This is a genomic window from Gordonia metallireducens (genome assembly GCF_021245825.1).
Classification (GTDB): Bacteria; Actinomycetota; Actinomycetes; order Mycobacteriales; family Mycobacteriaceae; genus Gordonia; species Gordonia namibiensis.
Map to the genome: position 1 here is coordinate 1 of NZ_JAJQJP010000016.1, position 57,671 is coordinate 57,671.

Here is a 57,671-nt window from a genome sequence, read left to right on the forward strand (position 1 = left end):
GCSAGATCAATCGCCACCACCGCGTAATCGCGGCGCACGATCTCCCGCAGTCGGCTCAAACGGTCGTTTCGGCGTTTCGTTCCTCGACTCAAGGGACTAGCGTCAGACATCGACATCCTCCTTGTTGTGGTTGGGACACCAAGCCCTTACGACCACAACAGGAGGATGTCCCGTATTTCACAACCTTCGAGCTATTACTAGGTGCGAGGAGCGAAAGCGACGAGCCACGAAGGCCCGGTGACATTCGTGCTCAGTCGACCCGCCGGCCCCGCAACGCCCCTTCGGTGTACGCCGCGATCCGTTCGGTGAGTTCGTCGTCGTCCAACCCGCTTCCCGCCAACTGATGGATCTGCGCATCCAGCGCCGGGAGCGTGAGCCGCAGGTCGGCCTCCGCGTCGGCGGGTGTCCAGCCGTCGGCGACGAGATACGCGATCAGGCGGGTGATCAACCGTTGCGCGAACCCGGCGTAGAGCTCTCCGACGACGCCTGGGCTCGCCAGTTCGCGCAGACGCCCATGTGCCCGACCGTGACTCGAGTTCTCCTCCACTGCAACCGCGACCACCTCGTGTAGGACGGCCGGCCAGTCGGTGGACTCGACGGGATGCGCGTCGAGGGCGGCGACCATCCGCACCTCCGCCGCGGCGAGATGCCGTGCGGCGAGCTCGTCGAAGATCGCTTGCTTGTCGCCGAAGTACTGGTAGATGGAACCGACCGAGACGCCGGCGGTCTCGGCGATCCCGTTGGTCGTCAGCGACGCACCCTCGGCGCCCAGAAGCTGAGTGGTCGCCTCCAGGATCACCTCGACGGTGAACGAAGAGCGTTGCTGCCGTGGTCTTTTGCGCATATCCGAGGTCTCCGGTGAATGCGAGTTGTGGCGGGTTCGCGGGCGCTCGACGATGGATGTGTGACTTACGGATCGTACCTACGCTTCCTGCCCGAGCCCTGGCGTTCGGCCGCCGCGGACATCGAGGCCACCTCGTCGTGGTGGAGGTGGCCGGCGAGCGAGACGCGCCCGTCGGGGCCGGTGGACGTCCACATCCTGCGCGCGATGCGGCCCGACGCGCCGCTGCGGGTGCTGCTGCTCCACGGCGGTGGTGGGCACGGCGAACTCGTGTGGCCACTGGGTGCCGTGCTCGCGGGGGAGGGGTACGACGTGCTGGCGCCAGACCTCCCGCAATACGGGCGGACGCGCGTCGCCGATCCTGGTCGCGTGCGATACCAGGACTGGATCGACCTGGTCGGCGATCTGATCGCGGCGGAGACCGAACGGGACCCGAGGCCGATCGTCGTGTTCGGTGCGAGCCTCGGCGGCATGCTCGGCTACGACGTCGCGGCCGGGGGTGCGCGCGTCGCCGCGGTCGTGGCCACCTGCCTTCTCGACCTCGCCGGTGATCCGGCGGCCCGCCGAGCCGCATCCCGCACGCCGACGCCGGCCCGTCTCCACTCGCTGTTGTCGGTCGCGTCGCGGATCGGGGTCCTCGCTCGGTTGCGGCTCCCGATCAGGTGGGTCGCGCCGATGGCGCGGATCAGCAACGACCCCGCGGTCTCGCACGCCTGCATCGACGATCCGCGTGGGGCGGGTTCGAGTGTCTCGCTGGGGTTCATGGCGGACCTGATGACCCACGAGATACCCGCGCCGGAGAACTACCGGGGTCCACGGGTGGTGCTGGTCCATCCGGCGGCCGATACCTGGACGCCGCCGGAGATCAGCATCCGCTTCGCACGACGGATCGCCGCGCGAACCGACATCCACCTGCTCACCGGTTGCGGGCACTTCCCTGTCGAACAGCCGGGCGTCGACGAGCTCGCCGGTCACCTGCGCGCCCTCGCGATCGACTTGGTTTCCGGGTCGGATTCACCGGAACGCGCGCAGTAGCCGCGTCGGATCGTGGTCGGCGTCGGTGCCGTCGGAATCACGGAGGAGCGCGTCGAGAACCAGTCCGTCGAGTGCTGCGACGAGCTGCCGGGCGTCGACGAGCGGCATCCCGCGCCCGACGAGGCGCTCGACGAACCGGTCGCGCCCGGTGACCATGCGTTCGCGCATGACCTCGTCGCGGGTGGCCAACAGCATCAGCTCGTAGCGGGCACGAGTGCGGACACGGTCGGCGCCCAGCCAGCGGGCCAGCACCTCGGGGGTCGACTCGCCGTCGACCGGGACGTCGCGGGTGAGGACATGGTCGACGAGAGCGGCGAGAAAACCGTCCTGACCACCGAAATGGTGACGGATACTGCCGTGGGGGACGCCCGATGCGTCCTCGACCGCGCGCGCCGACGCCTGCCTGATCCCGATCGTCCCGATCAGCTCGAGCCCGGTGTCGAGCAGGGTCTCGCGCGTCGATCGAACGGCTGATTTCTCCACACGGAGAAGCCTATCTGCTAGCGTTCTTCTCCATGTGGAGAAGATCGTCATGAAGGCGGTGGTCGTCGGCGCCGGGATCGGGGGACTCTGCACTGCCGCCGGGCTGTCGTCGTCGGGCGCGGAGGTCACGCTTCTCGAGCGGGCGTCCGAGGTTCGTGGGGGCGGGTCGGGGCTCAGCCTGTTCGGAAACGGACTCCGGGCGCTCGAATCCCTCGGACTGCGATCCGTGGTCCCCGATGCCCGAGGGGTTTCGCCCACGCTGAACGGAACCCGTCGTCCCGACGGCCGATGGCTCACCCGCTTCGACCCGTCGGCGATCGCCGACCTCCGTGTGGTGCGGCGCAGCGATCTCCATGAGGCGCTCCTCGGCCTGCTCGGATCGGGCGTCGAGATCCGGACCGGAACCGGCGTGCGCGAGGTGCGCGACAGGACGGTCCGGCTGGACGACGGCACGACCATCGACGGCTGCGACCTGATCGTCGGAGCCGACGGTCTGCGGAGTCGTGTGCGTCCCGCGGTCACCTCCGACCCCGGCGCGGCCTACGCCGGTTATGTCGCCTGGCGAGCCATCACGGCGCGGCCCGTCGACCTCGACGCGGCGGGCGAGACGATGGGGCGCGGACAACGATTCGGGATCGCGCCGCTACCGGACGGGCACGTCTACTGGTTCGCCGCGGTCAACCATGAGGCGGGTGTAGCAACGGGCGGTTTCGACGAAGTGCGACAACGCTTCTCGGCCTGGCATTCGCCCATCGGGGAGATCCTCGACGCAACCGATCCGGCGGACGTCGGGGTGCTGCCCATCGAGGAACTCGCGCGCCCGCTGTCCGCCTTCGTGCGGGGTCGATGTGTCCTCGTCGGCGACGCCGCTCATGCGATGACCCCGAACCTCGGGCAGGGGGCGAACCAGGCGATGGAGGACGCGGCGACCCTCACCGCGCTGCTGGGTCGCGCAGGGCAGGGCGTCGACGACGCTCTGCGCACCTACGACCGTCTGCGTCGGCGTCGTACCCAACGCATCGCGCGCCAGGCGTCGGCCGTCGGCAGGGTCGGTCAGTGGCGGTCGGCGCCCGCGGTCGGATTGCGTGATCTGGCGATGCGGGCCGCGCCCGACGCGGTGCTCAACGGCCGGTTGCGACGCATTCAGGATTGGCAACCACCCGTGCGGTGATCGCCACTCGAGTCTGGTCCGCCGCGCTGAGCTGTGGCATACTCGTCGCCGTGATCAAGAGCTGTCAGGAGTGTTGTCAGGGCTAGTACCGCATCTGCGGCTGCCCTACTTCGCGCTCCCCGCTCGTTTTCGATCACCTGAGGACTCCCTCTCATGACCGCTTCGGTTGCCACTCCTGTTCTGTCCAGCACTGTCTTCGCCGCGACCGCGCCGACCGTCGCCCCGGCCCCGGCAGCACCTCTGTCGTTGCAGGTCAGCGACTACAAGAAGGCCGTCGCCGAGGGCGCCACCCCGGTGGACGTCCGCTCCCATCGCCGCCGCCAGATCGACGGCGCCCTGTTCGGCGCGCTCGCCATTGACGCCGTCGAGGTCCTCGACCGCCTCACCCCCGGCACCTCCGAGTCGCTGACCGCGGCTCGCACCGACTCCCGCTGGATCCTCGTCAGCGAGGACGGCCACGAGGCCGAGTGGCTGGCCTGGCACCTGCAGGCGCGGGGCGTCCACGGTGCGGTGTTCGTCGTCGGTGGGCATCGCCGCATGCGCCAGGCCAAGGTCAACGGCCGCATCCATCCGGACGAGCTCGCCATGATCTCCGCACACGAGAGCTGAGCCGGCCCGCACGTCCCTGGCCGCCGTCCCTGTCATCGCTGTCACAGCAGGTACGGCGAGTTGGGAGTCGGTGACCGGCCCCGATAGTGTGCGTGGGGTGAGTGACAGCCCGACCAGTGCCGCCTCCACCGCGGCCGAGAAGACCACGGACGCCGACGACCAGACTCCCGAGCAGCTGCGAATCCGCCGCGAGAAGCGCGAGCGCATCCTGTCCGAGGGTCGCGAGGCGTACCCCGTCTCGATTCCGCGCACCCACTCTCTCGGCGAGATCCGCGCCGCCTACCCCGACCTCGAGGCCGGCACCGAAACCGGTCAGCACGTCGGTGTCTCCGGGCGCGTGATCTTCCTGCGGAACAAGGGCAAGCTGTGCTTCGCGACCCTCCAGGAGGGCGACGGCACACAGCTCCAGGCGATGGTCAGCTTCAACGGCGTCGGCGAAGAAGCGTTGGGCCGCTGGAAGTCCGACGTCGACCTCGGCGACATCGTCTTCATCTCCGGTGAGGTCATCAGCTCCCGCACCGGCGAGCTGTCGGTGATGGCCGACGACTGGCAGATGGCGTCGAAGTCGTTGCGGCCGTTGCCGGTTGCCCACAAGGACATGAACGAGGAAACCCGGGTTCGCCAGCGCTACGTCGACCTCATCATGCGTCCGGAGGCCCGCGAGACCGCCCGCACCCGCATCAAGGTGATGGCCGAACTCCGTGCGGCACTGGCCCGTCGGGGATTCCTCGAGGTCGAGACCCCGATGCTGCAGACGCTGCACGGCGGCGCCGCGGCTCGCCCGTTCGTCACGCACTCCAACGCCTTCGACATGGATCTGTACCTGCGCATCGCGCCGGAGCTGTTCCTCAAGCGCTGCGTCGTCGGTGGCATCGAGCGTGTCTTCGAGATCAACCGCAACTTCCGCAACGAGGGCGCCGACTCCACTCACTCGCCCGAGTTCGCGATGCTGGAGACCTATCAGGCCTACGGCACCTACGACGACTCGGCGAAGATGATCCGCGAACTCGTGCAAGAGGTTTCGCAGGCCGCGCTGGGAACCCAGACCCCGACCATGCCCGACGGTTCGACCTACGACCTGTCCGGCGAGTGGACCTCCCTCGAGATGTACCCGTCGCTGTCGGAGGCGCTCGGCGAGGAGATCGTGCCTGCCGGCAACCCAAACGAGACCACCGTCGAGCAGCTGCTGGCGATCGCCGAGCGCGTCGGCCTGGAGATCCCCAAGGACAAGGGTTACGGCCACGGCAAGCTCGTCGAGGAGCTGTGGGAGCACATGGTCGGCGAGAAGCTGAACCAGCCGGTGTTCGTCCGCGACTTCCCGGTCGAGACCTCGCCGCTCGTGCGATCACACCGCTCGGTGACCGGCGTCGTCGAGAAATGGGACCTCTACGTCCGCGGCTTCGAGCTGGCCACCGGCTACTCCGAGCTCGTCGACCCCGTCATCCAGCGTGAACGCTTCGTCGACCAGGCCCGTCTCGCCGCCGCCGGCGACGACGAGGCGATGGTCCTCGACGAGGAGTTCCTCGCCGCGATGGAGTACGGCATGCCGCCGACCACCGGCACCGGCATGGGCATCGACCGCCTCCTGATGGCCCTCACCGGCCTCGGCATCCGCGAGACCATCCTCTTCCCGCTGGTGAAGCCCCGCACCTAGCCGTTTTATAGCTCGAACCCGCGCTCACCGCGATTTCGAGCTATAGATCTGCGGACGTTGGCCAGCACCGACGCCGGTTGTCCGGTGATGTCCTGCCAGGTGAACCGCAGCACGGTCCAACCGTTGGCGATGAGGACGTTCTGTCGCGTGCGGTCGTGCTGGAACGACGCCGCGTCGCTGTGGAAGGCGAAGCCGTCGATCTCGACGGCCACCTTCTGCTCGATGAAGGCGAGGTCGACCACGTAGCCACAGACCGGCGCGTTGGCCGTCCAGCCCGTGACTCCTCCGGAGCGAAAGAGCGCGATTGCCTTGCGCTCGGCCTCCGACCGGGAGCCGTCGGTGATCGCGGCGACCATCTCACGGGACCTCCTCGACCCGCGGCGCCCGCCGTTGCGTTTCTGGGCGTCGACGACCTCGGTCACCGTCGTGTGTTTCCGGAGAAGCGCCGAGTCGAGAAGCCGCGAACCATCGTCGACTGCGGCGTCGAGAACGGTGAGCGCCTTCGTAGTGACCTGAAGCCCGTCGACCTCGACGAGGTCGTCCGGTGCCACGGTCCGGTGCCAGATGCGGACGCCGGCGATGGCGCCCCCGTGACGGCCCTGGGGTGTGACCACGTGGATCTGCTTGGGCGCAGTCCTCGTGAAGCCGTGCCACCAGTAGGCCGTCCCTGAACACAACGCGGCGCGTGGCGAGGTCGAGAGCACCGCGATCCGTGCGCGCATGCGGTCATCGAGCGCTCGGTCTCCGACGTGGAAGACGCCGCGCGACACCCGAACCCACTCGCCGGATTTCACCCGTCGATAGGCGGCGTCGGAGCTGATGGCGCAGGCCATGACGTCCGCAGCCGTGAACACGCCGTCATGAGCGGCGAGCAGCTCGCGGAACTTGGTGAAGTCGGGCACGGAACTTCGACGCGGCGGCCCGGCGGCCGGTTCCGCCTACTGCGATTTATAGCTCGAACCCGCGCTCAGCGCGACTTCGAGCTATAAGTTGCGCTTGAGGATCTTGCCCGAGGCGTTGCGCGGGAACTCGTCGACGAACACCACCGAGCGGGGCACCTTGAAGTTGGCGAGGTGCTGCTTGGCGAAGGCGATGACCTTCTGCTCGTCGAGGTCGGCGTCCTTGCGGACGGTCAGGTAGGCGCGGCCGACCTCGCCGAGCCGGTCGTCGGGGACGCCGACCACGGCGGACTCGGTGACGCCGTCGATGCGGGCGAGGGTCTGCTCGATCTCGGCGGGGTAGACGTTGAATCCGCCGCAGATGTACATGTCCTTGAGCCGGTCGGTGATCTTGAGGTTGCCGTGCTCGTCGATGGTCCCGATGTCGCCGGTGTGGAGCCAGCCGTCGGCGTCGATGGTCTCGGCGGTGGCCTCCGGGTCGTCGAGGTACCCGACCATCACCATCTCGCCGCGCGCGAGGACCTCACCGGCGTCGGAGAGTTTGATCTCCATGCCGGGGAAGGCGCGACCGCAGGTGTTGGCGACGGTCTCGTCATCGTCGTCGGGGGTGCAGGTGGAGACGAATCCGCTGGCCTCGGTCAGGCCGTAGGCGGTGATGACGGTGTCGACGCCGAGGTCGTTCTGCAGACGTTCGACGAGGACGACCGGCACGATCGACGCCCCGGTGATCACGATGCGCAGGCTGGACAGGTCGTGGTCGGAGCGCTTCGGGTCGTCGAGGATGGTCTGGAAGATCGTCGGGGCGCCAGGGAAGACCGTGGCGCGTTCGTCGGAGACGAGTTTCATCGCCTGCTGCGGCGAGTACACCGCGAGCGGCAGCATGGTCACGCCGAACAGGACGCTCGGCAGGATGCCCGCCTTGTAGCCGAAGGTGTGGAAGTACGGGTTGACCATCAGATAGCGGTCGTCCGGGTTCAGGCCGGCGTTCGAACCCCAGCCGTGCGAGCCGGCGAGTGTCTGGCGGTGAGTCGCCAACACGCCCTTGGATTTACCGGTCGTACCGGAGGTGAACAGGATGTCGGAGATGTCGTCGGGGGAGACGGCCTCGGCTCGACGATCCGCCTCGGTCAGTGCCTCGGCGGTCTCGCGAGTCAGAAAGTCGTCCCAGTCCACCGCGCCGTCGGGGGTCGACGACCCGCCGGACAGCGGCACCCGGATCACCAGATCCGGCAGCTTGTCGCGATGGTCGCGCAGCAGCTCGGCCGCGTGGTCGGCGCCCAGGAACTCACCCGACACGACGAGTCCGCGCGCGCCGGAGCGTTCGACGATCTCGATGGCCTCGCCCGCGGTGTAGCGGGTGTTGAGGGGGACCAGCGTCGCGCCGGCGTAGTGGACGCCGAGGGCCGCGATCGGCCAGTGGTAGCTGTTCGGCGACCAGATCGCCACGCGGTCGCCGGCCTCGATCCCCGAGGCGATGAGCGCCGCGGCGAAGGTGCGTACTGCGTCGTGGATCTGCGACCACGTCAGTTCGAGCTGCCGATCTGTCGAAGGGGCCCACTGGCCGTCGACGATGGCGATACCGTCAGGCCAGCTGCGCGCTGCACGCTGCAACGCGGCCGGCGTCGTCGTCACGGAGAGAGTCCCGGTCCGGGAGGTCTGCGCCATGCGGCCCAACCTAGCACTTGCTTGGTGAGTTATGCTAGCGCCATGACCTCGATCAACCTCGCGGATCGTGGTGTCGACCTGGGTGAATGGGCCAAGTCGACGCCGAACGCCGCCGACGAGTTCGCCGCTGCGGTGCGGTCCTGGCTCGACGAGAACCTCGCGGGCGACTTCGCTCATCTGAAGGGACGCGGCGGACCGGGCAGCGAGCACGAGTTCTTCGCCGAGCGGCTCGAATGGGATCGGCACCTCGCGAGTGCCGGCTGGACCTGCATCGGCTGGCCCACCGAGTACGGCGGCCGAGGTGCGACGCTCGAGCAGCGCATCATCTTCCACCGCGAGTACGCCCGCGCGAACGCACCCGCCCGCGTGAACCACCTGGGCGAGGAACTCCTCGGCCCGACGCTCATCGAATACGGCACCGAGGAGCAGAAGAAGCGCTTCCTGCCGGGCATCGTCGACGTCACCGAACTGTGGTCGCAGGGCTACTCCGAACCCGGCGCCGGTTCCGACCTCGCGGGCGTCTCGACCAGCGCCCGCATGGACGAGGGCAAGTGGATCATCAACGGGCAGAAGATCTGGACCTCGCTCGCCCATGTGGCGCAGTGGGTGTTCGTGATCGCGCGCACCGAGAAGGGGTCGGCTCGGCATGCCGGCCTCAGCTTCCTGCTGGTCCCGCTCGACCAGCCCGGCGTCACCGTCCGGCCCATCCAACAGCTCACCGGCACATCGGAATTCAACGAGGTCTTCTTCGACGACGCGGAGACCGACGCGGACCTGATCGTCGGCGAACCCGGCGACGGTTGGAAGGTCGCCATGGGTCTGCTGCAGTTCGAGCGCGGTGTGTCGACGCTGGGCCAGCAGGTCGGTTTCGCCCGTGAGCTCGAGAACCTGACCGAGGTGGCCCGGGCCAACGGTGCGGTCGACGACCCCGAACTCGCCTCGCGCCTCGCCCGCGCCGATATCGGGCTGAAAGTGATGCGCGCGCATGCGCAGCGCACACTCGACGGCGACGTGACGAGTCAGGCGGGCGCCGCATCGGTGTCGAAGTTGTTGTGGGCCAACTGGCATCGCGACCTCGGCGAACTGGCGATGGACGTCGTCGGTGCGCCGACCCTGATCGGACCCGACGCGACCGCGGAGGGGCAGCCCAACGACATCGCCGATCCCGAACACGTCGAGCTCGACGAATGGCAACGGCTCTACCTCTTCACCCGCGCCGACACCATCTACGGCGGCTCGAACGAGGTGCAGCGCAACATCATCGCCGAGCGGGTGCTCGGCCTTCCCCGAGAGGCACGCTGAATGACCGCAACGGATGCAGGTACCCAAGTGATCTCACCGCTGGCCACCCCGCCCGCCGAAACCCCCGGCCACAACCTGTTGCTGGGCAAGAAGGTCGTGGTCACCGCGGCCGCCGGTACCGGAATCGGATTCGCCTCCGCGCGTCGTGCGCTCCTCGAAGGCGCCGACGTCCTCATCAGTGACTGGCACGAGCGCCGTCTCGGCGAGGCGGCCGAGAAGCTGTCCGCGGAGTTCCCCGAGCGCACCGTCACCCAGCGCACCTGCAACGTGCAGGAGACCGCCGAGGTCGACGCCCTGATCGCCGACGCCGCAACCCAACTCGGCCGCATCGACGTCCTGGTCAACAACGCCGGACTCGGCGGCGAGACCCCGGTCGCGGAGATGACCGACGAGGAGTGGGACCGCGTCCTCGACATCACGCTGACCGGTACCTTCCGCGCCACCCGCGCCGCGCTGCGGTACTTCGGCTCGGTCGAGCACGGCGGCGTGATCGTCAACAACGCCTCGGTTCTGGGCTGGCGCGCCCAGCGCGGTCAGGCCCACTACGCCGCCGCGAAGGCCGGCGTCATGGCGCTGACCCGTTGCTCCGCACTCGAAGCCGCCGACGTGGGCGTGCGCATCAACGCGATCGCGCCGTCCATCGCCAAGCACCCCTTCCTCGCCAAGGTCACCAGCGACGACCTGCTCGACGAACTCGCCTCCCGCGAGGCGTACGGCCGCGCCGCCGAGGTGTGGGAGGTCGCCGCGACCGTCGCCATGCTCGCCAGCGACTACACCACCTACCTCACCGGCGAGGTCGTCTCCATCTCCAGCCAGCGGGCCTGAGTCCAGTTCCTGGACGGCACCCGACCACGACTCACCCGAAACACCAAGGAGTACCGCTCATGTCCACACCGCAGGCCTACATCGTCGACGCGATCCGCACCCCGGTCGGCAAGCGCAACGGCTCGCTCGCCAAGACCCACCCCGCCGACCTCGGCGCCCACATCATCTCCGCCCTCGTCGAGCGCACCGGCATCGACCCGGCCGCCGTCGACGACGTCGTGTTCGGCTGCCTGGACACCATCGGCGGTCAGGCCGGAAACGTCGCCCGCACCGCATGGCTCGCCGCCGGCCTGCCGCTCGAGGTGCCCGGCACCACCGTCGACCGTCAGTGCGGGTCGAGTCAGCAGGCCATCCACTTCGCCGCGCAGGGCGTCATGAGCGGCACGCAGGACATCGTCGTCGCCGGCGGTCTGCAGAACATGAGCGCCATCCCGATCTCGCAGGCCATGATCGCCGGCAAGGAGTTCGGGTTCACCACCCCCACAGCCGAATCCAAGGGCTGGCAGGAGCGCTTCGGTGACGCGCAGGTCTCGCAGTTCATCGGCGCCGACATGATGGCCGAGAAGTGGGACATCAGCCGTGAGGACATGGAGCGCTGGGCGCTGCAGTCGCATGAGCGCGCCCGTGCCGCGATCGCCGCCGGCAAGTTCGACAAGGAGAACGTCGCATACGGCGACTGCGTCGTCGACGAATGCCCGCGCGAGACCTCGCTGGAAAAGATGGCCGGACTGCAGGTCCTGGCCGAGGGTTCGCGACTCACCGCCGCCGTCGCGTCGCAGATCGCCGACGGGTCGTCGGCCACGCTCGTCGTCTCCGAGCGCGCACTGAAGGAACACAACCTCACCCCGCGCGCCCGCATCCACCACATGTCCGTCCGCGGCGACGACCCGGTGATGATGCTGTCCGCACCGATCCCGGCCACCAAGTACGCACTCGAGAAGACCGGCCTGTCCATCGACGACATCGACGTCGTCGAGATCAACGAGGCCTTCGCGCCGGTCGTGCTCGCCTGGCTCAAGGAGACCGGCGCCGACCCGGCCAAGGTCAACCCGAACGGCGGCGCCATCGCCCTCGGCCACCCGCTCGGGGCCACCGGCGCCAAGCTGTTCGCGACCCTGCTCAACGAACTCGAACGCACCGGCGGCCGCTACGGCCTGCAGACGATGTGTGAAGGCGGCGGGACCGCCAACGTCACCATCATTGAACGGCTCAGCTGACACACGCGTAAACCGTCGAGACCTCGCCCGAACATCCCCTCGGGCGAGGTCTCGACCTTTCGGCGTGCCGGTCGTACCCTTCTGGCAACCGACGTGCCCACATGTACTTGTGATCTGGCGCATACTATGGTGTGGGACAAGCGGACGTTTTTGTTTCAATGTCCACCGGGCCGCAAGTCCGACCTGCAGCAAGAACTACCTGAGGGGATCTCGATGACCAAGCCTGCTGAGCACACCAGCACCGGGGCGCCGATCGCGAAGCGCGGCGTCTCGTCGGAAGACCACACACTGACCGAGCTGGTCGAGATCCAGCGAGCCGCGTTCCTCCGTGACGGCATTCCCGACGCCGACACCCGCATCGACCGGATCACCCGTCTGGCCGCGCTGCTGCTCGACCACTCCGATGAGATCGCCGCTGCGCTGACCGAGGACTACGGTTCACGTCCGCGCGAGCTGTCGCTGGCCGCCGACGTCGCCGGCTGCATGATCGACCTCACGCACCAGCGTCGTGGCGTCAAGGAGTGGATGGGCGAGACCAAGTACGCCAAGGTCCAGGGACTCCTGGGGTACAAGCAGAGTGTCCGCCACGACCCGCTCGGCGTCGTCGGCATCATGGGCCCCTGGAACTTCCCGCTGCAGCTGACGATCGTCCCGGCCGGATCGGCTTTCGCCGCGGGTAACCGCGTGATCATGCGCCCGTCGTCGATCACCGCGAAGACCACCGACGTCATCGCCAAGTACGCGCCGGACTACTTCTCCATCGAGGAACTGGCCGTCGCCACCTCGAAGCACGGTTCGGGCTCGGACTTCGCGAAGCTGAAGGTCGACCACATGTTCTTCACCGGTTCGCCCGAGGTCGGTGCCTCGGTGGCCCAGGAGGCCGCCAAGAACCTGATCCCGGTCACCCTGGAGCTGGGCGGCAAGAACCCGGCGGTCGTCGACCTCGACGCCGACATCGACAAGGCCGCGAAGATGCTCGCCGACGCCCGCCTGGTCAACGGCGGCCAGGTGTGCCTGTGCCCCGACTACGTCTTCGTCCCGGAGGCCAAGCTCGGTGAGTTCACCGACAAGGTCATCGCACGCTGGACCGAGCACTTCCCGACGATCTACGACAACGACCAGTACACGGCGACGATCAACCAGAAGAACTTCGATCGCATCGTCGGCCTGATCGACGACGCCGTCGAGCTGGGCGCCGAGAAGCGTCAGGTCATCCCCGGCGGCGAGCCGCTGCCGAACGCCGAGCGTCGCAAGATCCCGCCGACGCTGCTCACCGGCGTCCAGGCCGGCATGAAGATCGAGGAGGACGAGGTCTTCGGTCCGGTGCTGACCGTGTACCCGTACCGCGAGCTGTCCGAGGTCATCAGCCACATCGCGTCGCACCCGCACCCGTTGACGATGTACTGGTGCGGTGATCGCAACGACCGCTTCGAAAAGCTGGCCGACAACACCCGCAGCGGTTCGATCAACGGCAACGACTTCGCCATCCACCTGTTCAGCGGCGACCTGCCGTTCGGTGGCGTCGGACGTTCCGGCATGGGCGGCTACCACGGAAAGACCGGCTTCGAGACCTTCAGCCACGCCCGCGCGGTCGCGTTCTCGACGCTCCCGATGACGGTCGCCGAGATGATGTCCCCGCCGTTCCTGGCCAAGGACTCGAAGATGACCGATCAGCAGCTCAAGCTGTTCAAGTTCTTCAACTCCCGCGCGATCAAGAAGGTGCGCAAGCGCCTGGGCGCGTGACACCGCCGCGCATGAGGAGCGCGTAGCATCTCCGCTTGGCCGGGTTCGTCTCACGACGGACCCGGCCAAGCGCTTGCTAGGGTGATGGGCAGACTCTCCAGGAGGATGCGTGTCCCCACGAGGCCAGACCAAGACCGAGGCGAAGACCGGCGCCGACACCGCCGTCCGTTCGTCGCGCCGCGACGAGCTGCTCGCCACCGCCGGGCGGATGTTCGCCGAGAACGGCCTGCGTTCGACGACGGTCCGCGACATCGCCGACGCTGCGGGAATCCTGTCGGGCAGCCTCTATCACCACTTCGACTCGAAGGAGTCGATGGTGGACGAGATCCTGCGCCGCTTCCTCGACGACCTGTTCGCCCGCTACCGCGAGATCGCCGGCGCGGGACTCTCCGCGAGCGAGACGCTCCGCGGGCTCGTCGTGGCGTCGTTCGAGTCCATCGACGCCGAACGCAACGCGGTCGCGATCTACCAGGACGAGGCCAAGCGGTTGTCGGGGCAGGAACGCTTCGGCTACATCGGCGAGCTGAACGTCGAGTTCCGCCAGCTGTGGCATGCGGTCTTGCAGCGCGGCGTCGACGACGGTGAGTTCCGCCCGGATCTCGACGTCGAATTGGTCTACCGCTTCATGCGTGACACCGTGTGGGTGGCCGTGCGCTGGTACCGGCCGGGAGGTCCGATGACCGTGGAGTCGATCGCCGACCAGTACCTGTCGATCGTCCTCGACGGCATTCTGCCCCGCTGATCGCCGTAACTTAGGGTACCTTTCCCTACATTGGCCGGCGGCCGATAAGGTGCGGTCATGACAATTGGCGGAACACAAGTGGCCGCACCTGCGCCGACTCCGGAGTCCGGGGACGCGCCCGGCGATCCGAAGGCCGCGAGGATCAAGGCCCGCGCGGAGGCCAAGGCCAAGTCGGCGGCTCTCGCCGATGTCCTGGCACCGGTGAAGACGCGCACCGTTGTCGCGCAGCTCGTCCAGATCTTCGCCTCGGCCGCCACGGTGGTGCCCTTCATCGGTATCGTCGAACTCGGTCGCACGTTGCTGGCACCGGGACCGACCGACACCGGCCGTGTGTGGCTGATCGTGTGGCTCGTCGTCGGCGGGCTCGCAGCGCGGGCCCTGTTCGCGTTCCTCGCGCTGGCGATCACCCACTTCGCCGACCTCGACCTCCAGGCGCAACTCCGAATCCGCATCGCCGACAAGCTCGGTCGGCTCCCGCTCGGATGGTTCAGCCGCACCAGTTCGGGCGCGGTACGCAAATCGGTACAGAACGACGTCGCCGACCTGCACTATCTGGTGGCGCACGCCCAAGTGGAGGCGACCGCGGCGGTCCTGTCGCCGATCTTCGCGCTGATCTACTGCTTCATCCTCGACTGGCGTCTCGGTCTGCTGGCCATCGCCACGGTGCCGCTGTACGCCCTCACCTACTCCTACATGGCGCGAGATCTCACCGCCGAGATGGAGAAGATGGACAAGGGCGTCGCCCGGATCAGCGCCACCATCGTCGAGTTCATCGCCGGTGTCGCGGTGGTCAAGACGTTCGGGCAGACCGGAAAGGCGCACCGCCGCTTCATCGATGCCGCCGATGAGTTCAACGACGACTTCGCCGACTACATGGGTCCGATGTTGCGCGTGCAGGCCATCACCACGGTCCTGATCTCCGCACCACTGATCCTGCTGGTCAACCTCGGCGTCGGTTACTGGTTCGTCGACAAGGGGTGGGTCACGCCGATCGAGCTGGTCGGTTCGACGCTGATCGCGATGATCCTGCCGACCGCGCTGCTCACCGTCTCGACGGCGGTCCACACCCGTCAGCAGGCCTCGGCCGCGGCATTGCGCATCGCCGACCTGCTCGCCGAACCCGAGCTGACCATCCCGGAGAACCCCCAGGTTCCCGCCGGTCACGACGTGCGAATCGAGAACGTGCACTTCACCTATCCGCCGCGTCTCGGCGTGCCGTCCGGGGTGAAGGCGCTCGACGGCGTCAGCGTCGAACTCGCCGAAGGCACCGTGACCGCGCTCGTCGGGCCGTCGGGCAGCGGCAAGTCGACGCTTGCGACCCTGCTGCCGCGTTTCGGCGATCCGGACTCCGGATCGGTGCGCATCGGCGGCGTCGACGTCCGCGACATCGCTCCCACCGAGCTCTACCGACACGTCGGCTTCGTATTGCAGGATGTGCAGCTGCTGACGATGTCGGTCCGCGACAACATCCGACTCGGCCGTCCCGAGGCCACCGAGGAACAGGTCCACGACGCCGCTCGTGCGGCCCAGATCCACGAGCGGATCCTGGAGCTGCCCGACGGTTACGACACCGTGGTCGGCGACGGTGCGCACTTCTCCGGCGGTGAGGCGCAGCGCGTCTCGATCGCCCGCGCCCTGCTCGCGGACACCCCGATCCTGGTTCTCGACGAGGCGACCGCCTTCGCCGACCCGGAGTCGGAGGCGCAGATCCAGCAGGCCATCGGTGCGCTGATGGTCGGGCGGACGGTCCTGGTCATCGCACACCGGCTCGGTTCGATCACCCACGCCGACAACATCGTCGTGCTCGACCGCGGGCGCGTCGTCGAACAGGGACGTCAGGAGGATCTGGTGGCCAACGGCGGTCTGTACGCGTCGATGTGGGCCAGTTACGAGGCCGGCACCTCCAGGCAGGACGAGAAGATCGCGCTCGGCGTGGTCGGAAGTGACGAGGTGGCGCGATGATCCGCGGTTTCTACACGATCCTGGGTTCCGAGCGCGCTCGGATGGTCGTCTTCCTGAGCTGGGTCGTCCTCTACGGCGTCGCCCAGGGTCTCGCGATGCTCACGCTCGTCCCGATCACCGAGAACCTCCTCGACGGTGACCTCTCGGCCGCCGCGAAGTGGTTGTGGCCCTTGGCCGTTCTGGTGCTGATCTGTGCGGTCAGCGCGTACATCCAGTCCCTCAAGGGCATGACGATGGCCCTGTACGCGATGCGCATGCTCCATCACCGGCTCGGCGACCACATGGTCACGCTGCCGCTCGGCTGGTTCACGCGCGAGCGTATCGGCGACGTCTCGCAGATCGCCGTCAAGGGAACGATGTTCGTCGGCAGCACTGGCGCGCACTACATCACGCCGGTCGTGGTGAACACGGTCAGCTCCGTGGTTGTCGTGCTGGGGATCTGCTTCTTCGACTGGCGGATCGGGTTGCTGATGGTCGCCGGGACACTGGTCCTGATGTATGTCGGCAAGCTGTCCAGTCAGTTCTTGTCGAAGGCGGAGCGCCGCAAGCGGGCCGAGGCCGTGAAGGTCAACAACCGGGTGCTGGAGTATGCGCGGTGCCAGGCGGTGCTGCGCGCTTTCGGTGCCGCCGACTCCGCGCACGTCCCGCTGGCCGAGGCGCTCGGTCAGCAAGCGCGCGTGGGCAAGTCGATGCTGTGGCGCTCCATCCTCGGCATCCTGCTCAACGGCCTGACGGTGCAGGTCGTGTTCAGCGCCGTCCTCGCTCTCGGTGCCTGGCTCGCGGTGGCCGGCCACATCGAGCCGGCCCTGCTGGTCGCGGTGTTCGGCCTTGCCGCACGCTTCTTCGGACCGATCGGCGAACTCGCCGAACTCGGTTCGACGCTGCGCATGTCGACCGACGAGATCAACCGCATCACCGGGGTCCTCGACACCGACCGCATGCCCGTCCCGGATCAGCCGAAGCCGATCACCGAGCCGGGCGCGGTCGAACTGTCGAAGGTCGCCTTCGGTTACGAGAACGGCACCCCGGTGCTGCGGGACGTGTCCCTGCGGGCACGGCCCGGAACGATGACCGCGCTCGTCGGACCGTCGGGGTCGGGCAAGTCGACCATCTTCCGACTGATCGCCCGCTTCTACGACGTCGACGGCGGGTCGGTGAGGGTCGGCGGCACCGATGTCCGCGACCAGGAGACCGGTGCCCTGATGGGACAGCTGTCGCAGGTCTTCCAGGACGTCTACCTCTTCGACGACACCCTGTGGGAGAACATCAAACTCGGCCGTCCCGACGCCACCGACGACGAGATCCGCGCGGCCGCCGAGACCGCCGGCGTCACCTCCATCGTCGAGCGGCTGCCCGACGGTTGGCAGACCGTTGTCGGTGAAGGCGGTTCGGCGCTGTCCGGCGGTGAGCGTCAACGAGTCTCGATCGCGCGGGCCCTGCTCAAGGACGCCCCGATCGTGCTCTTCGACGAGGCGACGTCCGCCCTCGACCCGGAGAACGAGTCGCATGTCGCCGAATCCATCCGCCGCCTCGCCGACCGCAGCACCGTGCTCGTCATCGCGCACAAGCTGTCCACCGTCATCGCCGCCGACCAGATCGTCGTCCTCGACGACGAGGGCGGCGTCGACGACATCGGCACCCACGACGAACTCCTCGGTCGCGGAGGCCGTTACACCGAGTTCTGGAACCAGCGCACCGCCGCCGCCGGTTGGACGCTCACGCCGTCGTCCTGACTCGTGCAAGGAGCTGAGCCCCTTGCTGCCTGGAATCGAAGGAGCGGGTCCTCTCGCTGCCTGAGGTGCGAGGAGCGATAGCGACGAGCCACGAAGGCCTGGTGAGATAGGTCGCCGGCAGCCCTTCGTGGCTCGCTTCGCTCGCACCTCAGGGAGCAAGGGGGGCCGCTTCGCTCGCACCTCAGGGAGCAGGGGGTCGCTTCGCTCGCACCTCAGGGAGCATGGGGCCCCGAGGAGCGACCTTCACGACGCGCCGCCCGCGCCCCGCGCCGACCAGCGTCCGTCCTGGTGCGTGATCTCGATGGGGTAGTCGAAGCACTCGGTCACCAATTCGGTGGTGAGGGTGTCGTGGACCGGGCCGGCGGCGAGGATGCGGCCGCCGGAGACCAGCACGGCGTGCGTCGTCGTCTCAGGGAGTTCTTCGAGGTGATGGGTGACGAGGACGGTCGCGAGTTCGGGGTGTGTCCGGTGGAGGCGGTCGACGGTCTGCAGAAGGCGTTCTCGGGCGGCCACATCGAGGCCGGTCGACGGCTCGTCGAGCAGAAGTAGTTGCGGATCGGACAGCAGCGCGCGGGCGATCAGCGTCCGGCCGCGTTCGCCCTGCGACAGGTTTGTCCACGACGCCGACGCGAGGGCGCTCAGGCCGAGCATCTCGATCAGTTCGTCGGCGCGGGCGAGGGTCTCGGGGGCGGGTGTCCGGTGGTCCATCAGCTCGGTGGTGCCGGTTGCGCCCGTCAGCACGACCTCGCGGATCGACAGCGGTGACCGCAGCGGATGCCGTGGATTGACGTGCCCGATGGACTCGCGCAGCTTCCGGATCTCGACGCGACCGAGTTGGTGTCCGAGGACGTGCACGGTGCCGTGCGTCGGATGCTGTTCCGCGCCGCACAGGCTCAGGATCGTCGATTTGCCCGCACCGTTCGGACCGATCAGCGCCCAGCGCTCGCCGGCCCGGATGGTGAGGTTGATGTCGCTGAGGATCGCGCGGGACTGCCGCACGAAGTCGACGGAATCCAGGCGCAGCACATCGGGAGTCGTCACGGTGCGACGCTACCGGACCCCGCCGTGACGGCCGAACGCCGAATGCGGGATGGGTGCCGGAACCCGGCACCCATCCCGCACTCGGTGTGGTGGGTGTGTCAGCCCAACGACCCGAGCGTCTTCAACCGCTCGTGGGCCTGCGTCATGATCGACTGGATCAGCTCGTCGCAGCTGGGTAGATCCTCGATCATGCCGACGACCTGACCCGAGGCGAGGACACCCGCGCGGGTGTCGCCCTCGACGAGGCCGGCCTTCAGCAGCATCGGGGTGTTGCCGGCCATGATGACCTGCTGCCAGGTGCGTTCGCCCGACTTCTTCATCGTGCGACCGTCTTTGAGCATGGCGGTCCAGCGCATGCCGGTCATCTGCTTGAACTCGTTGGCATTTCGTGCCGCGGCGAAGAGTGCCTTGACCGGGCTGCCGCTCTCGAGTGCCTCGACGAGCGGGGTGCGCAGCACGCGATGGGGCATGCCGTCGACCTTCACCGAGACGACGGTGTCGTTGAGCCCGCGCTGCAGGTATTCCTGCTTGACCGAGTCGGGAACCGCGCTGTCGGACGTCAGCAGGAACCGGGTGCCCATCGCGACGCCCTGGGCGCCGTAGGCGAGCGCCGCAGCCAGGCCACGGCCGTCGAAGAAGCCGCCGGCCGCGACCACCGGCATGTCGATGTCCTTCGCCGCCAGCGCATCCAGCACCGACGGCAGCAGCAGGGTGGTGGCGACCGGACCGGTGTGTCCGCCGCCCTCGCCGCCCTGCACGATCACGGCGTCGGCGCCCCACGAGGCGACCTTCACCGCATGCTTGGCCGCACCGATCGACGGGATCACGACGATGCCGTGGTCCTTGAGCTTCTTGATCAGTTCGGGCTTCGGGGCGAGTGCGAACGACGCGACCTTGACGCCCTCACGGATCAGGAGGTCGATCCGCTCCGGCGCGTCGGTGGCATCGGCACGCATGTTCACGCCGAAGGGCTTGCTGGTCAACGACTTCGTCTTGGCGATCGCCGCCTCGAGTTCGCCGTAGGTCATCGTCGCCGACGCCAGGATGCCCAGGCCACCGGCGTTCGACGTCGCCGAGGTCAGCGACGGCCCGGACACCCAGCCCATGCCCGTCTGCACGATCGGGTACTCGATCCCGACGAGCTCGGTGAACGAGGTGGACAGACCGGCGGCCCTGGCCGCACTCATCGGACTTCCTTGTTGCGAATGCCCTTCGGATCGAGCACGTCTCGGATCAGGCTCAGTTCTTCCGCGGTGGGCTGCCGCGTCTCCGGAGCGTCGGCGAGGCCTTCGATCTCGAAACCGGTGTTCTCGGCGACCTCGTCGGCGGTGACCCCCGGATGCAGCGACAGCGCCCGCATCGTGTGGTTCGCCCCGCCGAAGTCGACGACGCCGAGGTTGGTGACCACCCGATGGATGTTGAGGTCGTCGAACGCGGGGTTGGCCGGGTCGACCTTGTCGAAGCCGACGCCGGACACGATGTCGACCGTGTCACCGAAGACGCGGGCGGAGTGCCGGGCGACCCAGTAGCTGGTCGGATGGTTGATCGTGTTGCCGGGAGCCCCACGCACGCCGAACATCTGGCGTGTCGGGTGCTGCAGCGGCCCGAACGCCGACAGGTTCTGGTTGCCGTGGCGGTCGATCTGGTTGGCGCCCATGACCACATGACGACGGCCCGACGCCACGACGTCGAACACCTTGCGGAACGGCATCCAGCCCTCGATGGGGCCGGTCTTGCCGATCGGCGGGGTGTCGGCGAGGATCAGCGCCTCGCCGTCGGTGATCAGCAGGTCGGGTTCGGTCGTCAGACGTGCCAGGCGGGCGCCGAGCAGCGGGACGGGCGCCATCGGCGACGCCATGATCTCGCCTGCGCCGGCGAAGATGTCGGCGCACGAGATGACGCAGTACTCGGCCCTGGTGACTTCGACCTGGGTCTCTGCGGTGCTCACTGTCCGTCCTCCTTCTGCTCGTCCTGCCAGGCACTGACCTCGCGCTGGTAGGTCTCCTCGTCGACCTGGAGGAATCGGCGGGAGAACGCCTCCCAGGTGTCGGGCTCCTTGGCGGAGGCCACGTAGAACTGCTGGAACTTCTCGTCTCGTCCATACTCACCGGCGAACGTGAAATGCGCCCCGTTGGGGGTGTGCACGACCCGGTCGACGTTCATGCGGTTCAGCAGGAGTCGCTGATGCGGAACGGTTTTCACCAGGACCTCGGTGGAGACGATCTGATCGGCCTCCAGGTAGCGGCGTTCGGCTGCCCCACAGTAGAGATCGTCGAAGTACGGGTCGACGCCGGTGTAGGCGGCGTTGCCGTGCGCGTCGGCCAGGTCGAGATGGACGAACGCGGCGTCGAGCTTCAGTGCCGGCATCGCGACCAGCGTCTGGGTCCGCCCGTCGGCGTCCGGGTAGGGGGACTCGACGGTCTTGAGCTCACCCTCCCAGAAGTTCAGGACATCGGAACCGAGTCCGGCCCGGATCGGGAGGAACGGCACACGGGCCGCGGCGGCCTCGAGGCCGCACTTGACCATGCCTTCGTCCATCTCACGTACCTCGATCTCGCCGTTGGTGCGCGCCTTGGCGAACCACGGGTCGTAGAAGGGGGCGGAGTCCAGCGAGACGAAACCGTAGTAGGCACGGCGCACCTTGCCAGCGGCGCAGAGCAGTCCGAGGTCGGGGCCGCCGTAGGTCACGACCGCGAGGTCCTTGACGTCCGAGCGGGCGATCGCGCGGACCAGTGCCATCGGCTTGCGGCGCGAACCCCAGCCGCCGATGCCGATGGTCATGCCGTCGCGGAGTTCCGCGACGACGTCATCGAGAGTGCTTGTCTTGTCGGTCGGCATCTCAGGCGTGTCCTCCGTTGTGAGAAGCGTTCGAGGTGAGTGGCTTTCCGGTCGAGACGAACGCATCGCGATGCTCGTCGGCGACGCCGGCCAGGTTCAGCTCGAAGGTGAAACCCTGTTCGAGGCGGTAGCTGGCCTTCACGTCGACCGGGTCGATGTGGTTGATGGCCTCCTTGGCCGCCCGGATGACCCGGGTGTCTTTGGCGGCGATGGCCTCGGCGACCTCGAGCGCGGCGTCGAGGAGTTCCTCGCGGGGCACGACGCGGTACACCGAACCGAAGTGCTCGAGTTGCTGCGCCGTCACGTTCTTTGCCGTGAAGTAGAGGGTGCGCATCATGTGCTGAGGCACCAGGCGCGCGAGATGTGTTGCTGCACCGAGTGCTCCGCGATCGACCTCCGGAAGCCCGAAGACCGCGTCGTCGGAGGCGACGATGACGTCGGCGTTGCCGACCAGACCGATGCCACCGCCGACGCAGAAGCCGTTGACCGCGACGATCACCGGGACCGCACAGTCGTAGACGGCGCCGAAGGCCGCCGCGCAACCGCGGTTGGCGCCGATCAGGGCGTCGAAGCCCTCAGTGGCCTGCATCTCCTTGATGTCGACGCCGGCGTTGAAGCCGCGTCCTTCGGCGCGCAACACCACGACGTGCGTGGCCGGGTCGACGCCGGCCGCGGTGACCGCGTCGGCGAGTTCGAACCACGCGGCCGATGGCAGCGCGTTGACCGGCGGGTAGTCGACCGTGATGGTCACGATGCCGGATTCGGTACGTGTCGTGGTGATCGGCACGCGTGCTCCTCTCGTGGCTGCGGTGTCAGCCTCGTGGGCTGCGCAAGCATTGAACCAAGCAAATGCTTGGTTGTTTGGTAGGGTAGCACCCATGCAGACGCAGTCACAGGCCGAGCTGGGCCTGGTCGGGAAGGTTGTCCTGGTCACCGGCGGTGCACGTGGGGTCGGCGCGGGTATCACCCGGGTGCTGTCGGCCCTCGGAGCCCGGCCGGTGATCTGCGGTCGGAACGCGGACAACCTCGCCGACGACCTCCGCGACATCGACTTCTTCTCCTGCGACGTCCGCGACGCCGCCGCCGTCGAGTCGATGATCGACGACATCGTCGGCCGCGCCGGCCGCATCGACGGGGTGGTCAACAATGCCGGTGGTTCGCCCTTCGCGCTGGCCGCCGACGCCTCGGTCCGCTTCGCGAGCAAGATCGTCGACCTCAACCTCCTGGCGCCGCTCGCCGTCGCCAAGGCGGCGAACACGGTAATGCAGACGCAGCCGGACGGTGGTGCCATCGTCAACGTCTCGAGCGTCAGCGGGCACCGGCCGTCGCCGGGCACGTCGGCCTACGGTGCGGCGAAGGCCGGCCTCGACAACCTGATGACGTCACTGGCCGTCGAATGGGCTCCGAAGGTGCGGGTGAACTCGGTCGTCGCCGGCCCCGTCGAGACCGAACAGTCGCACCTTCATTACGGAGACGACGCCGGGGTGGCAGCCGTCGGCGCCACCATTCCGCTGGGCCGGATGGCGACGCCCGTCGACGTCGGGAACGCCGTCGCCTTCCTGCTGTCACCGCTGGCCGGTTACATCAGCGGTTCGACGCTCACCGTGCACGGTGGCGGCGAGAAGCCCGCCTTCCTCGACGCGTCGACCGCCGGCAACGCCGTCTGACCATCCACACTTCGAAGTCTTTGCAGTTCAGAAAGGAAACGCTTTGAGTAGCAAGTTGAATGAGGGTCGTGTCGTCATCGTGACCGGCGCCGGACAGGGCATCGGACGAGCCCATGCTCTCGCCTTCGCCGCCGACGGTGCCAAGGTCGTGGTCAACGACTATGCGGAGAACCTCGCTGCCGAGGTCGTCGACGAGATCACCACTGCCGGTGGCGAGGCCGTCGCATCGGTGGGCGACGTGGCCGACTGGCAGAGCGGCGAGGCCATGGTGGCCACCGCCGTCGACACTTTCGGCCGGCTCGACGTCCTCGTCAACAACGCCGGTTTCGTCCGTGACCGCATGCTCGTGTCGCTGTCGGAGGACGAGTGGGACGCCGTCATCCGCGTCCACCTCAAGGGGCACTTCGTCGGCCTGCGGCATGCCGCCGCGTACTGGCGCGCGGAGGCCAAGGCCGGGCGCACCCCGCAGGCACGGATCGTGAACACGAGTTCCGGTGCCGGACTGTACGGTTCGATCGGGCAGGGTAACTATGTCGCCGCGAAGGCGGGGATCTCGGCGCTCACCATCCAGGCGGCTGCCGAACTCGGCGGTTACGGCATCACCGTCAACGCGATCGCGCCGGCTGCCCGTACCGCGATGACCATGGGTGCCGGCGACGCGATGGCCGCGCAGATGGCAGCTCCGGCCGACGGCTCGTTCGACGCGATGGACCCGGCGAACATCTCACCGCTCGTGGTGTGGCTCGGCTCGCCCGAATCGGCGTCGGTGACCGGTCGCGTCTTCGAGATCGAGGGCGGCAAGATCTCGGTGACCGACGGTTGGCAGCGAAGCATCGAGCGCGACAAGGGATCTCGCTGGGAGGTCGCCGAACTCGGTCCGGTGGTCGAGGAGATCCTGGCGAAGGCGCCGGTCCCGATGCCGGTCTACGGCGCGCGGTGACCTCGGCAGACAGAGATCAGCAGCGGATCGCGGCGGCCCGGGCGTATGTCGACGCCCTGGTCAGCCACGACCCGTCGGCGGTGTCGTTGCATCCCGATTGCACCCGCGTCGAATTCGGCGTGCGGACCGGGCGCAACGGGCCGCACATCGCCCGCAGCCTCGCCAAGGGGCCGCAGTTCCGCCTGATCCACCGGATCTCGGACTTCACCGCGACGGTTGACGGGCACAGCGTCACCACCCGATATGTGGTGCACGTCCGCCCGCGGGCACTGCGCCTCGGTGCTTCGGTGTCGGAGACCTTTGTCGTAGACGAGGAGAACCGGATCCGGGCGATCGTCGCGCGTTTCGGACTGCCCCGGCCCCAATCCGCCTGAGCTGCAAGCACGAACGACCGAACCCACCACCCCGTGCGGGATGGTGGGTTCGGTTGTCTGCGCTGGGACTAGGCGCCGGGTGCGCGCACGACCATCGGCACTCCGGGGAAGTACGCGGCCATCTCCGAGCGCGACTTGCGCAGGGCGGCGGTGCCGTACCCGGACTTGCGGTACTGCGGGTGAATCCAGATGCGCAGGTCGACCTCGCCGTTCTTGAGCTCGCCGAAGACGAAGCCCACCTTGGAGTCCCCCTCGACGGCGACGAGCCAGACGGCCTCTTCGGCGTCGACTCGGTCGGTGGCGGCGCTGATCTCGGCGGCGACGTCACCGGCCGGTGCACCCGAACCGTCGCCCGCGGTGCCGAGTTCGTCGGTGCGGGCCGCGAACAGTTCGGCGTCGGTCTGCGGGTCGAACGGACGCAGGTCGAGGGTGTCGCCGCTGCTGGCGGGACGCTCGGCCAGGGTGAAGGTGAGGGCGCTGTTGAGGTCGTCGAGCTCAGCCTGGTTCTTGCGGCGCTCGTCCTTGGTCAGCTGGTTCAGCTTCATGTCCAGGATCGCCTTCGCGCCCAGCTGCGATTTGCCGAGCAGGCCCGCGATGGCGGTGACGGCCTCGTCGTGATTCTCCGCGTCGACGATGGCGTCGAGGACCTCGTGTCGACGCTCCAGTGCGGTGAGCAGGGCGTCGGCGATGTCGCGGCGAGTGGTGGCCTGGTCAAGATCAGTCATGCTTCGATCCTAGGACACCCCCGGTGGCTCCGTGGGCCGGCCTCGGGGCTTCGTCGAGCGCATCCGGGACGGCAACTTAGAACATGTTCTACAAGCAATAACCGCCATTTTGGTGGTCCTTCTTTCCTGAAGCTGTAACACGTCCTAGTCTTGTGACATGACGAACGAGGGTACGACGACCGCACCGACCGACTTCGATCACCTTCGCGGGGGCACACACATGGGCGACCTGATGGTCGCCGCGCTCAAGCGGCACGCCGATCGCACCGTGCTGTCCCTGGGTGACACGGAGATGACGGGCGGTGAGATGGCCGCCGCGATCAGCCGCTACATCCAGGCCTTCGAGGGTCTGGGCGCGGGCACCGGCACCGCGGTCGGCCTGCTGGCGCTGAACCGCCCCGAGGTGCTCTTCGTGATCGGAGCCGGTCAGACGCAGGGATGGCGACGCACCGCGCTCCACCCGCTCGGCTCGCTCGACGACCACGCCTACGTCCTCGCCGACGCCGGCGTCTCGACCCTCATCATCGATCCCGTGCCGATGTTCGTCGAACGTGCGGCCGCCCTACTCGAACGAGTCCCCGGCCTGAAGCAGGTGCTGACCCTCGGTCCGGTGCCCGAGCAGTTGTCGGCGCAGGCCCGTGACGTCATCGCCGAGGCGGAGAACTTCGAACCGAAGCCGCTTGTCGCCGCGCACCTGTCGCCCGACCACGTCGTCTCGATCACCTACACCGGTGGCACCACCGGAAAACCGAAGGGCGTCATCGGAACCGCACGTGCGATGGCGACGATGACCCAGATCCAGCTCGCCGAGTGGGAGTGGCCGGAACACCCGCGCTTCCTGCTCTGCACGCCGCTGTCGCACGCGGGTGCGGCCTTTTTCATCCCGACCCTCATGAAGGGCGGGTCGATGGTGGTGCTGTCGAAGTTCGATCCCGCCGAGGTCCTCAAGACCATCGAGGAGCAGAAGATCACGGCGACGATGCTCGTGCCGTCGATGCTGTATGCGCTGATGGATCACCCGGATTCGCGGACGCGCGACCTGTCGTCGCTGGAAACGGTGTATTACGGTGCGTCGCCGATCAATCCGGTGCGTCTCGCCGAGGCGATCGAACGGTTCGGTCCGATCTTCGCCCAGTACTACGGACAGTCCGAGGCGCCGATGGTGATCAGCTACCTCGCCAAGGACGATCACCCGGGACCGGGGGAGGACCAGCGTCGCCTGAGCAGCTGCGGCCGGCCGTCGGCGTTCCTGCGCACGGCACTGCTCGGACCCGACGACAAGCCGGTGCCGCAGGGCGAACCGGGTGAGATCTGTGTCGCCGGACCACTTCTCGCGGGCGGTTACCTCGGCCTCCCGGAGCAGACGGCCGAGACTTTCCGCGACGGTTGGCTGCGTACCGGCGACGTCGCGCGTGAGGACGAGGACGGCTTCTGGTTCATCGTCGACCGCACCAAGGACATGATCGTCACCGGTGGCTTCAACGTCTTCCCCCGCGAGGTCGAGGACGTCGTGGCCGAGCATCCGGCCGTCGGCCAGGTCGGCGTCATCGGTGTGCCCGACGAGAAGTGGGGTGAGGCGGTCACCGCGATCGTCGTGCTGCGTGCCGACGCGGACGCCGACGACGCTGCGAAGGAACGCATCACCGCCGAGATCCAGCAGACTGTCAAGGATCGTAAGGGTGCGGTGCAGTCGCCGAAGCGGGTCATCTTCGCCGACTCGTTGCCGCTGACCGCACTGGGCAAGCCGGATAAGAAGGCGCTGCGGTCGCAGTACTGGGCCGACTCCGAGCGCGGGGTCGGCTGAGCTCCAGTCGTCGCTGAAACCGCCGCTGATAACCGCCCCTGAGAAGCGCCCCCGAGAACCGCCCTCAGCAGCCGGGCCGTCGACATAGTGTCGTCGGACCGCCTGTGGAGGGTCGATCTCAGGGGCGTTTTCCAGTGTCGGACAAGAGTGCTCGCGCTCGATCGGACAGCGCCTTCCGAACCCACTCCGGTTCTTCGACGACGATGTCGTGGTCGAACATCGTTGTCCACAACGCGCGAACGGCATGTCGGTGGTCGGCGAACCGGAGTTCGACTCGCTGACGGGTTCCGTTGGCGTCCAACGTTTTCGATGACGCTGCGATCGACCGCACCTGTTCGGCGTCATCGGCGGCGCATTCGATCACGACATCGACCGGGTCGAACGAGGACCGGAACGCAGCACGACGACGCTCCCAGATCTCGTTCAGATCCACGTTCTCGTCGCGCACCGCCGGCTCGTCGAGGACCTCGACCCCGCTCATCCGGGACAACCGGTACATCCGTTCGTCTGTCCGGTCGCGCGGCCCGACGCCGTGTGCGACGAGGTACCACGTGTCGCCTGCGATGACGAGTCCGACCGGATCGAGGACCCGCTCGCGTGCCTCGACGGCGCCCCGCGGGCGGTAGCGGGTGCGGATCCGTCTGCCCGCGAAGACCGCGAACTGTACCGGGTCGAGGGCGTCGAGATCCTCCGGCGCATGGACGAACCCCTCCGGGCGGACCAGAACCCGTAGCGCGGCTCGCACTGCGGTACCCCGGTAGGTCTCGGGCAGGGCCGCGGTGACCTTGCGCATCGCGCTGGCGAAGGCGGGGGAGTCGAGCCGGCCCGTTCCGGCGAGGAGCGAGGTGGCCTCTTCGACGGTCAGTCCCGTGAGGTCGGTGCGATAGCCAGGTACGAGCGAGAAGCCGCCGTGCCGGCCACGTTCGGCGTACACCGGAACTCCGGACAGCGAGAGTGCCTCGATGTCGCGCAGCACGGTCCGCTCCGACACCTCGAGTTCGGCGGCGATCGTCGACGCGGTCACCCGATCGTGCTTCTTGAGCAGCATGAGGACTGCGATGAGGCGTTCAGCGCGCATGCCGGAAATCTTCTCGCAAAAACATGACAGAAGGTGTCAGGTTTCCCGGTTTGACTGGACTCGTCAGTCACCGAGAGAGGAAAGACCATGAACGCACCGACCACCCCGCCGGATCCCCGCCCGGCCTTCGCAGCCGCCACCACCTGGGTCACCGGGCTGCTCTCCGCGGTGACCGCCGAGCAGCTGGCCGCGCCGACGCCGTGCGACGAGTTTGACGTCCGCACGCTGGGGGCTCATCTGCTTGCCACGGCACAGCGAGCGGCCGCGCTACCCGAGGGGGTCGACGTACGCACCATGCCGTTCATCGCCGACCATTTCGACGCGGAGGAATACGCAACGGTCGCGGCGCGGGCGATCGATCTCTGGTCCGACGACGCCGTGCTCGCCCGGATGGTGCAGGTGCCGTGGGGTGAGGTGCCCGGCGCCGGCGCACTGTGGGGCTACGTCAACGAAGCTCTCGTGCACGGATGGGACCTCGCGGTCGCAACGGGGCAGCCGTCGGAAGCGGTACCCGAAGCCGCCACCGCGACCCTCGCCATCGTCCGTCGGTTCATCCGCGCCGAGATCCGCCAGGACCCGAACGTGCCCTTCGGTGGCGTTGTCGAACCCCGCGCCGGCGCGGGACCCGTCGAGACCCTGGCGAACTGGTCCGGGCGCGAGTCGGCGAACTGGGTTCCAGCCGCCACCACTCGGTGATCGCGGCGCACCTCCTTGCTCCCTGAGATGCGAGCGCAGCGCCGCCCACTGCTCCCTGAGCGCGAGCGATGGACGCCCACTGCTCCCTGAGGTGCGAGCGAAGCGAGCCACGAAGGGTCGGCGACCATTCTCACCGAGGCCTTCGTGGCTCGTCGCTTTCGCTCCTCGCGCCTCAGGCAGCGGGAGTGGTGTCGCTTTCGCTCCTCGCGCCTCAGGAAGCGGGGCGCGGCTCGCAGATGACGACCGGGATCGTGCGGTCTGTCCAGGCGACGTAGGTGTCGAAGTCTGCGTAGACCTCGACCAGTTCCGGCCACACCTCGGCGCGTTCTGTCTCGTTCGCGGTGCGCGCGACGAGGTTGAACGTCTCCTTGCCGAGCTGGACGGTGACGTCGGGGTTGTCGCGCAGATTGAGGTACCAGGCGGGGTGTTTCGCCGAGCCGCCCTGCGACGCGACGACGACGAACTGGTCGCCGCGACGGAGGTAGACCAGCGGCACCGTCCGGGGTTCACCCGATTTGCGTCCGATGGTGGTTAGCAGGAGCACCGGCGCGGGCTTCTTCAGACCCGCGCCGACGCGCCAGGTGCCACCGATACGGCCGCCCGTCGCCTTGTACAGGCGCGTGTTGATCCGCGAGCCGACCTTGATGAGGGTGCCGACGATCGGCGAATCGAGTTGTGCGGGCTTCTTGTCCGGGTCGAGGAGAGGCATCTCAGATGCGCTCGAGGATGGTGCCGGTGGCCATCGCGCCGCCCGCGCACATCGTGATGAGAGCGGTCTGACCGTCGCGACGCTCCAGCTCGTGCAGTGCGGTCGTGATGAGGCGGGAACCGGTGCTGCCCACGGGATGTCCGAGGGCGATGGCGCCGCCGTTGACGTTGACGCGATCCATGTCGGCGTTGTGGACCTGGGCCCAGCTGAGCACGACCGAGGCGAAGGCCTCGTTGATCTCGACGATGTCGATGTCGGACAACGACATCCCCGACTTCGCCAGCACGCGCTCGGTCGCCTGGACCGGGCCGTCGAGGTGGAAGTGGGGTTCGGAGCCGACCAGGGCCTGCGCCTTGATGCGGGCGCGCGGGGTCAGCCCGAGGGCGCGGGCCTTGGCCTCGTCCATGATCAGCACGGCGGCGGCGCCGTCGGAGATCTGCGACGACGTGCCGGCGGTGTGGATGCCGCCCTCGAGGACGGGCTTGAGGGCCGCGAGGGATTCGAGGGTGGTCTCACGCAGGCCCTGGTCGCGACTGACGTCGATGATGTTGCCGGTGAGCTCGCCTTCCTTGGTCCGCTCGGGTGCCTTGAACGAGAGGATCTCGCGGTCGAACCGGCCCTCGTCCCAGGCCTGGCGGGCGAGGCGCTGGCTGCGCTCACCGAGTCCGTCGACGTCGGCGCGGGTGATCCCGCGGCGCTTCGCGATGCGCTCGGCCGCCTCGAACTGGTTCGGCAGGTCCACGTTCCACGAGTCCGCGTGGTACGGGCCGGCGCTGGTGCCGACGTTCGCGCCGAGCGGCACGGTGGTCATCGTCTCCACGCCGCAGGCGATGCCGACCTCGATGGCGTCCGAGGCGATGAGCCCGGCGATGAGGTGGTTGGCCTGCTGGGCCGATCCGCACTGGGCGTCGATCGTCGTGGCACCGGTGTGCTCGGGGAGTCCGGCGGACAGCCATGCCTTCCGGGAGACGTTGCCCGCCTGCGAGCCGGCCTGCGTGACGCAGCCACCGATGACCTGCTCAACGAGAGCCGGGTCGATACCGGCCTTCTCGATGAGTCCGCGCTGCGTGATGCCCAGCAACTCCTCTGCATGGAGGCCTGACAACCACCCGGCGCGCTTGCCGATCGGCGTGCGTACTGCTTCCACGATGACCGGAACGCCCATCTCCACTCCTTCGTTCACCCGGCGGAACCAGTCCGTCGTTTGCGGGTAGACGGCGCTTCGACGGAGGTGTCGAGGCCGTGCATTCAAGCTAGAACATGTTCTATCTTTGCGTCCATGGGCAGTCCTCGAAGCCTGTTCGCGGCCGCGTCTGGCCACGGTCCGACGCCTGTCTGCCGCCCACTGGAACGTAGCGGATGTTACTTGTTCCGCGGACCAAGTCCGCAGGTGGGGCCGCCTGTAGCTGCCGAAAACTAGAACAAGTTCTCATCGGGGGCTGTCGCGTGTGTCACAATGTGGTCTAATGAGATTGAAACAGGTTCTAAATCTCCAGCGAGGTGGTGTGACGTGACCCAGGCCCAGAGTGCCCCGATCGGCAGTGAGCCGACAACGGCGGATTCTGCGCGCACGAGCCCTTCCGACGTCGTCGCGAAGTGCTCGTTCATGGAGCAGGAGGGTTGGGACTTCACCAACCCTGATCTGCTCGAGCAGGGAATCCCTGTGGAGGAGTTCGCGCAGCTCCGCAAGACCGCGCCGGTCTGGTGGAACGCCCAGGCGCCCGGCAAGGGTGGTGGTTTCCACGACGGCGGGTACTGGGTGATCTCCAAGCACGCCCACATCCGCGAGATCTCCAAGAACAACGATGACTGGGAGACCAACGCGAACGGCGTGATCATGCGCTTCGAGGACGACATGACCTCGGAGCAGATCGAGATCACCAAGGCGCTGCTGATCAACCACGATCCGCCGGAGCACACCCGTCTGCGCAAGCTGGTCTCCAAGCTGTTCACCCCTCGTGCGGTGCATTCGCTCGAGGAGAAGCTCGACGACGCCGCACGCGAGATCGTCTCGCGTGCAGCGCAGAAGGGCTCCGGCGACTTCGTCAAGGACGTCGCCGTCGACCTTCCGCTGCTGGCCATCGCCGACCTCCTCGGTGTCCCTCAGGAGGATCGCGAGAAGCTGTTCGACTGGTCGAACTCGATGATGAACGCCGACGATCCGGACTATACGACGGATCCGCAGCAGGCCAACGCCGAGATCCTCGGCTACGGCTACCAGATGGCCGAGGAGAAGCGTCGCAACCCGGGTGACGACATCGTCACCAAACTGGTCAACGCCGACATCGACGGCCAGTCGCTCGACGAGACCGAGTTCGGCTTCTTCTTCATCCTGCTGACCGTCGCGGGCAACGAGACCACGCGTAACGCCATCAGCCACGGCATGAACGCCTTCCTCGATCACCCCGATCAGTGGGAGCTGTTCAAGAAGGAGCGGCCGGCGACCGCGGTCGACGAGATCGTCCGCTGGGCCACCCCGGTCAACGCCTTCCAGCGAACCGCCAAGCGCGACACGCAGATCGGCGACGTCGACATCAAGAAGGGCGAGCGCGTCGGCCTGTTCTACGGATCGGCCAACTACGACGAAGAGGTGTTCGAGGATCCGTTCTCGTTCAACATCCTCCGCGACCCCAACCCGCACGTCGGTTTCGGTGGCAACGGTGCGCACTTCTGCGTCGGCGCCAACCTCGCGCGCATGGAGATCAACCTGATGTTCAACGCGCTGGCCGACCTCGTCCCCGACATCACCAAACTCGACGCACCGCGTCGTCTCCGCCACGGGTGGATCAATGGTGTCAAGGAACTCCGCGTCGACTACGGGACGAAGTGACCGCAGCTGAAGAGGCGCCCGCCTACCTGAACATTGACCGCGAGAGTCATCCCGCGGTCGTGGCGGGGCGTCGTTCCAGAGAGTTCGTGGAGTCCCGCGACAAGCAGGCGTGGATCGACAACTTCGCGCCGGACGCCATCGTCCAGGATCCGGTGGGCCCCTCGATGTTCGACCCGGAGGGTGTCGGATTCCGGGGGTACGACCGCATCTCGGAGTTCTGGGACAAGTCGATCGCGGCGACCGAGAGCATCGAGTTCCGCTTCGACGAGGAGATCATCTGCGGGAACGAGGTCGCCTACATCGGCAGCATCGTCACCCACATCGCAGGTCACGTCTCCGAGGCGCGCGGCGTGTTCACCTATCACGCCGACTCGGAGGGCCGACTCTCGGCGCTCCGGGCCTACTGGGAGGTCGAGAAGACGATCAACTCGGTGCGCAAGGCCTGACCTCGCACAACGATCCGCCGCGGGCGGGACCGGTGACAATGTCACCTGTCCCGCCCGCGGTTCTTTCGTCCGGTCCGCCGTTACGGCCGGCGGGGAAAGGCGGAAGATGAGTCGAGGGAACGTCGACACGAAAGGTGCGAGAACTCGGAGTCCGGCGCAATCGACCAGTTCGACGCGGTGTACCGCGAACACGTTGCGGGGGTCTGGCGCTACGTGCGTACCCGCGTGCCCGGAGACGCCGACGCCGACGACGTGACCGCGGAGGTGTTCGCCAAGGCGATCCGTTCACAACGTGGCTTCGACGAACGGCGCGGCACGATCGGCGCATGGCTCATCGGGATCGCCCGGCACGTCGTGGCGGACTGGTGGGCGGGCAACGCTCGAGAGGTGCCCGTGGCCGAGGTGGATGTCGACACCGACCGTCCCGGGGCCGCGGCGGAGGATCCGGAGACGGCGGTGCTGCGCGCCGCAGAGGCCGATGACGTCCGCAGCAGGCTGTGGGTGCTCACCGCCCGGGAGCGTGAGGCGGTCACGTTGCGATTCGCCACCGAGCTGACCTCCGAGGAGATCGGCGCGGCGATGGGGATCTCGGCGACCGCCGCCCGGATGCTCGTCTACCGGGGCGTGGCAAAGCTGAGGGAGGTGATGCAGCAGTGACGCCGCAGGATCCGTATGAGGAGGCGGCCTTCGATCCGGTCGAGGTCGCGGCTGCTGAGCGTCTCGACGACGAGATCGCCGCCGTTCTGTCCGGTTCGGCCCGGCCGGGACCGGTAAACTCCGCGCTGGTCGCGCTGGTCGCGCTGGCCGACGCGTTCCGGCGCGAGCCGTCCGCGTCGACATATGCCGCCGTGGAGCGACGGGTGGCCGAGGCGAGGCCGCGGCGGAGTCGACGGCAGTGGTTGCCGGCCCAGGTGGCCGCCGCCGTGCTCGGCGTCGTGCTGGCCGTCCACGGGGTCGTCAACATGGTTGCCGGTGAGTGGATCTCGACATCGCTCGGAGAGCCGCACAATCAACACGCGATGATCGACGGGGGTCTTGCGTTCATCGCCATCGGCGCCGCGATCGCGGTGGCGTCGACGCGGCGCCGATGGTTGCCGGTGGCGGTCATCGTCGGGGTGCCGCTCGGACTGATCATGGGTGGTCGCGGCGTGCACGAGATCGGGGTGTTCGCGTGGGGCGCCGTGGCGCACGGGGCGGCGGGGCTGGCGGCGATCGTTCTGTTGCTCGCATTCTCGGTCGCGTGGCGTTACAGCCGCAGGCGAGGACGGGAAGAACCGGTATGAGATCACTGCATCGAATCCGGAACCACATGCGTGCGTTCGGGCAAGCGAAACGTCATCGCACCGACCTCGTCCGGCAACTCGGGCGCCGGCCCCTGCTCGCCGGGGCGACCGTCGGGGTGGAGAGCGCACTGTTGCTGTCCAACAAGGTGGACCCGAAACTCAAGGAGCTCGCCGAACTCAAGGCCGCCGGGATGGTGAGCTGCGAGTTCTGCCTCGACATCGGGTCGGCGCTGGCCGTGAGTTCCGGTGTCACCGAACAGCAGATGCGCGACCTGCCGCGCTATCAGACGTCGTCGGCCTACAACGAGGTCGAGAAACTCGTTATCGCCTACGCGGAGGCGATGACCATGACCCCGGCGGTGGGGGACGACCTGGCGGACCTGCGTCGACGCCTCGGTGAACACCTCACGGAGGCGCAGATCGTCGAACTCGCGATGACCGTCGCCTGGGAGAATCAGCGGGCACGACTGAACCAGTCGCTGGGCGTCCGCCCGACCGGGATGTCCGACGGCGCGGCCTGCGCTCTGCCCGAACGGGTTTCGTAGCATTCATGCGCATATGGTGCGCATGAATGCTACGAAACGCCGGTCAGTGGAGCGGCTTGTCGGCTCCGACGAGCCACATCGAGAAGTACTGTGAGCCACCGCCGTAGGCATGGCCCAGGGCCTTGCGGGCTCCGTCGACCTGATGGTCCCCGGCTTTGCCCATGACCTGGATCGCGGCCTCGGCGAAGCGGATCATGCCCGACGCGCCGATCGGGTTCGACGACAGCACGCCGCCCGAGGCGTTGAGCGGGATGCGGCCACCGATCTCGGTGTCTCCCGACTCGGTCAGCTTCCAGCCCTGACCCTCGGCGGCGAACCCGAGGTTCTCCAGCCACATCGGTTCGAACCACGAGAACGGCACGTAGATCTCGGCGACGTCGATCTCGTCGAGCGGATTGCTGATGCCACCCGCCTTCCACAGGGCGGCTGCGGCGTCGCGGCCGGCCTGCGGGCTCACCACGTTGCGGTGTGCGAAGGACAGCGGCTCGGTGCGCATCGCGGTGGCGTGGATCCAGGCCACCGGGTTGCCGGCGGCGACCGCATCGTCGGCGACCTGTTCGTCACCGATGACGACCGCGCACGCACCGTCCGACGACGGGCACGTCTCGTCGTAACGGATGGGGTCCCAGAGCATCTGTGAGCTCATGACCTTCTCGACGCTCTGATCCGGCTGGTGCAGGTGCGCCAGGGGATTGAGTGCACCGTTGCGGCGATCCTTCGCCGCGACCATGGCGCCGATATGCTCGGGCGCACCCGACTGGCGGATGTAGGAGCGCACGTGCGGGGCGAAGAAGCCGCCCGCGCCGGCGCCGACCGGCTTGGTGAACGGCACCGGGATCGACAGCGCCCACATCGCATTGGACTCGGACTGCTTCTCCCAGGCGACGGCGAGCACGCGCTTGTGGACGCCGGCGAAGACCAGGGACGCGGCGACGTTCGCGGTCGAGCCACCGACCGAGCCGGCGGTGTGCACGCGGATCAGCCGCTTGCCCACCGCGCCGATCGCCTCGGCCATCGCGAGCTCGGGCATCATCGAACCCTCGAAGAGGTCGGGTGCCTTGCCGATGACGATCGCGTCGATGTCGTCGAGTGAGACCTTGGAGTCGATCAGTGCCGCATCGATGGCCTCGCGGACCATCCCGGCCATCGTGACGTCGGAACGCTTGGCGACATAACGGGTCTGGCCGGTACCGAGGACCGCCGCACGGTTCTTGTGTCCCATCAGTTCCCGCCTCCGGAGTTGTTCTGGGCGCTCAGGGTGACCACCATGTTCTGCTGCAGCAGCGGACCGCTCGTCGCATGGGCGACGGCGGTTCCCGCGTTGCCGCTGAGGATTTCGTGCGCTGCGTAGCCGATGCGCTGCAGGCCGGCCGAGAACAGCGAGTTGCCGGCGAGTGCGCCGCCGGACGGGTTGATCCGCACCGAATCGGGGAGACCCAGGGCATTGCGCACGATGATCTCCTGGTGGGAGTACGGCGCGTGGATCTCGGCGACGTCGACGGCACGGTTCGCGTCGCCGAACGCGGTGTCGCCGGCGAGCTTCGTCGACGGCGAGACGGTGAGGTCCCGGGAACCGAAGTTCGGCGTGTCGATGCGATGGTCCCAACCGGTCACGAACGCCGGATTGGCCACCAGCTCACGGGCTTTGCGCTCGCTCGCGATGATGACGGCCGCAGCCGCGTCGGTGTAGGGCGCGATGTCGTGGCGGCGCAGCGGATTTGCGACGTAGTCACCCGCCAGGAGATCGTCGACCGATCCGCCGGAGGTGCGGGCGCCGATGGCGGCCATGTCGGCCTCGGTCCAGGTTCCGGCGTCGATGCCGGCGCGTGCCTGCAGCGCGGCCAGTGACCGGGCATCGGGGTGCAGGGGCGCGACCGTGTAGGGGTCGGTCTGCAGGGCGAGGGTCTGGTCGGTGTTGCCCGCGGACGGCTTGCCGAAGCCGTAGGCGAGAGCCAGGTCGACCTCGCCGGTGGCGATCTTCACCCAGGCCTCGTACAGCGCCCAGGCGCCGTCCATCTCGACGTGGGATTCGTTGATCGGCGGCATCGCACCGATCGAGTCGATGGCGGAGATGAACGAGAAGGCGCGGCCGGCAAGGTAATCCGACGACCCGCTGCACCAGAACTCGATATCGGTCCGGTTGATGCCCAGCTCGGCGTAGAGCTTGTCGAAGCAGGGGATGAGCATCTCGACACCGTTGGTGGTGCCGTGGGTTCCCTCCACGTTGGGGCTGTGGGCGAACCCGATGATCGCGATGGGTGGCAGTGTCATCAGAGGTGGTCCTTGTAGGTCTCGTACTCGGCGTCGGGTTCACCGGTGGGGGCGAAGTGGCTGATGTTGCCGATCGAGTGCTCCCACTTGTCCTCGGGTAGCCAGACGGCCTTGACGCGCATACCCATTCGGACGTCGGCGGCCTCGCAGTCGAGGATGAGGTGCAGGAAGGGGATGTCGGCGCCGTCGAGGAGCACGTAGGCCGCGACGTACGGCGGTTTGATCCGCTGGCCCTGGAACGGCACGTTGACGATGCAGAACGTCGTCACGATGCCGGTGTGCGCGAGTTCGACGCGTTCGACGGCCGGCGACCCGTCGGCGGGACTCACCCCGCGGGGCGGGAAGTAGACGCGGCCCTCGTCGACGCCCGAACCGATTCGGGTACCGATGAGCTTGCCCGCCTTCAGGCCCTCGAGGTAGACCGACTCCTCCTCGTTGGCGGAGTGGGTGATCTCGGTGGTGATGGGAGTCGGGATGACGACGAGTCCGGTGTCGGCGCCCTTCGGTGCCTCCGCGGTGTTCTCCGGTGCGGCGTCGGTGCTCTCACCCGGCGCGAAGTACGCGATGTCGTCGATGCGGCCGATCCGTGCCGCGGAGAACACCGCGTGCACACGCTGGCCGGTCGAGATGTCCGACGGCGAATCGACCGAAACCGCATGCAGCAGTGCGGTGTCCGCGCCGTCGAGTTCGATCAGGGCCCAGGCGAACGGCTTGTCGAGCGGCTGTCCGGGCACCGAGTCGTCGTGCCAGGTCCAGCTCGTGACGGTGCCGACTGTCGAGACCTCCACGATCTCCGTCGACTGCTGTCCGGTGACCGGGTCGAATTCGACCGGCGGCACAGACACTTTGCCGTCACTGCCCTTCGACCCCACGATCCGGCCGTCGCGCAGTGCGAGCGCGAACTGGCTCAGCACCGGGCCCAGCGACCGGGTGTAGTCGAAGGAGTTGATCAGGGGAGCGGTCAGGATCGGGGACTTCGGCTCGGGCACCGTGGCAACGGGACTGGCGATGGGGTTGCCGGCGGCGGGAGACGTTACGCTCATGCTCACAACTTGAGTAGAACACGTTCTAGTATTGGACACAAGATGCATGTCAGGCCGTGAGATCCGCACGGTCCGGCGAGAGGGGAGTGCGAGTGAAGCTCGGTCTGCAACTCGGTTATTGGGGTGCCGAGCCGATCCCGAACGCGCCGGAGTTGATCGCGGTCGCGGAGGAATGCGGGTTCGACGCGGTGTTCACCGCGGAGTCGTGGGGATCGGACGCGTACACGCCGCTGGCATGGTGGGGCGCGGCGACGTCGCGCATCCGACTCGGGACGGCGGTGGCCCAGTTGTCGGCACGTCCGCCGACATCGCTGGCCATGCACGCGCTGACCCTGGACCACCTGTCGAACGGCAGGCACATAGTCGGCCTCGGTGTCTCCGGGCCTCAGGTGGTGGAGGGGTGGTACGGCGAACCGTTCGGAAAACCGTTGGCGCGCACCCGCGAATACGTCCAGGTGGTCCGCGACGTGCTCGCCCGCGCCGGCAAGGTCACCAACGACGGGCCGCACTATCCGCTGCCGTACCCCGCCGACGCGCCCGGCGCCACCGGACTCGGCAAGCCACTCAAGCCGATCACCCATCCACTCCGCGCCGACCTCCCGATCTGGCTCGGCGCCGAAGGTCCGAAGAATGTCGCGCAGACCGCCGAGATCGCCGACGGCTGGCTCGCCATCTTCTTCAGCCTCGGACTCGCCGACCAGTACAACTCCTGGCTCGACGAGGGTTTCGCCCGTCCGGGCGCCCGACGCAGTCGTGAGGACTTCGAGGTCGCCGCCACCGTGCAGGTCGTCATCACCGACGACGTGGCGTCGGCGATCGAACGGTACCGGCCGTCGACGGCGCTGTACGTCGGCGGAATGGGCGCCAAGGAGAAGAACTTTCACGCCGAGCTCTACAAGCGGATGGGTTACGGCGACGCGGTCGACGAGATCGTCAGCCTGTTCCTCAGCGGCAAGAAGGCCGAGGCGATGGCCGCCGTTCCCGACGAGATGGTCCGCGAGACGATGCTCGTCGGCACTGCCGACGAGGTCCGTGCACAGATCAAGGAGTGGGAGGCCGCAGGCGTCACCATGCTGATGGTCACCGCCCGCGACACCGACACGATCCGGCAGCTCGCGACGCTGGTGTAGCACTCGCTGCTCTCTGGCCGCCTTCGCACCCCGAGGTGCGAGCGATGGTCCGCTTCGCTCCCTGAGGTGAGGGCGGTGGGTTTCCTTTGCTCCCTGAGGTGAGGTGGTGGGTTTTCTTCGACCCTGAGGTGCGGGCGGTGGCCCCCTTCGCTCCCTGAGGTGCGGGCGGTGGCCCCCTTCGCTCCCTGAGGTGCGAGCGCAGCGAGCCACGAAGGGCTGGTGACGTCATCTCACCAGGCCTTCGTGGCTCGTCGCTTGCGCTCCTCGCACCTCAGGCAGCGGACCTGGGTGCGTTGCACTCCCCGCACCTCAGGCATCGAGGGGTGTGCGCTACTCGTCGAGGCTGTCCATGATCTCGGCGAGCGTCTCGTCGGCGAGCGGAAACGGTTGGTAGATGGCGACATCCGTGGCGATGTCGTGCGAGCGTGCGCGGATCGTCGCGGCCACATCGCGGGGGCTGCCGTGGGCGGCGATGAGTTCGAGGAGTTCGTCGTCGACGAGTCCGACCATCTCGGCCCAGCGCCCCTGCTTCGACAGCAGGTTGAGTTCGGTCTGCAGATCGCCGTAGCCGTGCATCTCGAGGACCGGACGGTAGGCGGGCGTCGAGCCGTAGAAGGACAGCAGTCGCCGCGCTGCGCCGACCGAGGTCTCGAACTCCTCCTCGGTGCGACCGGTGGCGACGATGATTTCCGGAACCACCGAGAAGTCCTCGCGACGGCGCCCCGACGCCGACAGTCCGGCGTCGACGCGCGGCAGGATCGATTCGCGAACGAACCGGTCGGTGGTGAACGGCATGACCAGCAGGCCGTCGGCGTGTTCGGCGACTGCACGCGTCAGCCGCGGCCCGAGGGCGCCGACGAAGATCGGCGGGAACCCGTGCGGATTCGGTCCCGGGTTGAACATCGGCGTCATGAGCCGATGTCGGTAGAACTCGCCGTCGAAGTCGAGGCGGGTGCCGTTCTGCCAGCAGTCGAAGATCGCGCGCAGTGCGGAGACGAACTCGACCATCCGGTCGACCGGACGCTCGAACGGCACCCCGAACCGCTTCTCGATCTGCGGGCGGATCTGGGTGCCGAGACCGAGCGTGAACCGGCCGCCGCTGAGCAGCTGGAGATCGTTGGCCTGGTGGGCGACGGTGATCGGATTGCGCGGGAACGCGATCGCGACGTTGGTCATCAGCGCGACGTCGTCGACGCCGGCCGCACCGAACAGGGGACTGAAGACATCGTGCGGGCCGTCGAAGGTGAACACCCCGTCGATCCCGACGTCCCGGAGTGCCCGGGTGCGGTCGACCGCCTGCTGCGGGCCGAAGAGTGCGGTGTGGATTCTCACCGGGGGTCGGTGGCCCTCACTCGCCGGTGAACTCCGGTGTGCGCTTCTCGGCGAACGCACGGGGGCCGACCTTGGCGTCCTTCGACTTGAAGACCGAGACGCCGATCTTCGCGTCGAGCTCGAAGGCGTCGAGTTCGTGCAGACCCTCGGTGTCACGGATGGTCTTGAGGATGCCCTGAACGGCGAGCGGGCCGTTGGCGGCGATCTTCTCGGCCAGCTCGAGCGCCTTGTCGAGGGCCTTGCCGTCCTCGACGACGTGGCCGATGAGGCCGTACTCGAGGGCCTCACGTGCGGTGACGTGGCGGCCGGTCAGCAGGATGTCGCAGGCGACGGTGTAGGGAATCTGACGGACGAGGCGCACCGCGCTGCCGCCCATCGGGTACAGGCCCCAACGGGCCTCGGAGACACCGAACTTCGCGCTCTCACCGGCGATGCGGATGTCGGTGCCCTGCAGGATCTCGGTACCGCCGGCGATGGCCGGTCCCTCGACCGCGGCGATCAGCGGCTTGGTCAGGCGACGGCCCTTCAGCAGCGCCGGCAGGGACGCCGGGTTCCAGGCGCCGGAGTCGACGGTGTCGCCCGGGGCCTGCTTGTTCATGCTCTTGAGGTCGGCGCCGGCGCAGAAGTACCCGCCTGCACCGGTGAGGATCGCGACCCGGATGTCGGGGTCGGAATCGACCTGATCCCAGGCCTCGGTCATGATCCGCATCATCTCGGTGGAGAGCGCGTTGCGCGCCTCCGGACGGTTCATCGTGACGATGAGAATGTGTCCGCGCTTCTCGACGAGGCACTCGGGAGCCTTGTCGGTGACGGACTCGGTGGGGGTGGCTGTGGTCATCGCTGTCTCCCGGTCATATTCCGCACTTGCCCAGAACGATAACACGTTCTAATTTTGGAGCCATGGCCTATACGATCGCCGATCTCATCGAGCATGCCGTCGACCTGGTTCCCGAGCGCGTCTCGCTGGAATCCGGCGACCGTAGCCGGACGTATGCGGAGCTCGAGGCGCGATCCAACGCGCTCGCCCACAAGCTCCGCGAGCTGGGTGTGCAGCCCGGCGACCGGGTGGGTCTGTACAGCAGAAACACCATCGAGTCGGTCGAGGCGATGATCGCGATCTTCAAGGCCCGGGCGGTCATGGTGAACGTGAACTACCGCTACGTCGAGGCCGAACTCGAGCACATCTTCACCGACTCCGGGATGAAGGTCCTGATCCACGAGCGCCGCTACTCGTCGCGCGTGTGCAACACGTTACCGAAATCGCCTTCCATCGAGTCTCGCATCGCGATCGAGGACGGGACGTCGGAAGACCTGTGCTGCGAGGGCCACGGCGACGCGATCCGCTACGAGGACGCCATCGCCGAGTCGTCTTCGGAACGCGACTTCGAGGAACGGTCGAACGACGACCTGTACATGCTCTACACCGGCGGCACCACCGGAAAGCCGAAGGGCGTCGTCTGGCGCCAAGAGGACGTGTGGCGCGTCCTCGGCGGCGGAATCGACTGGTACACCAGCGAACCCATCCCCGACGAGTGGCACCTCGCGAAGACCGGCGCCGAAGGCGGGCAGCTGGTCCGGTACCCGATCCCGCCGTTCATCCACGGCGGCTCGCAGTGGGCGATCTTCCAGTCGTTGTTCGCCGGCGGAAAAGCGGTGGTGTACCCGGACTTCAGCGGGGCGTCGGCCTGGGAGATCGTCGAACGTCACAAGGTCAACGTCGTGTTCATCACCGGAGATGCCATGGGGCGCCCCATGGTCGAGGCTCTCGGGCAGGGCAAGGAGTACGACCTGTCGAGTGTCGTGTCGATCGCCTCGTCCGCCTGCCTGTTCTCGCCGAGCGTGAAAGAGCAGTTCCTGGAACGGTTCCCGAACGCGGTGATCGTCGACGCGATCGGCTCGTCGGAAACCGGTTTCGGCGGTCTGGGCATCGTCGCGAAGGGCACGCCGCACACCGGTGGCCCGCGCGTGAACGCCGACAGCGAGACCCACGTCCTCCGCGAGGACGGCACGCCGGTGGAACCGGGCAGCGGCGAGGTCGGGGTGTTGGCACGGTCCGGCCATGTGCCGCTGCGCTATCACAACGACCCGGAGAAGTCGGCGAAGACATTCAAGGTCTTCAACGGCGTGCGTTACTCGCTCCCGGGCGACAACGCCGTGCTCGAGGCCGACGGCAGCATCACGATGCTCGGCCGCGGCTCGGTGTCGATCAACACCGGTGGCGAGAAGGTCTTCCCGGAGGAGGTCGAGGGCGCGCTCAAGGCGCATCCCGACGTCTTCGACACCGTCGTGGTGGGGGTCGCCGACGACCGTTGGGGTCAGCGCGTCGCCGCGGTCATCGCCGCCCGCGACGGAGCCCGCCCCACCCTGGAGAGTCTCAACGACGTCGTCCGCAAGGAGCTGGCCGGTTACAAGTGCCCGCGCAGTGTCTGGTTCGTCGACGAGATCAAGCGTTCGCCCGCAGGAAAACCCGATTACCGCTGGGGGGCGTCGGTCACCGCCGAACGACCCGCCGACGAAGCGCTGTAGCGCCGAAGAGTGACAGGCGCCGTAGAGCGCCGGAAACGAGAAGAAGCAGAATGCGTACAGAACTCGCCGACAAGTTCGGCATCGAGTACCCGATCTTCGGGTTCACCCCCAGCCAGGACGTCGCTGCGGCGATCAGCCGGGCCGGCGGGCTCGGCGTGCTCGGCTGCGTGCGGTTCAACGAGGCCGAGGAACTCGACGAGGTCCTCGAGTGGATGCACGAGAACACCGACGGGAAACCCTTCGGCGTCGACATCGTGATGCCGGCCAAGATCCCCACCGAGGGTTCGAAGGTCGACCTGGACTCCATGATCCCGCCGGAGCATCGCGCGTTCGTCGAGCGCACCCTTGACGATCTCGGCGTCCCGGCGCTGCCCGGTGAGGAACGCGTGAACTCGGGTGTGCTGGGCTGGCTGCATTCGGTGGCCCGCTCTCACGTCGACGTTGCGATGGAGCATCGTCGCAAGTACGGGCAGATCAAGTTGATCGCGAACGCCCTCGGCTCGCCGCCGTCGGACGTCATCCAGACCGCGCACGACAACGGTGTGCTCGTCGCGGCTCTTGCGGGCGCGAAAGACCATGCGCTGCACCACGTCGAGGCCGGCGTCGACATCGTCATCGCGCAGGGTTACGAGGGCGGCGGCCACACCGGCGAGGTCACCTCGATGATCCTGTGGCCCGAACTCGTCGACGCGGTCGGGGACTCCGCCCCGGTGCTCGCCGCCGGCGGCGTCGGCAGCGGCCGCCAGATCGCCGCCGCCATCGCGCTCGGCGCACAGGGTGTGTGGATGGGGACGTACTGGCTGACCGCCGCGGAGTACAAGCTGGGTGTGCCCGAGGGCTCCGACAAGCCGTCGACCGTGCAGCAGGCACTGCTCAAGGCGACATCGCGGGACACGGTGCGTCGTCGTATCTACTCGGGCAAGCCTGCCCGTCTGCTGAAGACCGCCTGGACCGACGCCTGGGACGCCGAGAACGCTCCCGAGCCGTTGCCGATGCCGCTGCAGAACCTGCTCGTCGCGGAGGCGCACGCGCGGATCTCGGCGGCTGACAACCCCGACGTCGTCGCCATGCCCGCCGGCCAGATCGTCGGGCGCTGCAACGCGATCACCCCGGTCGCCGATCTCATCGCGGACCTCGTGAGCGAGTACGAGGAGGCCGTCGGCCGAATGAACAAGACGCTCCACGGCTGACCCGCTCCACAAACCCACCCCTTTTCGCCAGACCCAGCACCCTCAGGGGTGGTGATTCTGCCGAAAAGGGGTGGGTTTCCTTGTGGACCAGCGCGCACGCCTAGTTCAAGAAGAAGACGCCTACTATTGCGAAGCCGGCGAGGAAGACCAGGGCCCCGGTCGCGATGCCGGTGCACACTTGGCGCGTCCGTCCATGGGCGACCGTTCCGACTATGCCGATGACGAGGAGTAGAACGACGAGAACGAGTCCGAGCCCCCGCAGCAGTGCGTAAGCGAGCATCGAAACGGCAAGTGCGGCAATCGCCACGAACGGGGTTGCCGGGCCGAAGAAACGCTTGTCCACTGTGCTGGCTCCCGACCTCGTTCCCCTGTCCCACCGATCACAGACCCACCACTGTTCCGTAGACACGCCCCATCGACGTCGGGTGGGTTTACGGAAAAGGGGTGGGTTTGTGCCAGGGGCGGTAGGCGCGACCTTCGCGTCGCCAGGTCGGCGGGGTGGGGTCGGAGGCAAGCAGGCGCTTCACCGTCTTGAACGTGGCCGTCTCCGGAAGCGAGTCGACGATCCGCACGCGGTGCGGCCACTGCTTCGGGCCGAGATCGTTCTGCGCGGACAGGAACTCGGCGAAGTCGTCGGGGTCCAGGCCGGAATCCGCGACGAGCACCGCCTCGATCTCGTCGCCGATCTCGACCGGGGTGCCGTGGACGGCTACCTGGCGAATCGCGGGATGCCGCAGCAGGATCCGCTCGATGGGGCCGGTGCCGAGGTTCTCACCGTCGACGCGGAGCCAGTCACCGAGGCGCCCGGCGAAGTGCAGGTAACCGTCGTCATCGACCCAGGCGAGGTCGCCGGTGTGGTAGACGCCGCCGCGCATACGTTCGGCGGTGGCGTCGGGATCGTTGTAGTAGCCGGCGAACAAGCCGGGGCCGGAGGTGTTCACGATCTCGCCGATCACACCGGGCGGCACGGGTTCCCCGGACTCGACGTCGACGACGGCCGTCGGTTCGCGTAGCGGACCGAGCGCATCGTGCGGGGTGTCCGGTGTACGGGTGATGGCGACACCACCCTCGGTGGAACCGAAACCGTCGACGACCCGGCAACCGAACCGCTCGGCGAAGCGCTGCCGGTCCACCGCCGACGCCTCGTTGCCGTACATGATCCGCAACGAGCTCGACGCGTCATCGGGGTGCGGGTCGGTGGCGAGGATGTAGTTCAGCGGCTTGCCGACGTAGTTCGCGTAGGTCACGCCGTAGCGGTGGAGATCGGCGACGAAGCCGCGCGCAGAGAAGGTGCGGCGCAACGCGATCGACGCTCCACCCGCGACCGCGACACTCCAGCCGGCGATCATCGCGTTCGAGTGGAACATCGGCATCGACAGGTAGACGACGTCATCGGCGCCGATCTCGAAACGCTCGGCGAGCATCGGGCCGCTGACCGCGAAGGTGCGTTGGGTGCAGCGCACGGCCTTCGGGTCGCCGGTGGTTCCCGACGTGAAGATCAGCATCAGCAGATCGTCTGGCGCGGCGTCCAGAACCGGTGCTGCTGAACCGGACGCGACCGCGGCCGACCACTCCGGACCGTCGACGTCGACAACACGGACGTCACCCAGATCGACGTCGGTCAGCAGTTCACGGGTGTCGTTGCCATACAGCACGATCTGACAGTCGGCGCGTGCAACGTCGGCGGCGAGCGCGGCACCGCGTCGGGTCGTGTTCAGGCCGACAAGGACGAAGCCGTGCCGCGCCGCGGCCGCGAACAGTGCGGCGAACTCCGCCGTGTTGGAGAGCAGTACACCGACGTGCGGAGGCCGGTCGGGTGACAACCAGCCGAGCAGGACGCCGGCCCGGACGGCGGCATCGTCCAGATGCCGCGCCCAGGGCGTGAACGACTCCTCGAAGTGCACCCCGCGATCGGTCACGTCGGACAGGTCGGCCAGCAGGCCGGCGACCGTGGACCGCTGGGTCACGGTGCCCGGAACGCTCACGCCGGGGTGGCGGCCAACTCGGTGCCGATGGCGCGCACCGACGCGGTCGCCGAACCGTAGGCGAACTCGTTGTGCTTGGCGCGCAGGAAGTACCGATGGACCGGATGGCTGGTGTCGAGGCCGACGCCGCCGTGGACGTGCACCGTCGTGTGCGCGACCCGATGGCCCGCCTCGGCGGCCCAGAACTTGGCGGTGGCGATCGCGTTGTGGATCTCCCCGGCATTGTCCGAGTTGGCCAGCAGCCAGGCCGCCTGCGTGGTGGTCAGGGCGAGCCCCTGAGCATCGATGTACCCGTCGGCCAGACGCTGGGCGACTGCCTGGAACGAGCCGATGGCACGCCCGAACTGCTCACGCTCGCGGGCGTATTCGGCGGTCAGCTCCAGTGCGCGTTCGACGACGCCCGTCTGCTCGGCGCTGCACGCCAGCGTGGCCCGGACGCGCAGCGCGTCAGCCACGTCCGAACCCGCCAGCACGGCGTCGGAATCGACCGGCACGTCGTCGAACTCGACCTGCGCGGTCGGGATCAGTCCGGTCGCCGGGGTGGCGGTGATCCGGATGCCGTCCGCGGTGGTGGGAACCGCCACCACGACGATGCCGTCGGGTCCGGTTGCGTTGACCAGCAACAGATCAGCGGCCTCGGCGTAGGGCACGTTCACCTTGACGCCGGACAGCCGCGAACCGTCGGAAGAGAGCTCGGTGATGGGGGAGTCGGTCGGCGAACCCAGGTCCTCCTCGATGGCCACCGACACGACGAGACCACCCGACGCGGCGGACGCCAGCACCCGGTCCCGCAGACCGGACGAACCGTGTGCGGCGATCACGGGCAGCGCGGCCACCGCGTGCTGGCCGAACGGCACCCGTGCGAGCACCCGGCCGAGTTCGGTTGCGACGAGGGCGTTCTCGATGACGCTCAGGTCGCCACCGGCATCGCCGACGGCCGCCGACGACAGTTCGAGTCCCAGCAGACCGGCGCTGCCTAGTTGCTGCCAGAGATCGGAGTCGATCGGCGCGTGGGTCGACTCGAGGTCGGCGACGCGTTCGGGCGTGCTGACGGAGGTGGCGATGTCGCGGGCCAGGCCGCGGACGTCGTCACCGGATTCGGGGAGGGAGAAGTCCATGGTGGAGAGCCTTTTCGAGGGTGGGGTCAGCGACGCTGGTGCGGCAGGCCGAGGGCGAGCATGGCGATGATGTCGCGCTGGATCTCGTTGGTGCCGCCACCGAAGGTGAGGATCAGCGAGGTGCGCTGGAAGCGTTCGAGGCGACCGTTGATGTGGGCGCCGGGGCTGCCGGCGCGCAGCGTCGCGGCCGGGCCGACGACTTCCATGAGCAGGCGGTAGGCCTCGGTCGCGAACTCGGTGCCGTACACCTTGGTCGCCGAGGCGTCGGCCGGCGACGGCGCGCCGCCGGAACTGGCCGCCGAGGCGATCTTCCAGTTGATGAGCTTGAGGAACTCGACCTTCGCATGCACCCGGGCCAGGTTCTGCTGAACCCACGGGGCGTCGATGACGCGTTGGCCGTCGCCGGTCTTGGTCTGCTGCGCCCAGGCGATCGTCTCGCGCAGAGCGGTCTGGATCGGTGCCGCGCTGCACAGCGCGACCCGCTCGTTGTTGAGCTGGTTGGTGACCAGGGGCCAGCCGCCGCCCACCTCGCCGACCACCGACGATGCCGGCACCCGCACGTCCTGGTAGTAGGTGGCGCTGGTGTCGACGCCGGACATCGTGTGCACCGGTGTGTAGCTGAAGCCCTCGGCGGTCGTCGGCACGATGAGGACCGAGATGCCCTTGTGCTTCTTGCCGCCTTCCTGCAGCGTCGACGGGTCGGTGCGGCAGGCGAGCCAGATGTAGTCGGCGTACGGGACCAGACTGGTCCACATCTTCTGGCCGTTGATCACATAGTCGTCGCCGTCGAGGACCGCAGTGGTGCGCAGCGCGGCGAGGTCGGTACCGGCGCCCGGCTCGGAGTAACCGATGGAGAAGTGCAACTTACCTGCGGCGATGCGCGGCAGGAAGAAGGCTTTCTGCTCCTCGGTGCCGTAGTGCATGATCGTCGGCGCCACGGAGTTGATGGTGAGGAACGGGACGGGCGCACCCGCGATGGCGGCCTCGTCGGTGAAGATCAGCTGGTCCATCATCGAACGGTTCTGGCCGCCGAACTCGGTGGGCCAGCCCAGGGCGAGCCAACCGTCGGCGCCCATCTGTTCGACGACGTCGCGGTAGGCGTCGCCCTCGCCGAGTTCGCCGCCGTCACCGCCGGACAGGGCGGCCCGGCGGTCCTCGGTCATCAGGTTCGAGAAGTACGCGCGGAGCTCCCGCCGGAGCTCGGACTGTTGATCGGTATAGGCGATTCGCATCGAAACTCCATGGGTCTGTGGCTAGCGTCCGGACCCCGCTTGTGGTCAAGTTATGGGGGTAAGGCTCGTCTAGTTTCTGAAACACGTTCTAACCTGTTCTGGCAGCCCCGTCAACAGGCGACGAGCCGGTGAGGAGAAGGTTCTGATGCGTATCAAGGCTGATTTCGACCTTTGCGAGTCCAATGCCATCTGTGTGGGGATGGCACCGGACTTCTTCGACCTGGACGATGACGATTACCTGGTCATTCTCCAAGAAGAGATCCCCGCGGACCGTGTCGAGGAACTGCGACAGGTGGCGGCCAACTGCCCCAAGTCCGCACTCTCGGTCGTGGAGGACTGACTGAGCTGAAGTCCCGTTCGGTTCCATCCGACCGGGAATCGTGCTAGAACAGGTTCTAGTTTCAGCTCAGGAGGAATGTCGGGTGGGTAACTCGTTGGACGGTCGCATCGCGGTCGTCACCGGTGCAGGTGCAGGTCTCGGTCGGGCGGAGGCCATCGGCCTCGCCGCGGAAGGTGCCACGGTCGTGGTGAATGACCTTCCGGCAGCGCTCGATTCGAGTGATGTCATCGACACGATCACGTCGGCCGGTGGCCGCGCGATCGCCGTCGGGGGTGACATCAGTGATTCGTCCACCGCGAGTGCCATCATGGCCGCGGCCACCGAACAGCTCGGTTCGCTCGACATCGTCGTGAACAACGCGGGCGTGGTCCGCGACAAGATGCTGTTCAACATGACCGACGACGAGTGGGATCTGGTCATCCGCGTTCACCTGCGTGGCCACTTCCTGCTCAACCGCAATGCGGCGTCGCACTGGCGTGCGGCGTCGAAGGCTGCTGGTGGTCCGGTCTACGGCCGGATCATCAACACCTCCTCGGAGGCCGGGCTGCTCGGCCCCGAGGGGCAGGCCAACTACGGTGCCGCCAAGGCCGGCATCACCGCGCTCACGCTGTCCGCGTCGCGAGCACTCAAGCGTTACGGCGTCCGCGCCAACGCCATCTGCCCGCGTGCGCGGACCGCGATGACCGCGGACGTCTTCGGGGACGCGCCCACCGACGGCGTCGATCCGCTCGATCCAGCACATGTGGTCCGGCTCGTGAGCTACCTCGCCGGACCCGAGGCCGACGGCGTCACCGGTCAGGTGTTCGTCGTGTACGGCCCCAAGGTCACCCTCATGGCGGCACCCACGATCGACGAGGTGTTCACCGCCGACGGCGATGCCTGGGACTCCGACGACCTGGCCAAGACCCTCGCGGGCTTCTTCGCCGATCGCGATCCCGGACGCACTTTCTCGGCAAGCGCTCTGGTCAACTGAGCGTTTCGTCGGGATTCTGCGTGATAGGTTTCGCGATGGTTCGAGGGTGAAGGGGGTCCGCTGGTGCTGAGCAAACTGGCCACGCCCCTTGGGGGGATCGGCGATTTCGTGGCACTCGGCGTCGAATCGGCGCGTGAGTTGTTCCATCGTCCGTTCCAGTGGCGGGAAACAGTAGAACAATCGTGGGCGATCGCCCGTGTCTCGATGGTGCCGACGCTGCTCGTCGCCATCCCGTTCACGGTGCTCGTCAGCTTCACGCTGAACATCCTGCTGCGCGAGATCGGCGCGCAGGATCTGTCCGGTGCCGGCGCGGCCCTGGGCACCATCACCCAGATCGGCCCGATCGTGACGGTGCTGATCGTGGCGGGTGCGGGTGCCACCGCGATCTGCGCCGACCTCGGCGCCCGCACCATCCGCGAAGAGATCGACGCGATGAAGGTGCTGGGCATCAACCCGATCCACCGACTCGTCGTGCCGCGCATCGTGGCGTCGACCTGCGTCGCGCTGCTGCTGAACAGCCTCGTCTGCACCATCGGCATCGGCGGCGGCTTCATCTTCTCCGTCTATCTGCAAGACGTGAACCCGGGTGCCTTCGTGGCCAACCTGACGCTGCTCACCGGCTTCGGTGAGCTGATGATCTCCATGGTCAAGGCCGCCTTGTTCGGCCTTTTCGCCGGCATGGTCGGCTGCTATCAGGGACTCAACGTCAAGGGCGGCGCGAAGGGTGTCGGCGACGCGGTCAACGAGACCGTCGTCTACTCGTTCATGGCGTTGTTCGTCGTCAACGTCGTCGTCACCGCTGTCGGACTCAAAGCGACGGCGGGCTGAGCGATGGTACTTCCTTTCACAACACGCTTCCGGACCGCGCGCGTCGCGGTGAAACGGGCCGGCGAGGACTGGGACCAGATCGGCGACCAGGCACTGTTCTACTGGGACAGCGTCGTGTCGATCCCCCGTGCGATCAAGCACTACAAGAAGGAGACGCTGCGGCTCATCGCCGAGATCTCCATGGGCACCGGCGCGCTCGCCATGATCGGCGGCACCGTCGTGGTCGTCGGATTCCTGACGCTGTTCACCGGCGGCACCATCGCCGTCCAGGGCTACAGTTCGCTGGCCAACATCGGCGTCGAGGCGCTCACCGGCTTCTTCTCGGCCTTCATCAACGTGCGCATCGCGGTGCCGGTCATCTCCGGAATCGCCCTCGCGGCGACCATCGGCGCCGGTGCCACCGCGCAGCTCGGCGCCATGCGGGTGTCGGAGGAGATCGACGCCCTCGAGACGATGGCCATCTCATCGATCCCGTACCTGGTCAGCACCCGCATCATCGCCGGCCTGATCGCGATCATCCCGCTGTACGCGCTGGCCTCGCTCGCCTCGTTCCTCGCGAGCCGCTCGGCGACGGTGTTCCTCTACGGACAGTCGCCGGGTGTGTACGACCACTACTTCGACACCTTCCTGATCCCGTCGGACATCCTCTGGTCCTTCGTTCAGGCGATCTGTATGGCGGTGGCGGTCATGCTCATCCACACCTACTACGGTTACAACGCCTCCGGCGGTCCCGTCGGCGTCGGCGTCGCGGTCGGTAACGCGGTGCGTGCCTCGCTGGTCGTGGTCGTCGTCATCACCCTGCTCACCTCCCTCGCCATCTACGGCGCGGACGGCAAGTTCAACCTGGCGGGCTGAACCATGAGCAGACAACAAGAACGGACACGGACCACCCGTCGCCTGGCGGCAGTCGCCATGGTCGCGATGCTGCTGTTCCTGATCATCGGCGCCAGCGCATCGTTCCTCGGCGCGTTCAAGGGCACCCAGCAGGTCACGCTGGTCGCACCGCGCGCCGGTCTGGTGATGAACCCCGACGCCAAGGTCAAACTGCGCGGGGTCGAGGTCGGACGCGTCGGCAAGATCGAGGAGCGGGGCGGCAATGCCATCCTCACCCTCGACATCGCGAACGGTTCGATGTCGAAGATCCCGGGCAACGTGGTCGCCGACATCAAGTCCAACACCATCTTCGGCGCGAAGGCCGTCAACTTCTTCGTGCCGGGCGAAGCCGAGGGCGAGCTCACCGCGGGTGCGGAGATCCCGGCCGACCGCGTGGTCGTCGAACTCAACACCGTCTTCCAGCAGCTGGTCTCGGTACTCGCCGACCTGCAACCGGAGAAGCTCAACGCCACGCTCGGCGCGGTCGACACCGCGTTGTCGGGACAGGGCGAGGACATCGGTGTGGCCCTCGAGCAGCTGACGACGCTGCTGGGCAAGACCAATCCGCATCTGCCGGCGCTTAATCGGTTGTTCCGTGAGGGCGCCACCGTCACCAACGTCTACGCGGACGCGATGCCCGACCTGATGCGTACCGTCGACAACTTCACCGCCGTGGGCAACACGCTGGTGGACAACACCTCCAACCTCGACGCGCTGTTGATCAACGCGACCGGGATGGCCAACACCATCGACGGTGTCATCGCACCGAGCAAGAAGACACTCATCGGTGCGCTGTCGGACCTCAACCCGATCGCCGCGCTGCTCGGTTACAACTCTCCGGGCATCAAGTGCTTCCTCACCTCGGGCGCCGTCGCCGGCGAGGTGGCCGCACCGTTCATGGGCGGACGCAACGGCATGCTGATGCTCGACGCCGGTCTGCTGCCGGGCAAGGACCCCTACGCCTACCCGTACGACCTGCCCAAGGTCGCGGCCGAGGGACCGCCCACCTGCGCGGGTGGCCTCTCCGACCCGGGAACCACCGAGCATGCGCCGTTCTACGTCAGCGACAACGCACCCCAGCCCTACCAACCCAGGACCAAGCCGAAGGTGAACTCGAAGAAGCTGTTCCAGATCCTGTTCGGGGAGCCGCCCCGTGGATAACCGCGCACGCGCTTTCCGCGCAACCCTCATCAAGCTGGGCGCGTTCACCGTGGTGATGATCCTGGTGTTCGTCGCACTGGTCGTGGTCTTCAGCCGCTACCGGTCGGGGGCGTCGAACGAGTTCTCCGCGGTCTTCACCAGTGCGTCGGCGATGAAGTCGGGCAGCAAGGTCAAGATCGCCGGCGTCGAGGTCGGAGGCGTCGGCGACGTCGAGCTCAACCGCGACAACGAAGCCGTGATCACCTTCTCCGTCGACGAGCAGTACCCGCTCCCGAAATCCGTTCGGGCACTGATCCGTTACGAGAACCTCACCGGCGACCGCTATCTCGAGCTGCAGCAGGGGACCGGGGACACCTCGACCTTCCTCGGCGACGGCGCGCAGATCCCGGTCACCCAGACCGAACCGGCTCTCGACCTCGACAAGCTCGTCGGCGGTTTCAAGCCGCTGTTCCGAACGCTCAACGCCGACGACGTCAACGCGCTCACCAGCTCGCTGATCGCGGTGTTCCAGGGACAGGGCGGGGCACTGAACACCCTGCTGTCCAACACCGCGTCGTTCACCGATGCACTCGCCGACCGGGATCAGCTGATCGGTGATGTCATCGACAACCTGAACACCACACTCGCGACGATCGACGGCGACCGCGCCGGACTCGACACCAGCGTCGACCTGCTGCAGCAGCTGGTGACCGGCCTGGCCGAGCAGAAGGGCACGATCGGCAACGCCCTCACGCAGACGTCCCGGGTCACCAACGGTCTCTCGGATCTGCTCTCGACGACCCGTCCCACGCTGCAGTCGATGGTCACCAACACCGGCCGCGTGTCGGAGGAATTGCTGGCCGCCGAGCCGTTCATCCGCAACCTGATCTCGCGTCTGCCGGAGGACTACAAGACCCTGTCGAACCTCGGTTCCTACGGCGCCTGGCTGCAGATCTACTTCTGCCGCCTGCGAATCCTGCTCCCCGCACCCGGAGGCCAGACGATTCTCTACACCTCGAACAACGTCATGGGTGACACCACCCGCGCAGGCGGAAGGTGTGACGGATCATGAGTCTTCCCTTCGGCGGCATGTTCTCCAGCCGCAGAACCGAATCCGAGCAGGCCGACATCGCGCGCGAGGAGAAGCACGGCGGACGCAGCCGCGCGCAGGTCGGCATCATCGGCATCGTGGTCGTCGCCATGGTCGTCATCACCGCGATGCAGATGGACAAGCTGCCGTACCTGGCACCCATCAGCACCTACAGCGCCTACTTCGACGATGCCGGCGGACTCGCCAAGGGCGACATCGTCGTGGTGTCCGGTGTGCAGGTCGGCACGATCGAGGGGATCGAACTCGCCGGCACCGACCAGGGCACCAAGGTGAAGGTGTCCTTCCGAATGGACGACACGGTCGAGATGGGCGACGAGACACAGGCCGCCATCCGCACCGAGACCGTACTGGGGCGTCGCAACCTGACGGTCATCCCGCACGGCGGCGAACGCATCAAGCCGGGCGGATCGATCACGCTGGGCAACACCATCGCGCCGTACTCTCTGCAGGACGCGCTCGAAGGTGCCACGGACACGATCTCCGGCACCGACACCGACCAGCTCAACACCGCACTCGAGACCCTGACGGTCACCTTCTCCGAGACGCCGGACCAGGTGCAGGGAGCGGTCAACGGTGTCGCGCGCCTGTCGAAGGCCGTCGCGGACCGGGACGAAGAACTGCGGGCGCTGCTGGCCAAGGCCAACCAGGTCAGCAAGATCGTCGGGGACCGCAACGACCAGATCAACCGCCTGCTCATCGACGCCAACGCCCTCGTCGGCGAGATCGAGATGCGCCGGTACGCACTGAAACAGCTGATCAAGGGGATCGGCGACGTCACCACGCAGCTGCGCGGCTTCATCGCCGAGAACAACGAACAGCTGACGCCGGTACTGCAGAAGTTCGACCGGGTCGCCACGATCCTCACCGACAACGAGAAGAACCTGAAGGAGACGATCGATCGTCTCGGCCCGTTCGCCAACACCCTCGGCGAGGCCGTCGCGTCCGGTCCGAACTTCGACTCGCTGGTGGGCCTCAACAGCTTCGGCGACTACACCGCGATCTTCCTCAACGCGCTGCGCGGCCGGTACCCGCAGCTGTGGCAGTCGCTGATGTACTCGGGCTTCCCGCTGATCCCCGACTACTACAAGCCGGGCCCGCCGGACAACACCGACACCCCGCGCGGCCCGCTGCCCACCCCGACCTATCCCAAGCCCTCACCGACCACGAGAGGAGGACGGTGACCATGACCATCGGACGTAAAGTTCTGCTCGGCGTGCTCGCCGTCGTGCTCGCGATCGCCCTCGTGGTGGTCGGGTGGACGGTCTTCCTGAAGTCGACCACCAACACCTTCACCGCGTACTTCGGCTCGGTCGCCAGCCTCTACGAGGGCGACCCGGTGCGGGTGCTCGGTGTGAACGTCGGCAGCGTCTCGAAGATCACCCCGCGCGAGAACGACGTGAAAGTCGAACTGCGCGTGGACAACAGCATCGACATCCCGGAAGACGCGAAGGCGGTCATCGTCGCGCAGAGCCTGGTGTCGGGACGCTTCGTCCAGCTCACCCCGGTCTACTCCGGCGGCGCCGTGATGCCCGACGGTTACGACATCCCGATGGACCGCACCGCCGTCCCGATGGAGTGGGACGACATCAAGGCCCAGCTCACCAAGCTGACCGAGGCCATCGGTCCGGAGGGGCCCGACCAGGGCACCGCGGCCAAGGCGGTCAACGTCTTCGACGAGAACCTCGAGGGCAACGGCGCCGCGATCAACCAGTCGATCAAGGAGGTCTCCGACGTCATCGGCACCCTCGCGGCCGGACGCGGTGATCTGTTCTCGACGATCCAGAGCCTGCAGAAGTTGACCGATGCGCTGTCGGGCAGCCATGAGCAGCTCGTGCAGTTCAACGGCCGACTCGCCTCGGTCAGTTCGGTTCTCGCCGACAACACCACCGAGCTCGACGCGGCGCTGAAGGGTCTGGACTCGGCGATGACCGACGTCCAGGTCTTCATCGACACCAATAAGGATGCGCTCTCGTCGTCGGTCGAGCGGCTCGCGGCGTCCACCAAGATCGTCGCCGACAAGAACGAGCAGGTCGCGGGCGTCCTGCACTCCGCGCCCAATCAGCTCGCGAACTTCTACAACATCTACAACCCGCTGTCCGGGTCGCTGTCGGGTGTGTTCGGTCTCGCCAACGGCACCAACCTGATCACGCTGCTGTGCGGATCGATGGACTCCACCAACCGCCCGGGGACGTCGAAGCAGGACATCGACAAGTGCGTCGAGATCCTCGCGCCGGTGCTGTCATCGATCTCGATGAACTACCCGCCGTTCCTGGCCAACCCGGTGCAGGGCGCCAACGCGCTGCCGAGCCAGTTGGAGTACCAGAATGCCGACGTGAAGGCACGCGCCCAGGCCGGCGTGCGGCGCATCGACAACGAGACCCGGCGCGACAACGCCGGTTCGCCGCTCGGGAACCTGCTGGTGCCGTTCGGGGGAGACCGATGAAGTCGTCACGCCTACGCGGCGGACTGGCCGCTGGCGCGGTGGCGCTCACGACGCTGCTCGCCGGATGTTCGTTCGACGGGCCGAATTCGCTGCCCGTGCCGGGTGCTGCCGGGACCGGTGGTGGCTCGTACGAGATCACCGCGCTCATCCCGTCGGCCGCCGGCCTGGTCAACAACGCGCCGGTCCTCATCGACGATTCGACCGTCGGCAGCATCGGCGACATCGAGGTACAGGACTGGAACGCGCTGGTCACCATCCGCCTGAACAAGGGCGTGATCATCCCGCGCGGATCGCACGTCATGGTCGGCATGACCAGCGTGCTGGGTTCGACGCACCTCGAGATCGTCCAGCCCGCCGAGCCGGAGGGCGGGCGCCTGGAAGCGGGCGACGAGATACCGCTGACCAAGTGCCCCGAGCAGTCCAACATCGTCAGCGACCCGAAGGTGCCCTCGGTACCCGACATCAATGCGGCACAACAGGTTGCGGCCTGCACCTACCCCAGTACCGAGCAGGTGCTCAGCTCACTGTCGGTGGTGCTCAACGGCGGCGGCCTGTCGCAGGTCGGCGACATCGTGCACGAGATGAGCGAGGTCTTCGGCGGCCGTGAGGACCAGATCAAGAAGCTGATCCCGCGGCTGAACACCCTCGTCGCCGATCTGGATGCGCAGAAGGGCAACATCATCCGCGCGACCGAGGGGCTGGATCGTCTGTCCCGCACCATGAACGAGCAGAAGGACACCATCGAACGCGCGCTCGACGCCAGCCCGGAGATCCTGCAGCTGCTGGTCGACCAGCGTCAGCAGCTTCTCGACACCCTCGCATCGGTGTCGAAGCTGTCGAAGACGGCCAACGACATCCTCGACGCCAACTCCGAGGACATCGTCACGATCGTCGAGGGCATCGAACCCGCTCTCGACCAGCTGCAGGCCTCGGGCCCGGCGATGACGCAGTCGTTGAACATCCTGCTGACCTTCCCGTTCTACGAACCGACCGTCCGGAAGATCGTCAAGGGTGACTTCGTGAACTCCGACCTGACCCTCGACCTCACGGTGGACCGTCTGAGCGAGACCATGTTCGCCAGTCTCGGCGTCACCGGCCCCGAGGGTGTCTTCGGCAAGCCGGCCGGAGCGGCCGCCCGCGGACTGAACCCGTTCACGGCTCCGCTGATCCCCGGTGGCGAGAAGCTCCCGGACACCGCGGAACCGGTTCCGGCGAACCTCATCCCGCCGGTGCAGGTGCCCTCGCCCACGGCTCCGCCGACGGTGCCCTCCGATCAGGA

Annotated in this window: 55 protein-coding genes (1 of these 55 running past the window's edge); 33 read left to right on the forward strand and 22 right to left on the reverse strand. The window is 67.5% G+C overall.

Going from position 1 to position 57,671, the window contains the following annotated elements; all coding sequences use genetic code 11:
• Positions 1–250: 250 nt before the first annotated feature.
• Positions 251–844, reverse strand: a complete 594-nt coding sequence (locus tag LQD00_RS04455; protein ID WP_232715852.1) for a TetR/AcrR family transcriptional regulator — start codon at positions 842–844, stop codon at positions 251–253.
• Between the two features lie 60 nt (positions 845–904).
• Between LQD00_RS04455 and LQD00_RS04460 the strand changes: the two genes are divergently transcribed.
• A complete protein-coding gene (locus LQD00_RS04460; RefSeq protein ID WP_232715853.1) occupies positions 905–1,876 on the forward strand; it encodes an alpha/beta hydrolase in 972 nt (323 codons plus the stop codon).
• On the opposite strand, the gene LQD00_RS04465 is transcribed toward LQD00_RS04460, so the two are convergent.
• Entirely contained in the window at positions 1,856–2,359 is a 504-nt protein-coding gene (locus LQD00_RS04465) for a TetR/AcrR family transcriptional regulator (protein ID WP_232715854.1), read from the reverse strand. The two genes, LQD00_RS04460 and LQD00_RS04465, sit on opposite strands and share 21 nt — an antisense overlap.
• Positions 2,360–2,408: 49 nt before the next feature.
• Between LQD00_RS04465 and LQD00_RS04470 the strand changes: the two genes are divergently transcribed.
• From LQD00_RS04470 to lysS, 3 genes are all read left to right on the forward strand, one after another.
• Positions 2,409–3,530 (forward strand): FAD-dependent monooxygenase, encoded by a 1,122-nt coding sequence (locus tag LQD00_RS04470; RefSeq protein WP_232715918.1) that lies wholly within the window; start codon positions 2,409–2,411, stop codon positions 3,528–3,530.
• Between the two features lie 153 nt (positions 3,531–3,683).
• On the forward strand, positions 3,684–4,139 hold the full coding sequence (locus LQD00_RS04475; RefSeq protein WP_232715855.1) for a rhodanese-like domain-containing protein: 456 nt from the start codon (positions 3,684–3,686) through the stop codon (positions 4,137–4,139).
• Between the two features lie 70 nt (positions 4,140–4,209).
• Positions 4,210–5,793, forward strand: coding sequence for a lysine--tRNA ligase (gene lysS / locus LQD00_RS04480; RefSeq protein ID WP_232715856.1), 1,584 nt, complete (start codon positions 4,210–4,212; stop codon positions 5,791–5,793).
• Between the two features lie 5 nt (positions 5,794–5,798).
• Here the strand turns inward: lysS and LQD00_RS04485 are convergent, their stop codons facing one another.
• On the reverse strand, positions 5,799–6,695 hold the full coding sequence (locus tag LQD00_RS04485; RefSeq protein ID WP_232715857.1) for a DUF559 domain-containing protein: 897 nt from the start codon (positions 6,693–6,695) through the stop codon (positions 5,799–5,801).
• Positions 6,696–6,776: 81 nt separating this feature from the next.
• Positions 6,777–8,357, reverse strand: a complete 1,581-nt coding sequence (locus LQD00_RS04490; protein WP_232715858.1) for a FadD3 family acyl-CoA ligase — start codon at positions 8,355–8,357, stop codon at positions 6,777–6,779.
• A 42-nt stretch (positions 8,358–8,399) separates the two neighbouring features.
• Here LQD00_RS04490 and LQD00_RS04495 point away from each other — a divergent pair, with 42 nt between their 5' ends.
• From LQD00_RS04495 to LQD00_RS04525, 7 genes are all read left to right on the forward strand, one after another.
• Positions 8,400–9,659, forward strand: a complete 1,260-nt coding sequence (locus LQD00_RS04495) for an acyl-CoA dehydrogenase family protein (RefSeq protein ID WP_232715859.1) — start codon at positions 8,400–8,402, stop codon at positions 9,657–9,659.
• Positions 9,660–10,484: an SDR family oxidoreductase gene (locus tag LQD00_RS04500; protein ID WP_006866255.1), complete on the forward strand. Its 825-nt coding sequence runs from the start codon at positions 9,660–9,662 to the stop codon at positions 10,482–10,484.
• Between the two features lie 59 nt (positions 10,485–10,543).
• Positions 10,544–11,701 (forward strand): acetyl-CoA C-acetyltransferase, encoded by a 1,158-nt coding sequence (locus LQD00_RS04505; RefSeq protein ID WP_006866254.1) that lies wholly within the window; start codon positions 10,544–10,546, stop codon positions 11,699–11,701.
• 213 nt (positions 11,702–11,914) lie between these two features.
• Positions 11,915–13,444 carry an aldehyde dehydrogenase family protein gene (locus tag LQD00_RS04510; protein WP_006866253.1) on the forward strand — a complete coding sequence of 510 codons (1,530 nt, stop codon included), beginning with the start codon at positions 11,915–11,917 and terminating at the stop codon, positions 13,442–13,444.
• Positions 13,445–13,553: 109 nt separating this feature from the next.
• The gene (locus LQD00_RS04515; RefSeq protein WP_308195920.1) at positions 13,554–14,186 is read left to right on the forward strand and encodes a TetR/AcrR family transcriptional regulator; all 633 of its coding nucleotides are present in this window, start codon (positions 13,554–13,556) and stop codon (positions 14,184–14,186) included.
• Between the two features lie 57 nt (positions 14,187–14,243).
• Positions 14,244–16,148, forward strand: a complete 1,905-nt coding sequence (locus LQD00_RS04520) for an ABC transporter ATP-binding protein (RefSeq protein WP_232715860.1) — start codon at positions 14,244–14,246, stop codon at positions 16,146–16,148.
• On the forward strand, positions 16,145–17,881 hold the full coding sequence (locus tag LQD00_RS04525) for an ABC transporter ATP-binding protein (protein WP_232715861.1): 1,737 nt from the start codon (positions 16,145–16,147) through the stop codon (positions 17,879–17,881). The genes LQD00_RS04520 and LQD00_RS04525 overlap by 4 nt, the downstream gene beginning before the upstream one ends.
• A gap of 243 nt (positions 17,882–18,124) precedes the next feature.
• Here the strand turns inward: LQD00_RS04525 and LQD00_RS04530 are convergent, their stop codons facing one another.
• The 5 genes from LQD00_RS04530 to echA20 all read right to left on the reverse strand — a co-directional run bounded on the left by LQD00_RS04530 (position 18,125) and on the right by echA20 (position 22,547).
• On the reverse strand, positions 18,125–18,922 hold the full coding sequence (locus tag LQD00_RS04530; protein ID WP_232715862.1) for an ABC transporter ATP-binding protein: 798 nt from the start codon (positions 18,920–18,922) through the stop codon (positions 18,125–18,127).
• Positions 18,923–19,020: 98 nt separating this feature from the next.
• Entirely contained in the window at positions 19,021–20,109 is a 1,089-nt protein-coding gene (locus tag LQD00_RS04535; protein ID WP_232715863.1) for an NAD(P)H-dependent flavin oxidoreductase, read from the reverse strand.
• Positions 20,106–20,870, reverse strand: coding sequence for a CoA-transferase subunit beta (locus LQD00_RS04540; RefSeq protein WP_232715864.1), 765 nt, complete (start codon positions 20,868–20,870; stop codon positions 20,106–20,108). Before LQD00_RS04540 ends, LQD00_RS04535 begins: the two co-directional genes overlap by 4 nt.
• Complete coding sequence (locus tag LQD00_RS04545; RefSeq protein WP_232715865.1) at positions 20,867–21,760, reverse strand: CoA transferase subunit A; 894 nt, start codon at positions 21,758–21,760, stop codon at positions 20,867–20,869. Before LQD00_RS04545 ends, LQD00_RS04540 begins: the two co-directional genes overlap by 4 nt.
• A 1-nt stretch (position 21,761) precedes the next feature.
• A complete protein-coding gene (gene echA20, locus LQD00_RS04550; RefSeq protein WP_006866245.1) occupies positions 21,762–22,547 on the reverse strand; it encodes a (7aS)-7a-methyl-1,5-dioxo-2,3,5,6,7,7a-hexahydro-1H-indene-carboxyl-CoA hydrolase in 786 nt (261 codons plus the stop codon).
• A gap of 91 nt (positions 22,548–22,638) precedes the next feature.
• On the opposite strand from echA20, the gene LQD00_RS04555 reads away from it, so the two are divergent.
• From LQD00_RS04555 to LQD00_RS04565, 3 genes are read left to right on the forward strand one after another with little or no spacing between them, the layout of a single operon-like run.
• The gene (locus LQD00_RS04555; protein ID WP_232715866.1) at positions 22,639–23,427 is read left to right on the forward strand and encodes an SDR family oxidoreductase; all 789 of its coding nucleotides are present in this window, start codon (positions 22,639–22,641) and stop codon (positions 23,425–23,427) included.
• Between the two features lie 43 nt (positions 23,428–23,470).
• Positions 23,471–24,367, forward strand: a complete 897-nt coding sequence (locus LQD00_RS04560; RefSeq protein ID WP_232715867.1) for an SDR family oxidoreductase — start codon at positions 23,471–23,473, stop codon at positions 24,365–24,367.
• Positions 24,364–24,741, forward strand: coding sequence for a hypothetical protein (locus LQD00_RS04565; protein WP_232715868.1), 378 nt, complete (start codon positions 24,364–24,366; stop codon positions 24,739–24,741). Before LQD00_RS04560 ends, LQD00_RS04565 begins: the two co-directional genes overlap by 4 nt.
• A gap of 68 nt (positions 24,742–24,809) precedes the next feature.
• Here the strand turns inward: LQD00_RS04565 and LQD00_RS04570 are convergent, their stop codons facing one another.
• Entirely contained in the window at positions 24,810–25,466 is a 657-nt protein-coding gene (locus tag LQD00_RS04570) for a GNAT family N-acetyltransferase (RefSeq protein WP_232715869.1), read from the reverse strand.
• A 157-nt stretch (positions 25,467–25,623) separates the two neighbouring features.
• On the opposite strand from LQD00_RS04570, the gene fadD8 reads away from it, so the two are divergent.
• Positions 25,624–27,270 (forward strand): fatty-acid--CoA ligase FadD8, encoded by a 1,647-nt coding sequence (gene fadD8, locus LQD00_RS04575; RefSeq protein ID WP_040535727.1) that lies wholly within the window; start codon positions 25,624–25,626, stop codon positions 27,268–27,270.
• A gap of 118 nt (positions 27,271–27,388) precedes the next feature.
• Here fadD8 and LQD00_RS04580 read toward each other — a convergent pair whose 3' ends face one another.
• The gene (locus LQD00_RS04580) at positions 27,389–28,348 is read right to left on the reverse strand and encodes a helix-turn-helix transcriptional regulator (RefSeq protein ID WP_232715870.1); all 960 of its coding nucleotides are present in this window, start codon (positions 28,346–28,348) and stop codon (positions 27,389–27,391) included.
• 87 nt (positions 28,349–28,435) lie between these two features.
• On the opposite strand from LQD00_RS04580, the gene LQD00_RS04585 reads away from it, so the two are divergent.
• Positions 28,436–29,044 carry a TIGR03086 family metal-binding protein gene (locus tag LQD00_RS04585; protein WP_232715871.1) on the forward strand — a complete coding sequence of 203 codons (609 nt, stop codon included), beginning with the start codon at positions 28,436–28,438 and terminating at the stop codon, positions 29,042–29,044.
• A gap of 211 nt (positions 29,045–29,255) precedes the next feature.
• On the opposite strand, the gene LQD00_RS04590 is transcribed toward LQD00_RS04585, so the two are convergent.
• Entirely contained in the window at positions 29,256–29,753 is a 498-nt protein-coding gene (locus tag LQD00_RS04590; protein WP_232715872.1) for a nitroreductase family deazaflavin-dependent oxidoreductase, read from the reverse strand.
• 1 nt (position 29,754) lies between these two features.
• Positions 29,755–30,918, reverse strand: coding sequence for a steroid 3-ketoacyl-CoA thiolase (locus tag LQD00_RS04595; protein WP_232715873.1), 1,164 nt, complete (start codon positions 30,916–30,918; stop codon positions 29,755–29,757).
• Positions 30,919–31,263: 345 nt separating this feature from the next.
• Here LQD00_RS04595 and LQD00_RS04600 point away from each other — a divergent pair, with 345 nt between their 5' ends.
• From LQD00_RS04600 to LQD00_RS04620, 5 genes are all read left to right on the forward strand, one after another.
• Entirely contained in the window at positions 31,264–32,583 is a 1,320-nt protein-coding gene (locus LQD00_RS04600; protein WP_308195921.1) for a cytochrome P450, read from the forward strand.
• Complete coding sequence (locus tag LQD00_RS04605) at positions 32,580–33,029, forward strand: nuclear transport factor 2 family protein (RefSeq protein WP_232715874.1); 450 nt, start codon at positions 32,580–32,582, stop codon at positions 33,027–33,029. Before LQD00_RS04600 ends, LQD00_RS04605 begins: the two co-directional genes overlap by 4 nt.
• Positions 33,030–33,206: 177 nt before the next feature.
• A complete protein-coding gene (locus LQD00_RS04610; RefSeq protein WP_308195922.1) occupies positions 33,207–33,686 on the forward strand; it encodes an RNA polymerase sigma factor in 480 nt (159 codons plus the stop codon).
• Positions 33,683–34,312 (forward strand): hypothetical protein, encoded by a 630-nt coding sequence (locus tag LQD00_RS04615; protein ID WP_232715876.1) that lies wholly within the window; start codon positions 33,683–33,685, stop codon positions 34,310–34,312. The genes LQD00_RS04610 and LQD00_RS04615 overlap by 4 nt, the downstream gene beginning before the upstream one ends.
• On the forward strand, positions 34,309–34,857 hold the full coding sequence (locus LQD00_RS04620; protein ID WP_232715877.1) for a carboxymuconolactone decarboxylase family protein: 549 nt from the start codon (positions 34,309–34,311) through the stop codon (positions 34,855–34,857). Before LQD00_RS04615 ends, LQD00_RS04620 begins: the two co-directional genes overlap by 4 nt.
• A gap of 43 nt (positions 34,858–34,900) precedes the next feature.
• Here LQD00_RS04620 and LQD00_RS04625 read toward each other — a convergent pair whose 3' ends face one another.
• Genes LQD00_RS04625 through LQD00_RS04635 form a run of 3 tightly spaced genes read right to left on the reverse strand, consistent with a single transcriptional unit; the run spans position 34,901 to position 38,171 of the window.
• On the reverse strand, positions 34,901–36,079 hold the full coding sequence (locus tag LQD00_RS04625; protein WP_006866231.1) for a thiolase domain-containing protein: 1,179 nt from the start codon (positions 36,077–36,079) through the stop codon (positions 34,901–34,903).
• A complete protein-coding gene (locus LQD00_RS04630) occupies positions 36,079–37,128 on the reverse strand; it encodes a thiolase domain-containing protein (protein WP_232715878.1) in 1,050 nt (349 codons plus the stop codon). Before LQD00_RS04630 ends, LQD00_RS04625 begins: the two co-directional genes overlap by 1 nt.
• Positions 37,128–38,171: a Zn-ribbon domain-containing OB-fold protein gene (locus LQD00_RS04635; protein ID WP_232715879.1), complete on the reverse strand. Its 1,044-nt coding sequence runs from the start codon at positions 38,169–38,171 to the stop codon at positions 37,128–37,130. The genes LQD00_RS04630 and LQD00_RS04635 overlap by 1 nt, the downstream gene beginning before the upstream one ends.
• Before the next feature lie 92 nt (positions 38,172–38,263).
• Between LQD00_RS04635 and LQD00_RS04640 the strand changes: the two genes are divergently transcribed.
• Positions 38,264–39,301, forward strand: coding sequence for an LLM class F420-dependent oxidoreductase (locus LQD00_RS04640; RefSeq protein WP_232715880.1), 1,038 nt, complete (start codon positions 38,264–38,266; stop codon positions 39,299–39,301).
• Positions 39,302–39,631: 330 nt separating this feature from the next.
• Here the strand turns inward: LQD00_RS04640 and LQD00_RS04645 are convergent, their stop codons facing one another.
• Both LQD00_RS04645 and LQD00_RS04650 read right to left on the reverse strand, forming a co-directional pair.
• Positions 39,632–40,633 (reverse strand): TIGR03617 family F420-dependent LLM class oxidoreductase, encoded by a 1,002-nt coding sequence (locus LQD00_RS04645; protein ID WP_232715881.1) that lies wholly within the window; start codon positions 40,631–40,633, stop codon positions 39,632–39,634.
• Between the two features lie 16 nt (positions 40,634–40,649).
• Complete coding sequence (locus LQD00_RS04650; protein ID WP_006866226.1) at positions 40,650–41,471, reverse strand: crotonase/enoyl-CoA hydratase family protein; 822 nt, start codon at positions 41,469–41,471, stop codon at positions 40,650–40,652.
• 62 nt (positions 41,472–41,533) lie between these two features.
• On the opposite strand from LQD00_RS04650, the gene LQD00_RS04655 reads away from it, so the two are divergent.
• On the forward strand, positions 41,534–43,159 hold the full coding sequence (locus tag LQD00_RS04655) for an acyl-CoA synthetase (RefSeq protein ID WP_232715882.1): 1,626 nt from the start codon (positions 41,534–41,536) through the stop codon (positions 43,157–43,159).
• A 50-nt stretch (positions 43,160–43,209) separates the two neighbouring features.
• A complete protein-coding gene (locus LQD00_RS04660) occupies positions 43,210–44,349 on the forward strand; it encodes an NAD(P)H-dependent flavin oxidoreductase (RefSeq protein WP_232715883.1) in 1,140 nt (379 codons plus the stop codon).
• A 100-nt stretch (positions 44,350–44,449) separates the two neighbouring features.
• Here LQD00_RS04660 and LQD00_RS04665 read toward each other — a convergent pair whose 3' ends face one another.
• From LQD00_RS04665 to LQD00_RS04680, 4 genes are all read right to left on the reverse strand, one after another.
• Positions 44,450–44,692, reverse strand: coding sequence for a hypothetical protein (locus LQD00_RS04665; RefSeq protein ID WP_232715884.1), 243 nt, complete (start codon positions 44,690–44,692; stop codon positions 44,450–44,452).
• Positions 44,693–44,780: 88 nt separating this feature from the next.
• The gene (locus tag LQD00_RS04670) at positions 44,781–46,334 is read right to left on the reverse strand and encodes an AMP-binding protein (RefSeq protein WP_232715885.1); all 1,554 of its coding nucleotides are present in this window, start codon (positions 46,332–46,334) and stop codon (positions 44,781–44,783) included.
• Positions 46,331–47,452 (reverse strand): acyl-CoA dehydrogenase family protein, encoded by a 1,122-nt coding sequence (locus LQD00_RS04675; RefSeq protein WP_232715886.1) that lies wholly within the window; start codon positions 47,450–47,452, stop codon positions 46,331–46,333. Before LQD00_RS04675 ends, LQD00_RS04670 begins: the two co-directional genes overlap by 4 nt.
• A 26-nt stretch (positions 47,453–47,478) precedes the next feature.
• Positions 47,479–48,684: an acyl-CoA dehydrogenase family protein gene (locus tag LQD00_RS04680; RefSeq protein WP_182372953.1), complete on the reverse strand. Its 1,206-nt coding sequence runs from the start codon at positions 48,682–48,684 to the stop codon at positions 47,479–47,481.
• Between the two features lie 145 nt (positions 48,685–48,829).
• Here LQD00_RS04680 and LQD00_RS04685 point away from each other — a divergent pair, with 145 nt between their 5' ends.
• From LQD00_RS04685 to LQD00_RS04725, 9 genes are all read left to right on the forward strand, one after another.
• Entirely contained in the window at positions 48,830–49,024 is a 195-nt protein-coding gene (locus tag LQD00_RS04685) for a ferredoxin (RefSeq protein WP_005201561.1), read from the forward strand.
• An 82-nt stretch (positions 49,025–49,106) separates the two neighbouring features.
• Positions 49,107–49,997 (forward strand): 3-oxoacyl-ACP reductase, encoded by an 891-nt coding sequence (locus LQD00_RS04690; protein ID WP_232715887.1) that lies wholly within the window; start codon positions 49,107–49,109, stop codon positions 49,995–49,997.
• A 63-nt stretch (positions 49,998–50,060) separates the two neighbouring features.
• A complete protein-coding gene (locus tag LQD00_RS04695; protein ID WP_005201556.1) occupies positions 50,061–50,825 on the forward strand; it encodes an MlaE family ABC transporter permease in 765 nt (254 codons plus the stop codon).
• Between the two features lie 3 nt (positions 50,826–50,828).
• Positions 50,829–51,680, forward strand: a complete 852-nt coding sequence (locus LQD00_RS04700; protein ID WP_004022039.1) for an MlaE family ABC transporter permease — start codon at positions 50,829–50,831, stop codon at positions 51,678–51,680.
• Between the two features lie 57 nt (positions 51,681–51,737).
• The gene (locus tag LQD00_RS04705) at positions 51,738–52,859 is read left to right on the forward strand and encodes an MCE family protein (protein WP_232715920.1); all 1,122 of its coding nucleotides are present in this window, start codon (positions 51,738–51,740) and stop codon (positions 52,857–52,859) included.
• Positions 52,852–53,910 (forward strand): MCE family protein, encoded by a 1,059-nt coding sequence (locus LQD00_RS04710; protein ID WP_232715888.1) that lies wholly within the window; start codon positions 52,852–52,854, stop codon positions 53,908–53,910. Before LQD00_RS04705 ends, LQD00_RS04710 begins: the two co-directional genes overlap by 8 nt.
• On the forward strand, positions 53,907–55,130 hold the full coding sequence (locus LQD00_RS04715; protein WP_232715889.1) for an MCE family protein: 1,224 nt from the start codon (positions 53,907–53,909) through the stop codon (positions 55,128–55,130). The genes LQD00_RS04710 and LQD00_RS04715 overlap by 4 nt, the downstream gene beginning before the upstream one ends.
• 2 nt (positions 55,131–55,132) lie before the next feature.
• Positions 55,133–56,392, forward strand: a complete 1,260-nt coding sequence (locus LQD00_RS04720) for an MCE family protein (protein ID WP_232715890.1) — start codon at positions 55,133–55,135, stop codon at positions 56,390–56,392.
• Positions 56,389–57,671: the 5' portion of an MCE family protein gene (locus LQD00_RS04725; RefSeq protein ID WP_232715891.1), read on the forward strand. It continues 13 nt past the right edge of the window; 1,283 of the gene's 1,296 nt are visible here — the first part of the coding sequence; its start codon is at positions 56,389–56,391; its stop codon lies beyond the right edge, outside the window. Before LQD00_RS04720 ends, LQD00_RS04725 begins: the two co-directional genes overlap by 4 nt.

Bases quoted from the DNA above. Each gene is read 5' to 3' on its own strand.
- LQD00_RS04455 (WP_232715852.1), bottom strand. From the start codon at position 844: ATGCGCAAAAGACCACGGCAGCAACGCTCTTCGTTCACCGTCGAGGTG.
- LQD00_RS04470 (WP_232715918.1), top strand. From the start codon at position 2,409: ATGAAGGCGGTGGTCGTCGGCGCCGGGATCGGGGGACTCTGCACTGCC.
- LQD00_RS04475 (WP_232715855.1), top strand. From the start codon at position 3,684: ATGACCGCTTCGGTTGCCACTCCTGTTCTGTCCAGCACTGTCTTCGCC.
- LQD00_RS04490 (WP_232715858.1), bottom strand. From the start codon at position 8,357: ATGGCGCAGACCTCCCGGACCGGGACTCTCTCCGTGACGACGACGCCG.
- LQD00_RS04495 (WP_232715859.1), top strand. From the start codon at position 8,400: ATGACCTCGATCAACCTCGCGGATCGTGGTGTCGACCTGGGTGAATGG.
- LQD00_RS04500 (WP_006866255.1), top strand. From the start codon at position 9,660: ATGACCGCAACGGATGCAGGTACCCAAGTGATCTCACCGCTGGCCACC.
- LQD00_RS04505 (WP_006866254.1), top strand. From the start codon at position 10,544: ATGTCCACACCGCAGGCCTACATCGTCGACGCGATCCGCACCCCGGTC.
- LQD00_RS04510 (WP_006866253.1), top strand. From the start codon at position 11,915: ATGACCAAGCCTGCTGAGCACACCAGCACCGGGGCGCCGATCGCGAAG.
- LQD00_RS04520 (WP_232715860.1), top strand. From the start codon at position 14,244: ATGACAATTGGCGGAACACAAGTGGCCGCACCTGCGCCGACTCCGGAG.
- LQD00_RS04525 (WP_232715861.1), top strand. From the start codon at position 16,145: ATGATCCGCGGTTTCTACACGATCCTGGGTTCCGAGCGCGCTCGGATG.
- LQD00_RS04535 (WP_232715863.1), bottom strand. From the start codon at position 20,109: ATGAGTGCGGCCAGGGCCGCCGGTCTGTCCACCTCGTTCACCGAGCTC.
- LQD00_RS04545 (WP_232715865.1), bottom strand. From the start codon at position 21,760: ATGCCGACCGACAAGACAAGCACTCTCGATGACGTCGTCGCGGAACTC.
- LQD00_RS04555 (WP_232715866.1), top strand. From the start codon at position 22,639: ATGCAGACGCAGTCACAGGCCGAGCTGGGCCTGGTCGGGAAGGTTGTC.
- LQD00_RS04570 (WP_232715869.1), bottom strand. From the start codon at position 25,466: ATGACTGATCTTGACCAGGCCACCACTCGCCGCGACATCGCCGACGCC.
- fadD8 (WP_040535727.1), top strand. From the start codon at position 25,624: ATGACGAACGAGGGTACGACGACCGCACCGACCGACTTCGATCACCTT.
- LQD00_RS04580 (WP_232715870.1), bottom strand. From the start codon at position 28,348: ATGCGCGCTGAACGCCTCATCGCAGTCCTCATGCTGCTCAAGAAGCAC.
- LQD00_RS04585 (WP_232715871.1), top strand. From the start codon at position 28,436: ATGAACGCACCGACCACCCCGCCGGATCCCCGCCCGGCCTTCGCAGCC.
- LQD00_RS04590 (WP_232715872.1), bottom strand. From the start codon at position 29,753: ATGCCTCTCCTCGACCCGGACAAGAAGCCCGCACAACTCGATTCGCCG.
- LQD00_RS04595 (WP_232715873.1), bottom strand. From the start codon at position 30,918: ATGGGCGTTCCGGTCATCGTGGAAGCAGTACGCACGCCGATCGGCAAG.
- LQD00_RS04620 (WP_232715877.1), top strand. From the start codon at position 34,309: ATGAGATCACTGCATCGAATCCGGAACCACATGCGTGCGTTCGGGCAA.
- LQD00_RS04625 (WP_006866231.1), bottom strand. From the start codon at position 36,079: ATGGGACACAAGAACCGTGCGGCGGTCCTCGGTACCGGCCAGACCCGT.
- LQD00_RS04630 (WP_232715878.1), bottom strand. From the start codon at position 37,128: ATGACACTGCCACCCATCGCGATCATCGGGTTCGCCCACAGCCCCAAC.
- LQD00_RS04635 (WP_232715879.1), bottom strand. From the start codon at position 38,171: ATGAGCGTAACGTCTCCCGCCGCCGGCAACCCCATCGCCAGTCCCGTT.
- LQD00_RS04650 (WP_006866226.1), bottom strand. From the start codon at position 41,471: ATGACCACAGCCACCCCCACCGAGTCCGTCACCGACAAGGCTCCCGAG.
- LQD00_RS04655 (WP_232715882.1), top strand. From the start codon at position 41,534: ATGGCCTATACGATCGCCGATCTCATCGAGCATGCCGTCGACCTGGTT.
- LQD00_RS04660 (WP_232715883.1), top strand. From the start codon at position 43,210: ATGCGTACAGAACTCGCCGACAAGTTCGGCATCGAGTACCCGATCTTC.
- LQD00_RS04675 (WP_232715886.1), bottom strand. From the start codon at position 47,452: ATGGACTTCTCCCTCCCCGAATCCGGTGACGACGTCCGCGGCCTGGCC.
- LQD00_RS04680 (WP_182372953.1), bottom strand. From the start codon at position 48,684: ATGCGAATCGCCTATACCGATCAACAGTCCGAGCTCCGGCGGGAGCTC.
- LQD00_RS04685 (WP_005201561.1), top strand. From the start codon at position 48,830: ATGCGTATCAAGGCTGATTTCGACCTTTGCGAGTCCAATGCCATCTGT.
- LQD00_RS04700 (WP_004022039.1), top strand. From the start codon at position 50,829: ATGGTACTTCCTTTCACAACACGCTTCCGGACCGCGCGCGTCGCGGTG.
- LQD00_RS04705 (WP_232715920.1), top strand. From the start codon at position 51,738: ATGGTCGCGATGCTGCTGTTCCTGATCATCGGCGCCAGCGCATCGTTC.
- LQD00_RS04715 (WP_232715889.1), top strand. From the start codon at position 53,907: ATGAGTCTTCCCTTCGGCGGCATGTTCTCCAGCCGCAGAACCGAATCC.
- LQD00_RS04720 (WP_232715890.1), top strand. From the start codon at position 55,133: ATGACCATCGGACGTAAAGTTCTGCTCGGCGTGCTCGCCGTCGTGCTC.